Source organism: Streptomyces sp. NPDC051217 (assembly GCF_044455465.1).
Taxonomy (GTDB): domain Bacteria; phylum Actinomycetota; class Actinomycetes; order Streptomycetales; family Streptomycetaceae; genus Streptomyces.
In genome coordinates this window covers 56,180-112,920 of record NZ_JBITEV010000015.1, presented here as the reverse complement: position 1 = coordinate 112,920, position 56,741 = coordinate 56,180, and the positions used below count along the sequence as shown (strand labels likewise).

At 71.3% G+C, this 56,741-nt stretch carries 48 protein-coding genes and 1 pseudogene (2 of these 49 running past the window's edge); 21 read left to right on the top strand and 28 right to left on the bottom strand.

Annotated elements, in window-relative coordinates:
• The 3 genes from ACIBBB_RS28950 to ACIBBB_RS28940 all read right to left on the bottom strand — a co-directional run.
• Window positions 1-64, bottom strand: partial view of an ABC transporter permease gene (locus ACIBBB_RS28950; protein WP_398987071.1) — the start only. The gene continues 581 nt to the left of window position 1, outside the view; 64 of the gene's 645 nt are visible here — the first part of the coding sequence; it begins with the start codon at window positions 62-64; its stop codon lies beyond the left edge, outside the window.
• Between the two features lie 38 nt (window positions 65-102).
• The gene (locus ACIBBB_RS28945; RefSeq protein ID WP_398987199.1) at window positions 103-654 is read right to left on the bottom strand and encodes a TetR/AcrR family transcriptional regulator; all 552 of its coding nucleotides are present in this window, start codon (window positions 652-654) and stop codon (window positions 103-105) included.
• 97 nt (window positions 655-751) lie between these two features.
• On the bottom strand, window positions 752-1,795 hold the full coding sequence (locus ACIBBB_RS28940; RefSeq protein WP_398987069.1) for a medium chain dehydrogenase/reductase family protein: 1,044 nt from the start codon (window positions 1,793-1,795) through the stop codon (window positions 752-754).
• A gap of 109 nt (window positions 1,796-1,904) precedes the next feature.
• Here ACIBBB_RS28940 and ACIBBB_RS28935 point away from each other — a divergent pair, with 109 nt between their 5' ends.
• From ACIBBB_RS28935 to ACIBBB_RS28920, 4 genes are all read left to right on the top strand, one after another.
• Window positions 1,905-2,582 carry a TetR/AcrR family transcriptional regulator gene (locus ACIBBB_RS28935; RefSeq protein ID WP_398987067.1) on the top strand — a complete coding sequence of 226 codons (678 nt, stop codon included), beginning with the start codon at window positions 1,905-1,907 and terminating at the stop codon, window positions 2,580-2,582.
• A 10-nt stretch (window positions 2,583-2,592) separates the two neighbouring features.
• Complete coding sequence (locus tag ACIBBB_RS28930; RefSeq protein ID WP_398987065.1) at window positions 2,593-2,934, top strand: ATP-binding protein; 342 nt, start codon at window positions 2,593-2,595, stop codon at window positions 2,932-2,934.
• A 300-nt stretch (window positions 2,935-3,234) separates the two neighbouring features.
• Window positions 3,235-3,468 carry a hypothetical protein gene (locus ACIBBB_RS28925; protein WP_398987063.1) on the top strand — a complete coding sequence of 78 codons (234 nt, stop codon included), beginning with the start codon at window positions 3,235-3,237 and terminating at the stop codon, window positions 3,466-3,468.
• A gap of 738 nt (window positions 3,469-4,206) precedes the next feature.
• A complete protein-coding gene (locus ACIBBB_RS28920) occupies window positions 4,207-5,766 on the top strand; it encodes a hypothetical protein (RefSeq protein WP_398987061.1) in 1,560 nt (519 codons plus the stop codon).
• 114 nt (window positions 5,767-5,880) lie between these two features.
• On the opposite strand, the gene ACIBBB_RS28915 is transcribed toward ACIBBB_RS28920, so the two are convergent.
• Entirely contained in the window at window positions 5,881-6,723 is an 843-nt protein-coding gene (locus ACIBBB_RS28915) for an oxidoreductase (protein ID WP_398987059.1), read from the bottom strand.
• Between the two features lie 66 nt (window positions 6,724-6,789).
• Between ACIBBB_RS28915 and ACIBBB_RS28910 the strand changes: the two genes are divergently transcribed.
• The gene (locus ACIBBB_RS28910) at window positions 6,790-7,473 is read left to right on the top strand and encodes a DNA-binding response regulator (RefSeq protein WP_398987057.1); all 684 of its coding nucleotides are present in this window, start codon (window positions 6,790-6,792) and stop codon (window positions 7,471-7,473) included.
• A 300-nt stretch (window positions 7,474-7,773) separates the two neighbouring features.
• Here the strand turns inward: ACIBBB_RS28910 and ACIBBB_RS28905 are convergent, their stop codons facing one another.
• The 5 genes from ACIBBB_RS28905 to ACIBBB_RS28885 all read right to left on the bottom strand — a co-directional run bounded on the left by ACIBBB_RS28905 (window position 7,774) and on the right by ACIBBB_RS28885 (window position 12,361).
• Window positions 7,774-8,361, bottom strand: coding sequence for an O-methyltransferase (locus ACIBBB_RS28905; RefSeq protein WP_398987055.1), 588 nt, complete (start codon window positions 8,359-8,361; stop codon window positions 7,774-7,776).
• 143 nt (window positions 8,362-8,504) lie between these two features.
• Window positions 8,505-9,083 carry a snapalysin family zinc-dependent metalloprotease gene (locus ACIBBB_RS28900; RefSeq protein ID WP_398987053.1) on the bottom strand — a complete coding sequence of 193 codons (579 nt, stop codon included), beginning with the start codon at window positions 9,081-9,083 and terminating at the stop codon, window positions 8,505-8,507.
• A gap of 213 nt (window positions 9,084-9,296) precedes the next feature.
• Window positions 9,297-10,547, bottom strand: coding sequence for a serine hydrolase domain-containing protein (locus tag ACIBBB_RS28895; protein ID WP_398987051.1), 1,251 nt, complete (start codon window positions 10,545-10,547; stop codon window positions 9,297-9,299).
• 138 nt (window positions 10,548-10,685) lie between these two features.
• On the bottom strand, window positions 10,686-11,789 hold the full coding sequence (locus tag ACIBBB_RS28890; RefSeq protein ID WP_398987049.1) for a winged helix DNA-binding domain-containing protein: 1,104 nt from the start codon (window positions 11,787-11,789) through the stop codon (window positions 10,686-10,688).
• On the bottom strand, window positions 11,789-12,361 hold the full coding sequence (locus ACIBBB_RS28885) for a DinB family protein (protein WP_398987047.1): 573 nt from the start codon (window positions 12,359-12,361) through the stop codon (window positions 11,789-11,791). The genes ACIBBB_RS28890 and ACIBBB_RS28885 overlap by 1 nt, the downstream gene beginning before the upstream one ends.
• A gap of 117 nt (window positions 12,362-12,478) precedes the next feature.
• On the opposite strand from ACIBBB_RS28885, the gene ACIBBB_RS28880 reads away from it, so the two are divergent.
• Window positions 12,479-13,477, top strand: a complete 999-nt coding sequence (locus ACIBBB_RS28880; protein WP_398987045.1) for a helix-turn-helix transcriptional regulator — start codon at window positions 12,479-12,481, stop codon at window positions 13,475-13,477.
• A gap of 24 nt (window positions 13,478-13,501) precedes the next feature.
• Here ACIBBB_RS28880 and ACIBBB_RS28875 read toward each other — a convergent pair whose 3' ends face one another.
• Both ACIBBB_RS28875 and ACIBBB_RS28870 read right to left on the bottom strand, forming a co-directional pair.
• Window positions 13,502-15,391, bottom strand: coding sequence for a LamG-like jellyroll fold domain-containing protein (locus ACIBBB_RS28875; protein WP_398987043.1), 1,890 nt, complete (start codon window positions 15,389-15,391; stop codon window positions 13,502-13,504).
• Window positions 15,392-15,652: 261 nt separating this feature from the next.
• The gene (locus ACIBBB_RS28870; protein ID WP_398987041.1) at window positions 15,653-16,429 is read right to left on the bottom strand and encodes a vWA domain-containing protein; all 777 of its coding nucleotides are present in this window, start codon (window positions 16,427-16,429) and stop codon (window positions 15,653-15,655) included.
• 11 nt (window positions 16,430-16,440) lie between these two features.
• Between ACIBBB_RS28870 and ACIBBB_RS28865 the strand changes: the two genes are divergently transcribed.
• A complete protein-coding gene (locus tag ACIBBB_RS28865; protein ID WP_398987039.1) occupies window positions 16,441-17,631 on the top strand; it encodes an MMPL family transporter in 1,191 nt (396 codons plus the stop codon).
• Between the two features lie 123 nt (window positions 17,632-17,754).
• Window positions 17,755-18,162, top strand: a complete 408-nt coding sequence (locus ACIBBB_RS28860; protein WP_398987037.1) for a BlaI/MecI/CopY family transcriptional regulator — start codon at window positions 17,755-17,757, stop codon at window positions 18,160-18,162.
• Between the two features lie 62 nt (window positions 18,163-18,224).
• Here the strand turns inward: ACIBBB_RS28860 and ACIBBB_RS28855 are convergent, their stop codons facing one another.
• A complete protein-coding gene (locus tag ACIBBB_RS28855; RefSeq protein WP_398987035.1) occupies window positions 18,225-20,534 on the bottom strand; it encodes an MMPL family transporter in 2,310 nt (769 codons plus the stop codon).
• Window positions 20,535-20,595: 61 nt separating this feature from the next.
• The gene (locus tag ACIBBB_RS28850; RefSeq protein ID WP_398987033.1) at window positions 20,596-21,264 is read right to left on the bottom strand and encodes a TetR/AcrR family transcriptional regulator; all 669 of its coding nucleotides are present in this window, start codon (window positions 21,262-21,264) and stop codon (window positions 20,596-20,598) included.
• A 285-nt stretch (window positions 21,265-21,549) separates the two neighbouring features.
• Between ACIBBB_RS28850 and ACIBBB_RS28845 the strand changes: the two are divergent.
• Window positions 21,550-22,188, top strand: a pseudogene (locus ACIBBB_RS28845) (DedA family protein); the annotation flags it as partial.
• 109 nt (window positions 22,189-22,297) lie between these two features.
• Here the strand turns inward: ACIBBB_RS28845 and ACIBBB_RS28840 are convergent.
• Window positions 22,298-24,751, bottom strand: coding sequence for a phosphoketolase (locus ACIBBB_RS28840; RefSeq protein WP_398987031.1), 2,454 nt, complete (start codon window positions 24,749-24,751; stop codon window positions 22,298-22,300).
• 146 nt (window positions 24,752-24,897) lie between these two features.
• Entirely contained in the window at window positions 24,898-25,986 is a 1,089-nt protein-coding gene (locus ACIBBB_RS28835) for an aldo/keto reductase (RefSeq protein WP_398987029.1), read from the bottom strand.
• Between the two features lie 122 nt (window positions 25,987-26,108).
• Between ACIBBB_RS28835 and ACIBBB_RS28830 the strand changes: the two genes are divergently transcribed.
• The 3 genes from ACIBBB_RS28830 to ACIBBB_RS28820 all read left to right on the top strand — a co-directional run bounded on the left by ACIBBB_RS28830 (window position 26,109) and on the right by ACIBBB_RS28820 (window position 28,660).
• A complete protein-coding gene (locus ACIBBB_RS28830) occupies window positions 26,109-26,732 on the top strand; it encodes a TetR/AcrR family transcriptional regulator (RefSeq protein WP_398987027.1) in 624 nt (207 codons plus the stop codon).
• A gap of 204 nt (window positions 26,733-26,936) precedes the next feature.
• Window positions 26,937-27,923: a threonine/serine dehydratase gene (locus tag ACIBBB_RS28825; protein WP_398987025.1), complete on the top strand. Its 987-nt coding sequence runs from the start codon at window positions 26,937-26,939 to the stop codon at window positions 27,921-27,923.
• 176 nt (window positions 27,924-28,099) lie between these two features.
• A complete protein-coding gene (locus ACIBBB_RS28820; protein ID WP_398987023.1) occupies window positions 28,100-28,660 on the top strand; it encodes a hypothetical protein in 561 nt (186 codons plus the stop codon).
• Between the two features lie 496 nt (window positions 28,661-29,156).
• Here the strand turns inward: ACIBBB_RS28820 and ACIBBB_RS28815 are convergent, their stop codons facing one another.
• Complete coding sequence (locus ACIBBB_RS28815) at window positions 29,157-31,376, bottom strand: LuxR C-terminal-related transcriptional regulator (RefSeq protein WP_398987197.1); 2,220 nt, start codon at window positions 31,374-31,376, stop codon at window positions 29,157-29,159.
• Window positions 31,377-31,721: 345 nt separating this feature from the next.
• On the opposite strand from ACIBBB_RS28815, the gene ACIBBB_RS28810 reads away from it, so the two are divergent.
• Window positions 31,722-32,741, top strand: a complete 1,020-nt coding sequence (locus tag ACIBBB_RS28810) for an alpha/beta fold hydrolase (protein WP_398987021.1) — start codon at window positions 31,722-31,724, stop codon at window positions 32,739-32,741.
• 66 nt (window positions 32,742-32,807) lie between these two features.
• Here ACIBBB_RS28810 and ACIBBB_RS28805 read toward each other — a convergent pair whose 3' ends face one another.
• The gene (locus tag ACIBBB_RS28805) at window positions 32,808-33,494 is read right to left on the bottom strand and encodes a response regulator (RefSeq protein ID WP_398987019.1); all 687 of its coding nucleotides are present in this window, start codon (window positions 33,492-33,494) and stop codon (window positions 32,808-32,810) included.
• Window positions 33,491-34,666 carry a sensor histidine kinase gene (locus ACIBBB_RS28800; RefSeq protein WP_398987017.1) on the bottom strand — a complete coding sequence of 392 codons (1,176 nt, stop codon included), beginning with the start codon at window positions 34,664-34,666 and terminating at the stop codon, window positions 33,491-33,493. Before ACIBBB_RS28800 ends, ACIBBB_RS28805 begins: the two co-directional genes overlap by 4 nt.
• Before the next feature lie 168 nt (window positions 34,667-34,834).
• On the opposite strand from ACIBBB_RS28800, the gene ACIBBB_RS28795 reads away from it, so the two are divergent.
• The 5 genes from ACIBBB_RS28795 (at window position 34,835) to ACIBBB_RS28775 (ending at window position 39,952) form a co-directional block, all read left to right on the top strand.
• Window positions 34,835-35,821 carry an ABC transporter ATP-binding protein gene (locus tag ACIBBB_RS28795; protein ID WP_398987015.1) on the top strand — a complete coding sequence of 329 codons (987 nt, stop codon included), beginning with the start codon at window positions 34,835-34,837 and terminating at the stop codon, window positions 35,819-35,821.
• Window positions 35,818-37,341 carry an ABC transporter permease gene (locus ACIBBB_RS28790; RefSeq protein WP_398987013.1) on the top strand — a complete coding sequence of 508 codons (1,524 nt, stop codon included), beginning with the start codon at window positions 35,818-35,820 and terminating at the stop codon, window positions 37,339-37,341. The genes ACIBBB_RS28795 and ACIBBB_RS28790 overlap by 4 nt, the downstream gene beginning before the upstream one ends.
• Window positions 37,338-38,114 carry an ABC transporter permease gene (locus ACIBBB_RS28785; protein WP_398987011.1) on the top strand — a complete coding sequence of 259 codons (777 nt, stop codon included), beginning with the start codon at window positions 37,338-37,340 and terminating at the stop codon, window positions 38,112-38,114. Before ACIBBB_RS28790 ends, ACIBBB_RS28785 begins: the two co-directional genes overlap by 4 nt.
• A gap of 346 nt (window positions 38,115-38,460) precedes the next feature.
• Window positions 38,461-39,306, top strand: a complete 846-nt coding sequence (locus tag ACIBBB_RS28780; protein ID WP_398987009.1) for a DUF4097 family beta strand repeat-containing protein — start codon at window positions 38,461-38,463, stop codon at window positions 39,304-39,306.
• Window positions 39,307-39,586: 280 nt separating this feature from the next.
• The gene (locus ACIBBB_RS28775) at window positions 39,587-39,952 is read left to right on the top strand and encodes a PH domain-containing protein (protein WP_398987007.1); all 366 of its coding nucleotides are present in this window, start codon (window positions 39,587-39,589) and stop codon (window positions 39,950-39,952) included.
• A gap of 29 nt (window positions 39,953-39,981) precedes the next feature.
• Here ACIBBB_RS28775 and ACIBBB_RS28770 read toward each other — a convergent pair whose 3' ends face one another.
• From ACIBBB_RS28770 to ACIBBB_RS28745, 6 genes are all read right to left on the bottom strand, one after another.
• Window positions 39,982-41,124 (bottom strand): hypothetical protein, encoded by a 1,143-nt coding sequence (locus ACIBBB_RS28770; protein WP_398987005.1) that lies wholly within the window; start codon window positions 41,122-41,124, stop codon window positions 39,982-39,984.
• A gap of 5 nt (window positions 41,125-41,129) precedes the next feature.
• Window positions 41,130-43,667, bottom strand: a complete 2,538-nt coding sequence (locus ACIBBB_RS28765) for an Hsp70 family protein (RefSeq protein ID WP_398987004.1) — start codon at window positions 43,665-43,667, stop codon at window positions 41,130-41,132.
• Complete coding sequence (locus ACIBBB_RS28760) at window positions 43,660-44,547, bottom strand: hypothetical protein (RefSeq protein ID WP_398987002.1); 888 nt, start codon at window positions 44,545-44,547, stop codon at window positions 43,660-43,662. Before ACIBBB_RS28760 ends, ACIBBB_RS28765 begins: the two co-directional genes overlap by 8 nt.
• Complete coding sequence (locus ACIBBB_RS28755; protein ID WP_398987000.1) at window positions 44,544-45,698, bottom strand: serine/threonine-protein kinase; 1,155 nt, start codon at window positions 45,696-45,698, stop codon at window positions 44,544-44,546. The genes ACIBBB_RS28760 and ACIBBB_RS28755 overlap by 4 nt, the downstream gene beginning before the upstream one ends.
• A 126-nt stretch (window positions 45,699-45,824) precedes the next feature.
• Window positions 45,825-46,643 (bottom strand): FHA domain-containing protein, encoded by an 819-nt coding sequence (locus ACIBBB_RS28750; RefSeq protein ID WP_398986998.1) that lies wholly within the window; start codon window positions 46,641-46,643, stop codon window positions 45,825-45,827.
• Between the two features lie 38 nt (window positions 46,644-46,681).
• Window positions 46,682-48,931, bottom strand: coding sequence for a septum formation family protein (locus ACIBBB_RS28745; protein WP_398986996.1), 2,250 nt, complete (start codon window positions 48,929-48,931; stop codon window positions 46,682-46,684).
• Between the two features lie 344 nt (window positions 48,932-49,275).
• Here ACIBBB_RS28745 and ACIBBB_RS28740 point away from each other — a divergent pair, with 344 nt between their 5' ends.
• Together ACIBBB_RS28740 and ACIBBB_RS28735 are read left to right on the top strand one after the other, a co-directional pair.
• A complete protein-coding gene (locus ACIBBB_RS28740) occupies window positions 49,276-50,037 on the top strand; it encodes a hypothetical protein (protein ID WP_398986994.1) in 762 nt (253 codons plus the stop codon).
• Between the two features lie 110 nt (window positions 50,038-50,147).
• A complete protein-coding gene (locus ACIBBB_RS28735) occupies window positions 50,148-50,777 on the top strand; it encodes a sigma-70 family RNA polymerase sigma factor (protein ID WP_398987195.1) in 630 nt (209 codons plus the stop codon).
• Window positions 50,778-50,980: 203 nt separating this feature from the next.
• Here ACIBBB_RS28735 and ACIBBB_RS28730 read toward each other — a convergent pair whose 3' ends face one another.
• The 3 genes from ACIBBB_RS28730 to ACIBBB_RS28720 form a co-directional block, all read right to left on the bottom strand.
• Window positions 50,981-52,228, bottom strand: coding sequence for an ATP-grasp domain-containing protein (locus ACIBBB_RS28730; RefSeq protein WP_398986992.1), 1,248 nt, complete (start codon window positions 52,226-52,228; stop codon window positions 50,981-50,983).
• Window positions 52,225-53,301: a pyridoxal-phosphate dependent enzyme gene (locus tag ACIBBB_RS28725; RefSeq protein WP_398986990.1), complete on the bottom strand. Its 1,077-nt coding sequence runs from the start codon at window positions 53,299-53,301 to the stop codon at window positions 52,225-52,227. The genes ACIBBB_RS28730 and ACIBBB_RS28725 overlap by 4 nt, the downstream gene beginning before the upstream one ends.
• Window positions 53,302-53,394: 93 nt before the next feature.
• Window positions 53,395-54,090 (bottom strand): class I SAM-dependent methyltransferase, encoded by a 696-nt coding sequence (locus ACIBBB_RS28720; protein ID WP_398987193.1) that lies wholly within the window; start codon window positions 54,088-54,090, stop codon window positions 53,395-53,397.
• Window positions 54,091-54,338: 248 nt separating this feature from the next.
• Here ACIBBB_RS28720 and ACIBBB_RS28715 point away from each other — a divergent pair, with 248 nt between their 5' ends.
• On the top strand, window positions 54,339-55,604 hold the full coding sequence (locus ACIBBB_RS28715) for a CAP domain-containing protein (RefSeq protein ID WP_398986988.1): 1,266 nt from the start codon (window positions 54,339-54,341) through the stop codon (window positions 55,602-55,604).
• A gap of 6 nt (window positions 55,605-55,610) precedes the next feature.
• Here the strand turns inward: ACIBBB_RS28715 and ACIBBB_RS28710 are convergent, their stop codons facing one another.
• Window positions 55,611-56,741, bottom strand: partial view of an alpha/beta hydrolase gene (locus ACIBBB_RS28710; protein ID WP_398986986.1) — the 3' portion only. 387 nt of this gene lie beyond the right edge of the window; 1,131 of the gene's 1,518 nt are visible here — the last part of the coding sequence; its start codon lies off the right edge, out of view — the gene reads right to left on this strand; it ends in the stop codon at window positions 55,611-55,613.

Sequence of the window (56,741 nt, the reverse complement as noted above, 5' to 3'; positions counted from 1 at the left end):
CGGTACGGGGCGCGTTGTCCGCGGACTTGGGCGTGAACGGGGCGACGGGGGTGGCTATGGACATGGTGGAAACCTCCGGAGTCGGGTCGGGGGGCGGGGTGTTTACGGAAGGGCCCTGCCTCCCGGCGGGGCCAGGCGTGACAGCGAGGCCACGAAGGGCCGTACGAGATCGGCGGGCCACGGAAAGGCGTGGGCGATGGCGCGTTGGTGGGCGAGTCCGTGCAGGCCGAGCCAGAGCGCGAGCGCGTCGGCGTGGGGGTCGGTGCTGGTGGAGCGACCGGCGGTGACGCACTCGGCGAGGGTGTCGGCGAGGATCCGTAGCGTTCCCGCGCCGAGAGAGGCGGCGCCGTGGCCGGCCGGGAGTTCACCGAACATCGTGCGGTAGCGCTCGGGGTGGTCGGCGGCGTAGTCGAGATGGGCGAGGCAGGCGGCGTACAAACGCTGCTCGGCATCGGCGCCGGCGTCGTCCACGGCGGACCGGAGCCGGGCGTTCAGTTCGACGAAGGCTTCGCGGACGACCGCGAGCACGATGGCCGACCGGTCGCGGAAGTGCGGGTAGATCGAGGGGGCGGTGATCCCGGCCCGCCGGGCCACGGCCCGTAGTGTGACGGCCCGTTGGTTGCCGCGATCGAGCAGGTCGGTCGCGGCGGCCAGGATGTCCGTACGCAGGTTGCCGCCCTGCCCCCGGCGGTTCCGTGAGCGCGGAGCACCGCGGGCGGGCGGTGCGTCCGCGCCGGTGGTGCCGATGGCGTCACGCGTCCGGGATGAGGATGACCTTGCCCGCGACGGTGTGGGACTCGGCCAGCGACAGCGCCGACGCGACGTCGCTCAACGGGATCCGCGCGGCGATCTGCGGAGTGAGGACGCCCTCCGAGACCAGCCGCAGCACCTGGGTGAGGTCCTCGCGCAGCCGGCGGCGGAAGGTCTCCGGGCGACGCAGGCCGGCCCAGAAGTTGTAGAAGTGCGCGCTCTTGCCGTTGGGCAGGTAGTTCCAGGCGAAGAGCCGTGCGAAGGCTTTCAGCACCGGCAGCTGCGAGTTGCCCTCGTCGTCCTTCGTCGCCGCGGTGCCGTACGAGACCAGCGTTCCGCCCTTGCGCAGCAGCCGCCACGACCGCGCCAGCCCGGCGCCGCCGACGTGGTCGAACACCGCGTCCACACCCGCCGGGGCGAGCTCGGCGATCCGGCCGTACAGGTCGGGGTCGCGGTAGTCGACCGGGATGGCTCCCAGCTCGCGTACCGCCTCGTGGTGGCGGGCCGACGCCGTACCGATCACGGTGATGCCGGCGTGCCGGGCCAGCTGTACGAGTGTGGAGCCGACGCCGCCGTTGGCGCCCAGCACCACGATCGTCCCGCCGGAGCGGACCTTGGCCACCCGGTGCAGCATCTGCCAGGCGGTGATCCCGTTGACGACCACCGTCTCGGCGGCCGCCGCGTCCACGTCGTCGGGGACGGGCAGCAGGTCCGCGGCGTCGAGCAGCAGGTGGCTGGCCCACGCGCCGATCTTGGTGACGGCGGCGAAGCGGCGTCCGGTCAGGGCGGTGTCGACGCCGGGGCCGGTCGCCGTGACCGTGCCGACCACGTCGTAGCCGGGTACGAAGGGGAAGGCCGGCTGGTCGTAGTACTTGCCGCGGCGCATCTGCTGCTCGGCGAAGGAGACGCCGGTCGCGTCCATCCGCAGGACGACCTGACCGGCGGCGGGCGGCGGCAGCTCCCGGTTGTGGACCTTCAGACCGCTCGGCTCGACCTTGCCGGGCAGGACGATCTCGGTGACGTGGGTGGTAACGGTGCCGGTCATGACGGACTCCCTAGGGCTTCGCTCGTTTGCTTACGGTCGTAACACTACAAGCGTTAAGTCGAACCCGCAACAGAATCCGTCGATAAACTTCGCGGTGTAAGGTGACAGGGTGAAGAAGACACCAGCGGAGGAGTCGGCCGCGCCGAAACCGACCCGGGCCCGCAACCGTCGCGGCGAGGGCGGGCGCCTGCGCGAGGACATCGTCGCCGCCGCCGTGGAACTGCTCGACGAGTCCGGCGACGAACGCGCGATCACGCTGCGGTCGGTCGCCCGCCGGGTCGGTATCGCCGCCCCGTCGATCTACCCGCACTTCCCCGACCAGCCGGCCATCATGCTGGCCGTCGTGCGGGGGGAGTTCGCCGAGCTGGAGAGGAATCTGCGTGCCGCCGTGGAAGCGGCCGGCGACGATCCCCGCGAACGGCTCTACGCCGCCTGCACCGCCTACCTCGATTTCGCCCGCCTCCATCCGGAGCGCTACCGCACCATGTTCGGTGGTCTCTGGCTGCCGACTCTCGGGGACAGTTCCCTGACCCACGGCGATCTGGCCGCGCTCGGCTCGGAAACCATGCAGCTGCTCGTCGGCCTCTTCGGCGACTGCGTCGCCGCGGGGCAGGCCACCAGCACCGACGTACCGAGCGACACGGTGGCGCTCTGGCTGGGCCTGCACGGACTCGCCCACCAGCGCGCGGTCTCGCAGGCCTTTCCGTGGCCGGACGACATCGCCGATCGCATCATCACGACGCTCGCGCACCTGAGCGACGGAGAGTCGCCGCGCCGGCTCGCCTAACGTACGCGGCATGCGGACATCAGTTCACTCTCCTGGTCACCTGTACGGCAGGCAGGAGGAGATCGGGCGGATCGACGAGCTGACCGCCGCCGCGCGGGCCGGCCGGGGCGGGGCGCTGGTCCTGCGCGGTGAGGCGGGCATCGGCAAGAGCACGCTCCTGGACCATGCCCGGCGGACGGCACCCGGGTGCCTGGTCATTCAGGCGTCGGGGTCGGAGGTGGAGGCCGAGCTGCCGGGCTTGGCCGTCGACGGGCTGAACGACACCGACGCACGGGCGCCGCTCGCCACGAAGAGCCATGTGACGCTGGATGAGCACCCGGATCGAGCGAGGATTCCAGGCGCGACCGCGTGATCTGCCCGAAGAGGCAAGGCTGTTGCTGACCGCAAGCTCGGCATCACGTCCCGCAGACAACTCAGGGACGTTCCGGGGCTTCGGTGAGGCGCCCGCGTTCGACCGGTGGGGCCGACGGGCCCACGTCGCGCGTTGGGCCTGGGGTTGGGCCTTGGGGCCCATGCCGGGTCTCCCGGTGCCGCCGTATGTTTCTCATGTCGCCAGCGAGACCGGCCAGGAGGAAGCCGGAAACGCGGGAGACACCAAAGACTCGTACGAGTCGGCCGGAAGACGGCCGGCCGACACACAAGGGGAAATCACATGTCGAACGTCACGCTGAAGGCCGCCACCAACGCCAAGCTCTACGTCGGCACCTGGGCGAACACCGCCGTCGCCGCCATGAAGCGCCGCGGCGACAAGGGTCAGGGCGCGGTCGAGTACGTGGGTGTCATCGTCCTGGTGGCCCTGATCATCGCCGCGATCGTCGGCTCCGGTGTCGCGGACGAGATCGCCGGCGGCCTGTCCGACAAGGTCGCCGAGATCCTGGGCGGCTGATCATAAGCAAACCCCCCACGGAGTAAGCGAGACAGGGCAGGCGCGGCACCATCCCCGGCCAGGATGGTGACGACCCTGCCCCTCTCTCGTTTCCGGACCACCGCGACCCCCCACCTCTGCCCCGACCGCCCGAACGACCGGCGGTCGGGGCAGAGTCATGTGCTTCTACGGGAACACCGCCGGAGCTACGGATCGGCGGCCGGGCCATCCTGCCCCCGCGCACGGTGGCGAGCCCTCAGCACAGCCTGACGACTGCCAACGGCACGTCGGCGCGAGGCCGGCCCGCCGGTACGCGCGAGGCCCGGCCCGCGGGCCCCCGTTGGGCCCCCAATTGGTCCAACTGGCCTTCTTGCGCAGGAGAACCGACCCCCGGCACGAACGACGCGCGACCGAACCGCGAATGGCGTCCCGGCGACGGCGACCGTGGCCGCCGAATGCCCGATCGAGGAACTCCGGGCGTCCTCAGTGGTGTTGCCGCTCAACCAGGAGATGAACACCTTCCGGATCGGCCGGGCATGACCCCCAAGTGGGTCCATGGACCCTGCCGTATGGGCCCTGACCTGTCCTTACGCTGCTCGCGCTCGGGGGCGGCGACGACAGCGTGAGGTGGGAGAACAGATGAAGAAGGGCCGTAGGTTCCAGTGGTGGCAGTCGCATCGGCATGAACGCGGATGGCGAGATCCGCGGCACCGGGACAGAGGGCAGAGCGGGGCCGAGTACGCCGCGATGTTCGGGGTCGTGGCCGCGGTCGTCGCCGCGATCGTCGGGCTGAGTGTGCCCGCCGACACCGGGACCGGGCTGAAGAGCGCGGTGTGCCGGGTCATCCACCCGCTCAGCGGTGCCGACGCCTGCGCCACCGGCGACTTCGCGGACGGCGGAGAGGGCGGCGGCGGGGAAGGTGGCGGCGGGGAGGGCGGCGGCGGGGACGAATTCGTCCCGAACGGCGACCCGTTCGAGCCCACGAGGTGTCTGCTGGCCCAGGACCAGACGAAGACCACCGTCGTCGTGCAGATCTTCTTCATCAAGATCAGCAGCTCCGAGCAGGTCAAGCTCCAGCAGTGGTCCGACGGAACCGTCACCCTGGAGCGGATCACCGAGACCGGCGGCGGCGTCACGGCCAGCATCTCCGCGGGCATCAAGGGTCTTGAGGACTGGGGCGGCAGCGCCAAGCTGAGCGGCACCTACCTCGCGGGCAGCGGCAGCGGCGGACAGTGGCTCTTCTCCGGGAACAAGACGGGTGACACGCAGAAGGACCTGGAGCTCAACCTTGAGGACGCCAAGCAGTTCACCGAATACCTCAAGGCCCAGGACGAGTGCAACAGCAGGCCCGCCGGCGCCCGTTCCGCCGAACTGGGCATGATCTGCGGCTACCACGCGGACAAGAAGAAGCCCGATCTCGAACCGGAGAAGGCCCCGGACGTCGACATCACCAAGACCTCCGTCGAGGCCTCCGGCAACGCGAACTTCGGCGGAAAGTTCAAGAGCAACGGAAAGGGCGGCAAGGACTCCAAGGATCTCGGCAAGATATCCGGCGAGCTGGCCAACGGCACGATGACCGAGGACGTCGTCGTCATGCGGGCGCACAGCGGACCGAACGCCGGAAAGATCACCTTCGTCTACACCTTCAGCGTCAAGGGGGCGGCCGGCGTCGGCGGGATCGCCGTCGGCGAGCGGATGCAGCAGGTCGCTGTCACCTACGACGCGGCGACGTACGACCAGGAGGAGAAGGACGGCAAGTCCCACCGACCCGAGAAGCTGGTCGTCACCACCAGCCAGGAGGCCGGGGAGGGCGGCGGCGTCAAGGTCGAAGCGGGCGCCAACGCCGGCCCCGTGACCATCGATGTCGGCGGCGGCGGTGGAACCACCAACTCGCGGATCCACACCGAGACGTCCGAACTCATCCTCGACAACGACGCCGACAGCACCACCGTCGAGGACTGGCTGCGCGGAAACGGCGACCCGGCGAAGAACCCGCTTCCCTCGCCCACGGACTCGGCCGAGGTGCCCGGTCCCGACGCGAGCCCGCTCGAACGGCTCCTGCACGACAAGGCGAAGCTCAGCAGGCTCGACTACAACGCCAACACCGACTGGTGGAACGCCTCGCTCGGCATCGGATTCGGCATCTCCGCCGGACAGTTCACCCTGGGGTTCAAGCTCTTCGGGATCGACATCACCCACGAGGAGAAGTCGCAGACGATCACCGGGAACCCCACGTACGCCACCGGCCCCAAGAGCGGCGGCGCCCGCCCGTGGGTGGACTGGAAGAACTGCAGCAAGATCAAACCCATCCCGACGTAACGGTCTCGGTGACCGCCCCGCGACACGCCGCCCCTCGACACGCGTCGGGGGGCGGCGCCCGTCGGCCCCCGACCCGTCACGCCCCGGGCGGACGCCGTGGACGGAGCCCCGCCGTCAGCCCCGCAGCTCGGCCAGATCCTCCGCGCCGAGAGAGAGATCGTCCGCCCCGAGGTTCTCCTCCAGATGGTCGACGGAGCCCGTCCCCGGGATCGCCAGCACCGTCGGCGAGACCGCCAGCAGGGCGGCGAGCGCGACCTGCGGCGTGGTCGCGCCGAGGCGGGCGGCGACCTTGTCGAGGCGCGTGGTGTCGAGCGGATTGTGGCCGCCGCCGAGCGGGAAGTAGGGCACATACGCGATCCCCGCCGCCTCGCACTCACCGAGCAGCGCCAGATCGTCGAGGTACTCGTTCTGCACCGCCGTGACGGGCGCGACAGCGCGGGCCTCCGCGAACTGGGCGGCATCGACGTTGCTGACGCCCAGATGCCGGATCAGCCCCTCCTCACGGAGCTCGGCCAGCACCGCGAAGCGTTCGGCGATCGACTCGCCACCCGGTCCGTGCGCCGCGCCCACCCGCAGATAGACCAGGTCGAGCCGGTCGAGACCGAGAGCCCGCAGATCCCCCTCGACCAGGGCGCGCAGCTGGTCGGGCGTCGCCTGCCCGGTCGGCATACCGCTCGGCCCGAGCAGCGGGCCGACCTTCGTCGCGATCACCAGGTCGGCCGCGTACGGCGTCAGTGCCGTACGGATCATGTCGTTGGCCCACACGTCCCGGCCGCCGTAGAAGCCGGCCGTGTCGATGTGGTTCACGCCCAGCTCAACGGCCCGCCGGAGGACCGCGACGCCGGTAGCGGGGTCTCGTACCGGGCCCTCGAAAGTGCCCCTCGCCAGGCGCATCGCACCGAAGCCGAGCCGGTTGATGGTCAGATCTCCGCCCAGGGAGAAAGTCTTGATCGTCATGGCTTCATCGTGCCCGTGGCCATGAGGCCCGGCGAGCTCGTGGCAGCTTGCTGCCAGACTGGTGGAATGCGGAACGAACAAGTGTTTTCAGTACAGGGCGACGCCGAGCTCGTCGCGCGTGCCGGTCATCTCTTCGAATCCGCGCGGACCGAGTTCGTGTGCGCCGCACGGGACCTCGGGACCTGGTCGCTGCCGGAGGCGCGGGCGGGGATCGCGAAGCGGATGCGCGCCACGGGTTCCCGTGGTCGCCTCACGATCCGCAAGCTGCTCAGCCCGGTCGCGCTCGCCGACGAGGAGGCCAGGGCGCATCTGCGGGAGGTACGGAGCCAGGGCGCTCTCGTACGGATCAGCGGCTCGCGGCTGCCGCACGAGACGATCCTCATCGACCGGCGGGTGATGATCCTCGCCGGCCGGGAGACCCCCGCCTCCCCCACCGGCCGCGAGTACACCGTGACGACGTCGGAGACCCTGGTCGAGGGCGTCCACTCGATGTTCCGGGCGGTCTGGGACAGCGCCGTCGATCTCGACACTTATCTGCGCGGCGACGTCCCGCACCTCGATGCCGAGGGCCGCGCGATCCTCGACGCGCTCGCCTCGGGGCTCACCGACGAAGCGTCGGCCAAGCGGCTGGGGGTCTCACTGCGTACCTATCGTCGGCGCGTGGCCGAGCTGATGGCCGAGCTGGAGGCGGGCTCCCGTTTCCAGGCCGGGCTGCGGGCCGGCGAGCTGGGGCTGGCCCGCCGGCCGTAGACGTCCGCCGGTTCGCGCGTGGACCCGGAAGTCGGGGTCGATGACGGTGTTCACCCGGTGTGGTCGCCGTTCCACACGTCGACCCAGGTGTCGAACGCCGTCTTCGGATCGGCGGTGTCGGGGGAGGGAGCGGGGGCGTCCATGGGAGGGAATCCTTCGGTCGGTACCTGATGTCCGGTACCGACGATCCCGCGGGCGCCTGCCCCGTCGCATCGGTGAGAACTACGTGACCGCGACGGCTGCGTAGTCCGCCGGTGGTCCCGACCGGGGCGCGGCATCACCCCGTCACCACCTGGACGCTCACGGGGTGCGGCGGGCCGCGACGACCGCAGAACTCGTCGGTGTCGTCAGGACTTCGGTGGCTTCCAGCGCCGGATGGGTCAGATAGAAGACCCGGAGCGTATCCACCTCGCCCTCGAAGCGAGGCGGCCACTCGGACGAGGGGGTGAAGTCGTCCAGGATCAGAAGGCCACCGGGAGCGAGCAACTCCACGACCCTCCCGGGGTCGTCCCGCTTGCCCCCGCCGTCGCAGAAGAACACGTCGAACGGCGCATGCCGCTCAAGCAGCCGCCAGTCCCCGGTGAGTACGGTGACGCGCTCGTCGTCCGCGAAGATGCCGGAGGCTCGGCGGGCCGGCTCCTCGTCACGCTCCACGGTGACCAGGCGCGCACCGGCGCCGAGGCCGCTGTGCAGCCAGGCGGTGCCCACTCCCGAGCCGGTGCCGCTCTCCGCGACGACCCCGTCGGGTTTCGAGGCGGCGGCCAGCCTGAGCAGCCGGCCCACTTCAGGGAGGCAGCTCTTCGTGAATCCCATGTCGGAGGCGATACGCTCCGCCGCCACCACGCGGGGCGGGACCGCGCGCGCCGCCCTCTGCTCGTCACTGATCATCGCCGCACGTTAGCGCCGACGGGGGCTCGCCGTCCGGGAGTTGGGCGCGCGGATGCCGCACGCCCCGGGGCGCGATGCGCGCTCCGGGGCGCAGAGGCGGTGGCTGTCACGCCCCGCCGATCAGTCCGAGATCAGTCCAAAGATCAGTCCACGATCAGCGTGTTGAGCGGCACCGATCCGGCCGTGGGGGCGAACGCGCCGCCGAAGTAGCCCTCGACCTCCGCCTTTTCGGCCGCGTTCGGGTACGCGTTCTTGCACGAGGTGCCCGCGCTGGAGCCGGACATCAGGCTGGTGCACGGGCCGGGCTTACGGTCCGGGAGGCCCAGGATGTGGCCCAGTTCGTGGGACGAGATACGGATCGTGTCGTGGCCCTCGTTCACCGCCTGGCGTCCGATCCAGACGGTTCCGTTGCCCAGCGATGTGGTGAGGGCGCGGGGCCACCCGTCGTCCGCCAGGACCCGGATGTTGGCGCGCTGGCCGGCCGCGACGGGGCGCAGTTCGACGGCGTCGACGCTCTCGTTCCAGATCGCCGCCCCCCGGTCGACCGCGGACCTGAACTCCGCCGAACCGCCCGCGTCGTAGGTGACGACGCGCGCGGCGGCGGCCACGTCCTCGGTGGCGGAGGCGGTGCCGGTGGGAGCGGCCGTGGCCTGGCCACCCATCAGGGAAAACGTCACAGCCAGGGCGGCAACGAGCCCGCCGGTCAACTTACGGACATGCATGGTCGACCTCCTTGCAGGAGACAGTCGTGGACATGACACGAAGTTCCCCTGCTCACTGCCCAGCGGCGACCGGCACCAATCCGTCAATCCAACGGCCGTACCGAGCCCCACGACCGCCCGACAGCCCCTGCCGCGGCGGGAGTCGGGGACGCCGTCGACGGACGCCGGAAAGGGCCCGTCCGGACCCTGTCCGGACGGACCCCCTCCGTACCGTCACTTGGTGCGGCCGGCGCACAGCTGCTTGTCGATGAGGTCGCTCGCCGCGTAGATGGAGCCCGGCATGGAGCCGTCGCCCGTGGCCTCCAGGACCACGACGCGGCGGCCGTCCGGGGTGGCGCCGGTGCGGGTGGCGTAGCCGGGGAGGTCGCCGGCGTGGCTGTAGTAGCTGCCGCCGCAGGTCAGCGGGATCTCCATCAGGCCGAGACCGTAGCGGGCGCCCGGCCAGGCCGCGTCGACCTCCGGGGCCGCCACCGTCGTCTTCATCTCCTTCATCTGGGCGGGCTTCAGCAGCCGGCCGCGCATGAGCGCCTGGTAGAAGGCGGTCATGTCGCCGGTGGTGCTGATCATGGCGCCCGCCGCACCGGCCGCGCTCGGGTTGAACGCGGTGGTGTCTATCGCGGGCGCGGACTCAAGGAAGGCGGAGTAGCTCTTCATGTGGGAGCCGGGGATACGGGAGGACGTGGTGGGGGTGCTGGTGTTGTGCAGGGCCAGGGGGCGCACGATGCGCTTGGTGACCTCCTGCTGCCAGGTGTGGCCGGTGACCTTCTTGATGATCATTCCGGCGAGGGTGTAGTTCGTGTTGGAGTACGACCAGTTGGCGCCGGGCTCGAAGGTGGGCGCGTGGCGCATCGCGATGCCCACGAGCTCCTCGTCGGTCCAGGTGGTGTAACGGCCGGCCTCGTAGGCGGCGATGCCGGTCAGCGCGGGGAAGTCGGCGGTGTAGTTGAACAGGCCGCTGGTGTGGTTCAGCAGCTGCCGCACCGTGATCCCGCTGCCGTCGTTGCCGTTGCCGGACACCACACCCGGCAGCCATTCCTCGACCGTGTCGTCCAGCGACAGGCGTCCCTCGCCGACCAGTTGCAGCAGGACGGTGGAGACGTAGGTCTTCGTCGCGCTGCCTATACGGAACTTGTCACCCGGCCGCGCCTTGCGGCCGGTCTCGGCGTCCGCCACACCGGCCGTCGCGTACTGGACTCCACGCGGGCCGGTCGACCGGGCGAGCACACCCACGGTCCCGGTCTTCTGGACCGCGTCCACCAGCTGCTGAAGCGTCTCCTTCGCCGAAGTCGACGAAGTCGCGGAACTCGCCGAACCCGCGGACTTCGACGCCTCCGCCGACGGCACCGGCTTCGCCTGCTGCGCCGCGGTCGCCGCCGGTACCACCACGCCCAGCGCGGCGAGCGCGGTGACGAGCGTCGTGGTCAGGGCGCGGGAGGTGGTCCGGGTGAACGTCTTGGTCGCCATGGTCCGCTGGCTCCTTGGGAGTTGGTGTGTCACCGCTCCGTGCGGTGTGATCACCAACTTAGAAAAAAGGCCCGCCGGTCACGATCCGGCCAGCGGGCCACTCCGGGGTACAGCCTGCTGTACCCCGGGGGTGTGTCCTCAGCCCGGCGACCCGGTCACCCGTACCCCGTCACTCTCCCCGTCGGAGAGGAACAGCGCCAGTTCCCGGCCCTGTTCGGCGACGCTCGCGCGGTCCGCCCGGGAGAAACGGCGCAGCGGGGTGACCGCCACCGTGCCGTCCTCCACGGTCCAGGTCGCGGCGACCCGGCCGTCGAGCAGGACCACGCGCTCTCCGGCGACCGACAGACCGCGGTGTGCGTCGTCGATGATCCGGCCGCGGTCGTGGTAGCCGAGGATCGCGTTGTCGAAGGCCGGCAGGAACCGGACCGGGGCCGGGGTGTCCGGGTCGGGGCGCGGGGCGCCGGGGAGGTCCAGCAGTTCCCGGCCCCGTTCGTCGCGGAAGGCGACCAGTTCCCCGCGTATCGCGGCCACCGCGGCCGGCAGTCCGGCGAGCCCGCACCAGGCGCGCAGGTCGGCCGAGGCGGCGGGGCCGTACGCGGCCAGATAGCGCCGCAGCAGCGCCTGGCCCACCGGATCGGAACCGTCCGGCGACAGAGGGGCGATCTCCCGGCCCAGCCAGGAGGCGAGCGGGACGCCGCGTACTCCCGCCTTCGTCCGCCACAGCCCGCGCGGCGGCAGCTGAACCGTCGGGACGAGCGCGGTGATCAGCATCTCCCCCAGCGCCCGGGGCCCGACCGCCGGCCAGCGCTCGGCCACCGCCCGCGCCAGCTCGGCCATCGAGCGCGGCTCGCCGTCCGCCAGTACCGCCCGGCCCGCCGCCGCGAGCTCTTCGAGGTCCGTCCCGTCGAGCTCCGCGCGGTACACCCCGAGCACCCGCCGGCGCAGCATGGCCTCGTGGCGGGCCCGCCAGGCCAGGGCGTCCTCGGCGGTGACGATATGGACCGTACGGCGCATGAGATGCGTCCGCACCACGCTCCGCCCCGTCAACAGGCCGGAGAGCGCCCCGGGTTGGAACGCGCGCAGCCGTGACCAGAGGCCGACGTACGGCTCCTGCGGTTCCTGTGCCTGGAGTCCGCCGAGGTGCGCGACGGCGTCGAGGACCGGCAGTCCGGAGCGGTCGAGCAGCAACTGCCGGGCGAGTGTCGCGCGGTTGAGCGCCCGCGTGTCGAGAACGACCGCCATCAGGTCGACTTCTGCCCGTCGATCGTCTCGCGCACGATGTCCGCGTGCCCGGCGTGCTGGGCGGTCTCGGCGATGAGGTGCATCAGCACCGCGCGTACGCTGCGCACCGCTCCCGGCTCGTTCCAGGGCGCCTCGGGCAGCGGGTGCGCCGCCGACAGGTCGGGGAGGGCGGCGACGATCTCCTCCGTCCGGGCGGCGACCTTCTCGTAGCGCGCGAGGATCCCGGCCGACGTGTCGCCGGGCAGCATCCGGAAGTCGTTCTCACGGTCGATCGCCCACCGCGGGTACTCGGTGGCGGTACCGGCGGCGAAGTCGGCCCAGGTGACACCGTCCGGCAGGTCGAAGCTCATCGCCGACGGGCCGTCCACCGCGAAGCGCAGCCAGGCCTCCTCGGTGGACGCGACATGCTTGATCAGCCCGCCCAGCGACAGCTCGCCGGCCGTCGGACGCTCGCCGAGCTGCTCGTCGGTGAGCCCGCGCACGGTGTTGGTCAGGGTGGATCGCACGGTCGCGAGGGCGGCGAGCAGGTCGGCACGCTCGGCGTCGGCGGTCGGGGAGGTGGTGGTGTTCATCGTGGGCGGGCCCTTCCGCTGGGTTCATCACGTTGTCGTGCTCGTTCTCGGGCACAGGACAACCTTCCCAAGAGAAGAGGACAGGGTGTGACCGCTTCTCGGGCGAGAATCGACGGTATGCCGAAGACCTCAGCACGTCTGCTGTCGATGCTCTCGCTGCTCCAGGCGCGCCGGGACTGGCCGGGTGCGCTGCTGGCCGAGCGGCTGGACATCAGCCCGCGCACCGTACGCCGCGATGTCGACCGGCTGCGCGAACTCGGCTACCCCGTGGTGGCCGTCAAGGGGCCGGAGGGCGGATACCGGCTCGACGCCGGTACGGAACTGCCCCCGCTGCTCTTCGACGACGAGCAGGCCGTCGCCCTCGCCGTGGCACTCCAGATCGCCACCACCACCGGCGCCGGCATCGGGGAGGCCGCGGCACGCGCGCTGCACACCGTCCGGCAGGTCATGCCCGGCCGCCTGCGCCGCCGTATCGACACCCTCCAGGTCACGGCCGTCGAGCCGCCCGCGAGGCGCGCCGGCCCGCAGGCCGACAGCGGCGTGCTGATGGCGCTCAGCGGCGCCGTCCACGCCCGCGAGGAGCTGCGCTTCGACTACGCGCGAGCCGACGGCGACACCACCGGTCCCCCGCCGCGCCGGACCCAGCCCCACCACCTCGTCACCTGGGGCGGGCGCTGGTACCTCGTCGCGTGGGATCTCGACCGGGAGGACTGGCGTACGTTCCGCGCGGACCGGATCACCCCGCGTACGCCGACGGGCCCCCGCTTCACCCCGCGTGAACTGCCCGGAGGCGACGTGACCGCCTTCGTCGTCAACAGATTCCAGGGCTCTTACGGCTCCGACGGCTCCGGTCACTGGCCCTGCCGGGGCGAGGTGATCCTCGGCCTGCCCGCCGCGGAGGTGTCCCGTTACCTCCGCGACGGACTGGTCGAGGAGTGGGGCCCGGACCGCTGCCGGCTCGTCCTGGGCTCATGGTCGTGGGCCGGTCTGGCCGCCACCGTCGGCACGTTCGACGCCGACATCGAGGTCGTCGGGCCGCCCGAACTCCGGGAAGCTTTCGCGCGGTTGGCCCGCCGCTACGCCGGCGCCGCGGCCGACCGCCCCGAGGGGACGTAGGCCGACCGCGGCGCCGCTCGCCCGCTACTCGACGGGCAGCAGGAAGTCGCTCGGTCTCAAGGCACGGTCCACGATGCGGGTGTCGCCGATCCACCCGTAGAAGCCCTGGCCGAACTTCTCGTCGAACTGGGTGCCGCCGATCGCGAACGGCTTGCCCAGCGTGGCGATGCCGGTGGCCCGCTGCGACGGGTTACGGGCGATCTTCGACCCGTCCACGTACATCACCGTACGGCGGCCGTCGTTGACGACCGCGATATGCGTCCAGCGGCCCACGGGCAGGGCATGGCTCCACGACGTGGGGTCGGCGTCCTGGACGTGCGGGTAGAGCACGAACTGGAGGAACCGCTCGGGTGTGACGTTCAGGCTGCACGTGGGCTCGTCCGTCGACCAGCCCGTGGTCTTGCCGGCGTCACCGTTGCGACCCTCCCAGCTGAGGATGCCCATCCAGGCGTGGTCGCCCTCGTAGGGGTCCGGCAGCTTGATGAACGTCTCGATGGTGAAACCGGAGGTGAACCGGGCACTGTTGAGCGGTGCCGTGGCGCTCGTGGTGAGCACCGCGCCCCGGTCCGGTCCCTTGCCGCCGTCGAAGCGCAGACTCGCGTGCGCCGGCTGGTGGGTGTGGTGGTCGGCGGAGCGGGTGAGCACGTCCGCCGCGCTCTCGTGCAGGAGTTGGACGCGCAGGTCGTTGCCGTGGCCGGAGAGGTCGCGGGCGACCACGCCCTTGTCCACCACGGACCCCGGTCCGCCGGGACCGGCGAGGCCGTCGGAGTCGAACCGCCAGTACGCCACGGTGCCACGGGGCATCACGCGGCCGGCCGGGCGCGGCTTCGGCGGGACGAGCCCGTCGAAGCCCTTGAACCGCTCGGCGAAGTCGATGTCCAGGCTGAACCGGTCGACGGGGCCGGTCAGTTCGACGGTCTCGGCCTCCAGCGGCGTCCGCTTCTCCGGGTCGCGGCGCAGGAACCACGGCGAGAACGTCTCGACGTCGACGGCGCCGCGCGCCGTGTCGAAGGCGTAGAGCCGGATCATTCCCGCGCCGCCGTAGTAGAGGTCCTGGTAGTTGGTGATGTGGACGTGCACGTCGTGGCCGGCGTCGTTCTTGAGGACCGTACGGCCCGAGGGCCAGTAGTGCCCGCCCAGCGCGAGGAAGATCTGGTCGTTGCCGCGGATCAGGCTGTCCCAGAGGCGCCGGCCGTTGTCCGACAGGTGTGCCTCGCCGTTGTCCTCGGCCCAGGCGATGTCATGGGTGGTCACCACGGCGGGCACGGTGGGGTGGTCGTCGAGGACACCCTGGGCCCAGGCCAGGGCCTTGTCCGAGGCGCGCCAGTCGAGGGCGAAGACCAGCCAGCTCCGGCCGGCGGCCCTGATCACGTGGTAGCTGTTGTAGCCGCCGGGCGAAGCGCCGCCGAAGGTCGGCATGGCGGTGAACCGGTCGGGCCCGAAGGCCTTCAGATAGGCGGATTCCCCACGCTGGTCGTCGGTGCTCCCGTCGATGTCGTGGTTGCCCGCCAGGACGCTGTACGGCACCTTGCCGTGGATGGTCCGGAAGGTGTGGGCGGCGAGGGTTATCTCCTGCTCCGTACCGTGCTCGGTCACGTCACCGAGGTGTGTCATGAAGGCGATGTTCGCCTCCTCGCGCTCCGACACGAGGTAGTCGAAGGTCTCGCGCAGCGGCTCCGGGTCGGCGCTGTCGGCGTCGAAGAGGTACTGCGTGTCGGGCAGCACCGCCAGCGCGAAGCGCGGGCTCTCCTCGTCGTAGCGGCCCCGTCCCGAGGAGGCGGCGCCGGGGGCGCGGGGTGCGGCCCCCGCCGGCTGTGTGCCCAGGACCGAGGCGGCGGCTCCGACCGCGGGGACCGCGATCGCCGCTTGCAGCAGCGACCGGCGGTCCGGACCGGAAGTGATGGACTTGCTCATACGATCTCCCAGCTCTCGACACCTTGCGTGTCCGTGGGGATCGTGTGCCTCTCCGGCGACCGCCCGACAAAGCCGCACTGAACGCCGGCCGTCGCGGACCGGTCCGGAGCCTCGGGGTCGCGGCCGTCAGAAGGGCACGGTGGCGGGCATCGAGCGGGCTCATTTCTCCGTTCGGCGCACGGGCAGCCACCGTCGAAGCACGACTCGGCCCGGAATCAAGCGAGTTGAGGGCACCGTACGCGCCGCCGCAGGCCGAACCGCTCAGCGCCGTACGATGCCCGCCCTCCGCGCCTCGACCAGCCACTGCGGGAATTCGTTCAGCAACTGGTCGTACAGATGCGCGTCCGAGAGGGTCTTCGGGGACGGGCCCGCCGCGAAGAAGCCCGCGTTGTCGATCACACGCCGCTCCGGTACCGGCAGGTCGTCGAGCTTGCGCAGGAAGTGGAACTGGTCGTTGCCGAAGCCCACGAACTGCCAGAAGATCGGCAGCCTCGCCGCCGTACACAGGACATGCTCCGCCGCCGCCTTGGACGAGGGCGAGCCGTCGGTCTGGAACACCACGAACGCCGGGTCCGCGGCCCCGGACGACTCGTAGTGGTCGATGACGGCCTGCATGGCGACGTGATAGTTGGTCCGGCCCATGTGCCCCAGCCCGCGGTGCAGCGCACTGACGCGGTTCCGGTAGTCGTCGAGGCCTATCTCGGCCGTCCCGTCGATCTCCGTGGAGAAGAAGACGACCGGGACCACCCCGTCGTCGTCCAGATTCGCCGCAAGGGCGAGGGTCTGCTCCGCGAGATGCTGCACCGAGCCGTCCTTGTAGTACGGCCGCATGCTGCCCGAGCGGTCCAGCACCAGATAGACGGCGGCGCGCTGCCCGCCGATGTCGTGCTTGGCCAGGGAGACCGCGGCGGTCTTGTAGAGGCTGACCAGCCCCGGCGCCCGCTGGGCGACCTTCTCTTCGGTGATCGCTTCGACCGGGACCTCATAATTCGGGTTCCGGCGCCCCAATTTGACGAACTTGCGGTAGTCGATGGCCATACGCAGTGATTGTGCGGCAACTGACCGTCGCGCGTAGGGCCTTTCGGCCCATCCGGTCCGACGACGCCACCGGATTCCGGCTGCACTGGGCGAGGTTCGTGGAGCGGGGCAGGATTCCGGTGGCGGCGGGCGCCCTGGCGCTGGTCGTCGTGGTCGCGCTGCCGCTGTTCTCGCTGCGCCTCGGATCGTCCGGCGCCGCGAACGACCCCGAGGACTCCACCACCCATCAGGCGTACACCGCCCTGGCCAGGGGGTTCGGGCCGGGCTTCAACGTGCCGTTCCAACTGGTGACGGAGATCGATTCGCCGGACGACGCGAAAGCGTTCACCACCTTCCTGGCCGCCGCCGCGAAAACGCCGGGGGTGGTGACCGTGACCCCGCCGACGACCTCGCCCAACGGGAAGGTCGCGCTCGCCATCCTCTACCCGAGCACCGGTCCGGGCGCGAAGCGGACGGTGACCCTGGTGAGCACCATCCGCGACCTGGCGCCCAAGGCCGAGGGGCCGGGCCATCCGCCCGTCCACGTGGGCGGAGTGACGCCGACCAACATCGACTTCTCGCGGGTGCTGAGCGAGAAACTGCCGCTGTTCATCGCCATCGTCGTGATCCTGGCTTTCCTGCTGCTGGTGGCGGTGTTCCGGAGTCCGCTGATCCCGCTGGTGGCGGCGGTGATGAACCCGCTGTCCGTCGGCGCGGCACTCGACGCGCTGAACGCCCTGTTCATCTGGGGCTGGGGCCTCTCCGTACTCAACGTGCCGGTCACCGGACCCGTCGACGCCTTCATCCCGGTCCTGCTGTTCTCGGTGCTCTTCGGGCTCTCGATGGATTACGAGGTGTATCTGGTCAGCCGCATGCAGGAGGAGTGGCACCACCGGCGTGGAGCCTCGTCCCACGTGGACGAGGTCGAGGCCAACCACTGGGCGGCGACGCACGGCCAGGCGAAGACGGGCCGTGTCATCGCGGCGGCGGCCGGGATCATGATCCTGGTGTTCGGCTCGTTCCTGATCGGCGACAACCACGTGCTCCAGGAGTTCGGATTCGGCCTGGCCTTCGCCGTACTCGTCGACGCCCTGATCATCCGGGGGCTGCTCGTCCCGGCCCTGATGCGTCTGATCGGTCCGGCCAACTGGGCCATGCCCGCCGGTCTGAGCCGGATCGTGCCGAATCTCTCCGTCGAGCCGACGCGGAAAGACCCTCGCTGAAGGGGGAACAAACCCTCGTTGAGGGGGAGTTGGTGGGCGGGGACCCGGCCGCCGGTTCCCCCTGGTACGGACCCGCGATCTGCGTCAGAATCTACAGCACTGTAGAAGTTGACGGGAGACGGTGTGAGCGAGCGTGAGGGCCCTGACGAGCGTCGGCGCCGGGGGCAGGGCGAGCTGGAGGCGCAGGTGCTGGCCGCCCTCCGGGAGGCACCGGGGCCGGTGAACGCCGGCTGGGTACGCGAACGGCTCGGCGGAGCCCTCGCGTACACCACCGTGATGACGATCCTGACCCGACTCCAGACAAAGAACGCCGTGACCCGCGAGCGTTCGGGCCGTTCCTTCGAGTGGCGCCCGGCCTCCGACGGCGCCGGGCTCGCAGCGCTGCGGATGCGCCGGGTGCTGGACGCGGAGTCGGACCGCGAAGCGGTGCTGGCGCGGTTCGTCACCGCCCTGTCCCACGACGACGAGCGGCTGCTGCGCGACCTGCTGCACACCGCCGAGGACGGGGCGGAGGACGCGGCGGAGGACTGACCGTGGGTGTCTTCGTCCTTCTTACCTCTACAGATCTGTAGATCTGTAGAGGTAGGCATGGATCAGACGACCGCGTCCTCACCCTCCTTCGCGAGCGCGCTCTCACGCTCGTCCTCGCTCCCGCTCGCGTCCGCCGTGCGCCGCCCCTGCTCCGGTACGAGCTTCCGCTGAAGGCTCTCGCCCTCGATGTCGAGGTTGGGCAGGACCCGGTCGACGGGGCGCGGCAGCCACCAAGCGGCGCGCCCGAGAAGGGACATGACCGCCGGGACCAGCGCCATACGCACGATGAACGCGTCGACGAGTACGCCCACGGCCAGCGCGAATCCCATCGACTTGATGATGGGGTCCGGCATGAAGATGAACCCGCCGAAGACCGCCGTCATGATCAGGGCGGCGGCCGTGACGACACGGGCGTTGTGCCCCATACCGCTGACGGTCGCCTCCTGGGCCCCGGCGCCGTGGACGAAGTCCTCACGCATGCGCGAGACGAGGAAGACCTCGTAGTCCATGGCCAGCCCGAACAGGATGCCGATGAGAAGGATCGGCAGGAAGCTCACCAGCGGTCCCGGGACGTCGATGCCCAACAGGTCGGCGAAGTGGCCCTGTTGGAAGATCGCCACGGTGATGCCGAAGGTGGCGCCGATGGTGAGGAGGAAGCCGAGAGCCGCCTTGACCGGCACCAGGAACGACCGGAAGACCAGCATCAGCAGCAGGATCGACAGACCGACCACGAGCAGCAGATAGACCAGCATGGCGTCCGCGACCTTCTCGGAGACGTCGATGCCGACGGCCGTGGTGCCGGAGAGCCCGACAGTGGCACCCTGCGCGCCCGCGACGTTCCCGTCCCCGATGTCGGCCAAGCGGTCGCGGACGGTGTGCACGACCTTCTCGGTGGCCTCGTCGGTGGGACCGGCCTTGGGGATGACGGTGAGGAGCGCGGTGGTGCCCTGCTTGTTCATCAGGGGCGGGGCGACGGTGAGGACGTCCTTGGTGTCCCGGATCCGCGCGGCGGCTTCCTTGGCCGCGGCGGCGGTGGTCGCGGCGTCGTCGCTGGAGACGACCGCGATCAGGCGGCCGTTGAAGCCGGGGCCGAATCCCTCGCTCGTCAGGTCGTACGCCTCGCGGGTGGCGGAACCCGCCGCCGCCGTACCGGCGTCGGGGAGCGCGAGGCGCATGTCGGCGGCGGGGAGGGCGAGTACGCCGAGGCCGAGGATGCCGACGAGGAGGACCGGGACGCGGAAGCGGGTGACCGTACGGCCCCAGCGGAAGCCGAAGCCCTCGCGGGGCTCCTTGGCGAGGTCGACGGCGGCGTGGGCGTCGGCGTCGGCGTCGGTGTCGGTGTCGGTGTCGGTGTCGGCCGACGAGTGACCGGGGCGCTGCTTGCGGGGCAGTACGCGGTGGCCGGCGAACCCGAGCAGCGCCGGCAGCAGGGTGAGCGCGACCAGGACGGCGACGGCGACCGTACCCGCGGCGGCCAGGCCCATCACGCTCAGGAAGGGGATGCTGACGACGGTCAGCCCCGCCAGGGCGATGACGACGGTGGCGCCCGCGAAGACCACGGCCGAACCGGCGGTCCCGACCGCGCGGCCGGCCGCCTCTTCGGCGTCCATGCCTTCGGTCAGATACTGCCGGTGCCGGGAGGTGATGAACAGCGAGTAGTCGATACCGACGGCGAGACCCAGCATGAGCGCCAGGATCGGGGCGGTGCTGGTGAGTTCGACCACGCTGCTCACGGCGAACAGCCCGGCCATCCCCGCCGCGACGCCGACGAGCGCGTTCAGCAGCGTCATGCCGGCGGCCACCATGGAGCCGAAGGTGACGACGAGGACGCCCGCGGCGATCAGGACGCCGATCGCCTCGGTGGAGCCCACCTCGACCTCGGCGCTGAGGACTTCACCACCGTGCTCGACCCGCGGGCCGTCCTCGCCCTGGGAGGCGCCGACCTTCTCGTACGCCGAGCGCTGCGCGTCGGTCACCTCGTCCTTGGGGGCGTCGAACTGGACCTGGACGAGGGCGTATCGGCCGTCCTTGGAGACGGTGCCGGCCTGGAACGGGTCCACAGCGCCGACCACACCGGGCACGGCGGCGGCGTCCCGCACCACGGGGGCGACCGCGGCCCTGTCGAGCTTGCCGCCCTCGGGCGCGGCTATGACGATCGTGCCGGTCGTGCCGCTGGCCTGCGGGAACTGCTCCTTGAGTGAGTCCAGTGCGCGCTGGGACTCGGTGCCGGGGATGGTGAATTTGTCGCTCGTGGGTCCCATGAGGGTGGCGGCGGCTCCGCCGAGCAGGACGAGCAGGAGCAGCCATACGGCGACGACGCGCTTTCGCCGGCGGAAGGAGAACCGGCCGAGCCGGTACAGGAGGGAAGCCATGGCGGAGGTTTCTCTTCTCGGTGGTCGGCGGGGGCCGGGGTTGGTTGGGTGACGGGCGTGCTCAGCCGCTGGACGGGTCGGGGTCCGGGCCGGGCTCGGGCTCGGGCTCGGGGTCCGGGCCGGGCTGGGGGGTCGGGTCGGGGTCGGGCTGGGGTTCCGGGTCAGGGTCGGGGGTCAACTCCGGGTCGGGCTCGGGTCGTAGGGTGCGCAGCGCGCCGCGGATCAGCTCGGCGCGCAACTGCTCGTCCGGTACGGCGATGTCGCTGGCGCCGGAGACGAAGACGGCTCCGAGGACCATGTGGGCCGCGACCACGTCCCGCGCCTCGGCGGACCGGCCGGCGAGTGCGCTCAGCAGGCCGTCGACGATGGCGGGGATGCTGCCGAGCGCCGGGTGCGTGGTCATGCCGGGGATGTCGGCGAAGAGGATCTTGACCTCGCGCCGGAAACGCATCGCGAGATCGACGTAACCGGTGACGGCCGCCTCCGCCGCCTCCTGCCCGTCGAGGGGGACGAGCCGGGCGTGGAGCGCGGCGAGTCCCTCGCCGGCGGGGGTCAGCAGCTCGGTGAGGATCGCGTCCTTGCTGGTGAAGTGGTAGAGCAGGGACGCCTTCGAGCAGCCGACGGCCGTGGCGATGTCGTGCAGGGACGTGCCTTCGTAGCCGCGCGTCGCGAACAACTGCAATGCCGATTCCAGGATGTGTCCGCGCAGGGCGGAGGCCGGGCGTGCCATGCCCCCACCATAACTGTCCGATCGGTCAGCTATCGCGGGCGGGGTTGTCCGGGAGGCCGGAGTGCCCTTGCGGAAAACCGCAGGGTGCCCGTTGCGGAATCCCGCGGTGAGCCGGGTGGTAATCCGCATACCGCTGACGGCCTGCGCTTTTCTACTGTTGCGGAGAAGCGCGACGCAGGAGACGGAATCCTCTCCTGATCTCCGTCCGATCCCCTTCTGCCGACTCACCGCCTGTTCACTCACCGCCTGTTCACTCACCGCCTATCGCCGGCTTGGAGACAGCACATGGATGTCGTACCGCTCGCCCTCCCTCGGGAACCAGCGGGAGGTGTCGCGGGCTGGGCCGCCGATCTGGTCGACGCGATGGGGGCTCCGGGCGCGGGCCTCGCCATCGCGCTGGAGAATCTCTTCCCGCCGCTGCCGAGCGAGGTCATCCTCCCGCTGACCGGCCTTGCGGCGGGCCGGGGGATCATCAGTCTGGCGTCCGCGCTCTTCTGGACGACGCTCGGTTCGGTGGTGGGCGCGGTGATCCTCTACTGGGTCGGGACGGTCTTCGGCCGCGAGCGGATGCATGCGGTCTGGGCGAAGCTGCCGCTGGTCAAGGACGCCGATCTGGTGCGTACGGAGGAGTGGTTCGCCAAACACGGCACCAAGGCGGTCTTCTTCGGCCGCATGGTGCCGATATTCCGGAGTCTGATCTCCGTGCCCGCCGGGGTCGAGCGCATGCGGCTGCCGGTCTTCATCACCCTGACCACGCTGGGCAGCCTGAGCTGGAACTCGATTCTGGTGCTTGCCGGTTACTGGCTGGGCGACCGGTGGGATCTGGTGGAGACGTACGTCGGAGTGCTCTCGAAGGCTGTTCTCGTGCTGGTCGTGCTCGCCGTCGTCGGGTACGTGGTCGTACGGGTACGGTCCCGCGGCCGGCGCGGGCAGGGCACGATGCGCGGGCAGGGCACGATGCGCGGGCAGGGCACGATGCGCGGGCGCCGCCGTCGCGGCGCCCGGCGGGCCGCGCGAGCAGCGCACCTGAGCCTCAGCCCTCCCAGCTCCAGTCCGAGACCTCCGGCAGGTCCACCCCGTGTTCGCGGATCCAGCTGTGGTGGCGGGTCCGGGTGTCCTCCATGACCTGGCGTACGTCGGCCGCGCGGACGCCGAGCCCCGGCACCCGGTCGATGACGTCCATCACCAGGCGGTAGCGGTCGAGGTCGTTGCGGACGACCATGTCGAAGGGCGTGGTCGTGGTGCCCATCTCCTTGTAGCCGCGCACATGCAGGTTCGGGTCGCCGGTACGGCGGTAGGCGAGACGGTGGATGAGCCACGGGTAGCCGTGGTACGCGAAGATCACCGGCTTGTCCGTGGTGAACAGGTCGTCGTACTCGGCGTCGGCCATCCCGTGCGGATGCTCCTCGCGCGGCATCAGCCGGGTCATGTCGACGACGTTGACCACACGGACCGCCAGCTCCGGCAGGTGCCTGCGCAACAGGCCCGCCGCGGCGATGACCTCCTGGGTCGGTACGTCCCCCGCGCAGGCCAGGACGGCGTCCGGCTCCCGGGTCCCGTCCTCCGTACCGGCCCACTTCCACAGCCCCGCGCCACGGGCGCAGTGCGCGCGTGCCTCGTCCATGGTCAGCCAGTCGAAGGTGGGCTGCTTGCCGGCGACGACGACGTTCACGTAGTCCCGGCTGTGCAGGACGTGCTCGGCGACCGAGAGCAGGGTGTTGGTGTCCGGCGGCAGGTAGACCCGTACGACCTCGGGGCTCTTGTTGAGTACGTGGTCGACGAAGCCGGGGTCCTGGTGGGAGAAGCCGTTGTGGTCCTGGCGCCAGACGTGCGAGGTGAGCAGGTAGTTGAGGGAGGCGATCGGCCGGCGCCACGGCAGGGAGCGGGACACCTTCAGCCACTTGATGTGCTGGTTGACCATCGAGTCCACGATGTGCACGAAGGCCTCGTAGCAGGAGAACAGTCCATGACGGCCCGTCAGAAGATAGCCCTCCAGCCAGCCCTGGCACAGGTGCTCGGAGAGGACTTCCATCACCCGGCCGTCGCGCGCCAGATGTTCGTCGGTGGGCAGGATGCGTGCCTGCCAGGCATTGCCGGTGGCGTCGAAGAGGGCTTCCAGACGGTTGGAGGCGGTCTCGTCCGGGCCGACGACCCGGAAGTCCCTGCGGCCGGCGGTGTCGGCCATGATCCGGGCCAGCAGCCCGCCGAGGACGCGGGTGGGTTCGTGCAGAGCCACGCCGGGCTTGTCGACCTGGACGGCGAAGTCGTCCAGCGGCGGGACCGGCAGATCGCGGACGAGCAGGCCGCCGTTGGCGTGCGGGGTGGCGCCGAGGCGGCGGGTGCCGGCCGGGACGCGGGACAGGACCTGCGCGGAGGGGCGGCCGTCGCGGTCGAAGAGTTCGCCGGGGCGGTACGAACGCAGCCACGCCTCCAACTGGGCGAGGGGGTCCGGGTTCTCCCGTACCGCCGGGAGCGGGACCTGGTGGGACCGCCACGTCGCTTCGACCGGCGCTCCGTCGACCTCGGCGGGACCGGTCCAGCCTTTGGGCGTGCGCAGCACGATCATGGGCCAGGCCGCCCGCTCGGGCGCGGTTCCGCCCCGGGAGGTTCCGTCCCGGGAGGTTCCGTCCCGGGCGTCCCGCTGGATCTCGGCGATGCGGTCGGCCGCTCGGTCGAGGGCCGTCGCCAGGGCGCGGTGGACCTCGGAGGGGTCGCTGCCCGCCACGTACAGCGGCTCGTGGCCGTATCCGCGCAGCAGAGCGTCCAGTTCGTCGTCGGGGATGCGGGCGAGGACGGTGGGGTTGGCGATCTTGTAGCCGTTGAGGTGCAGGATCGGCAGCACGGCGCCGTCGTGGACCGGGTCGAGGAACTTGTTGGCGTGCCACGACCCGGCCAGCGGCCCGGTCTCGGCCTCGCCGTCGCCGATCACGCAGGCGACGAGCAGGTCGGGGTTGTCGAGGGCGGCGCCGTAGGCGTGCGCGAGGGAGTAGCCGAGTTCGCCGCCCTCGTGGATGGAGCCGGGCGTCTCCGGGGCGACATGGCTCGGGACTCCGCCGGGGAAGGAGAACTGCCGGAAGAGCCGGTTCATGCCGGCCGCGTCGCGGGTCACGTCGGGATACGTCTCGGTGTACGTGCCCTCCAGCCAGGAGTTGGCGAGCACGGCCGGTCCGCCGTGTCCGGGACCCCAGACGCAGAGCATGGACCGGTCCCGGTTCTTGATGAGCCGGTTGAGGTGGGTGTGGACGAGGTTGAGTCCCGGCGAGGTGCCCCAGTGGCCCAGAAGCCGTGGCTTGATGTGCTCGGGGCGCAGGGGCTCGGTGAGGAGCGCGTTGTCCATCAGATAGATCTGGCCGACGGCGAGATAGTTCGCCGCGCGCCAGTGCGCGTCGAGTGCGGTCAGTTCTTCGTCGGTCAGGACGGTGTGGCGCTCCGCACCCGACGTGTCCTTCCTGTCCTTCGTCTTCGGCGTCCGCTTCTCCTGCCGCATGGGGCGTCTCCGTCACGTCGTCACTTTTTGTGGTCGTCCGTTGCTCCCGGTCACCGTCGCACAGCGGGGGTGGGGCGGTGGCTGAGGCTGACCGGCCCTGTCGGGGGATGTTCGGTTCCTCGCCCTCGTACCCGGGAGCCGCGCCGTCACGCGGGGGCGGTCACCGGCGGGCGAGCGGTGAGGGGTTGAGTAGGGGACGCATTGAGTGGTGAGGGGTTGAGGCGGGCGAAGCCCTCCTGGCGTTCGTACGGGAAGTAGGGATACGGCGCCACCTTCGCGCTCGCCGCGTCGAGCCGGGCCACCTGCTCGGGCGCCAGCTCCCACCCGACGGCGCCGATGTTCTGGAGCAGTTGCGCCTCGTTGCGGGCGCCGATGATGACGGAGGAGACCGTCGGGCGCCGTAGCAGCCAGTTGATGGCCACCTGGGGAACGGTCTTGCCGGTCTCCTCCGCGATCCTGTCGAGGGCGTCGACCACGCGGAAGAGATGGTCGTCGTCCACGGGCGGCCCGAAGTCGGCGGTCCGGTGCAGACGGCTGCCCTCGGGCAGCGGTCGGCCACGACGCAGCTTGCCGGTGAGCCGCCCCCACCCCAGCGGGCTCCAGACCATCGCGCCGACCCCCTGGTCGAGACCGAGGGGCAGCAGTTCCCACTCGTAGTCGCGGCCGACGAGGGAGTAGTAGACCTGGTGCGCGACATAGCGCGGGTAACCGTGCCGTTCGGCGGTGGCCAGCGACTTCATCAGCTGCCAGCCGGAGAAGTTGGAGACGCCGACGTAACGGATCTTCCCGGACCGTACGAGCTGGTCGAGCGCCGACAGCACCTCGTCGACCGGCGTCCCGGCGTCGAACGCGTGCATCTGGAAAAGGTCGATGTGGTCGGTGCCGAGCCGGCGCAGCGCGTCCTCCGTCGCCCGGATCAGCCGCGAGCGCGAGGAGCCCGCGTCCCCCGGCCCGTCGCCCATCGGCAGGCTCGTCTTGGTCGACAGCAGCACCTCGTCGCGGCGCCCCTTGATCGCCTGGCCGAGGACTTCCTCGGACGCGCCCGCCGAGTACACGTCCGCCGTGTCGAACATCGAGATGCCCGCGTCCAGGCAGATGTCCACGAGCCGGCGCGCCTCCTGCGCGTCGGTGTTGCCCCAGGCACCGAAGAGCGGCCCCTGACCGCCGAACGTGCCTGCTCCGAAGCTGAGAGCCGGGACCTTGAGCCCGGACGCGCCCAACTGCCTGTACTCCATGATCGACCCCTCCATGAGACCTTGAGCCTTAACGGGACATCCGTCCCTTTAAGATGGCCTCAACGTAACAGAGAAGCACCACTAATGAAACTGGAGTCCCGTTATGAGTGAGCGGCATGCCCATGAGAGCTGAAGAGAAGGACGATGCCCCTGACGATCCCGGGACCGTCCGTCCCGGAGGCCGTACAGCTCGGGTGCGGGCGGCGGTGCTCCGCACCGCCGGGGACGCCCTCGCCGAACACGGCTTCGCCCGTCTCGACCTCGCCGACATCGCGCGGCGCGCGGACGTCGGCAAGTCGACGGTGTACCGCCGCTGGGGGACGGTGGCCGGCCTCGTCGCTGACCTGCTGAGCGACATGGCCGAGCAGTCGCTGCCGCGTACCGAGACCGGTTCGCTGCTCGGCGACCTGCGGGCCAACGCCGAACTCGTACGCGGCACGCTGGCCGACCCGCGCCAGGGTGCGCTGTTCAAGGCGGTGATCGCGGCGGCGACGACGGACGCGAGGACGGCCGAGGCGCTGCACCGCTTCTACGAGATCCGGGTCGCCGAGTGGGCGCCGTGCGTGGAACAGGCGGTGCGGCGGGGCGAGTTGCCGGAGGGGACGGACCCGTACGAGGTGATCCGGGCGGTCTCGGCCCCGCTGTACTACCGCCTGCTGACCAGCGACGCGCCCCTGGACGAGGCGGCGGGGTCGCGTGCGGCGGAGGCGGCTGCGGCGGCGGCGAGGGCGGGCGTCTACGCGTAGGGGGGCGGGCGTAGGAGCGTGAGGGGGTGGGCGTCGGGGCGTGACGGGGGCGTGCAGGGTGGGGGGTGCGGGCGGGCGCATCCGTAACCGGCGAATTCGTAACCGGCGCATGCGTAACCGCACCCCCGCCCGATCACGCGGCGGCCGATCTGTACGGTCTCTCCTGAGGCGGCAGCAACCAGGCGTCAACAGGAGGTACGTGTCGTGATCGGCATCTCGGACATCGAAGCGGCGGCGCGACTGATCGCCGGACACGTCGTACGTACGCCGACCGTCGCAAGCCCCGGACTGTCGGCCCTGCTCGGGGTACCCGTCACCGCGAAGCTGGAGCTTTTGCAGCGCACGGGCTCCTTCAAGGCGCGCGGCGCGACGGCGAAGCTGCTGTCGCTGAGCGAGGCCGACCGCGCGGCCGGGGTGGTGGCGGTGAGCGGCGGCAACCACGCCATCTCCGTCGCGGTCATGGCCGACGCGCTGGGTGTGAAGGCCACCGTCGTCATGCCGAAGTCCGCGCCCACGCGCGCCGTCGAGATCGCGGAGGCGGCCGGGGCGACAGTGCGGCTGACGGACACGATGGACGGCGCTTTCGCGCTCATGTCGCAGCTCCAGACCGACGGACTGAGCCTGGTCCACCCCTTCGACGACCCGGTGGTCGTGGCGGGCCAGGGCACCGTCGGCCTCGAATTCGCCGATGATGCCCCGAGCTCGACCGGGGGCGCGGAGGGGGAGGGCCTGACCGACGTGCTCGTCAGCATCGGCGGCGGCGCGCTGATCTCCGGCGTCGCGGCGGCTCTGCACGCGCGTATGCCCGGCGTACGGATCTGGGGCGTCGAGACCGAAGGCGCGCAGGCCATGTCGGACGCTCTGGCCGCGAAGGGCCCGAGGCCGGTGCGGCTGTCGTCGATCGTCTCCACGCTCAGCGCCCCCACTGTCTCGCAGCTCACTTACGATCATGTGTCGGCCCTGGTCAGCGACGTACTCGTGGTCTCGGACGCCGAAGCCGTCCAGGGCACCCTCGACCTCGCGAACCACGCGAAGGTCTGGGCCGAGCCGGCCGCCGGCTGTCTCCTCCCGGCCGCCCGCCTCGTACGGGAACGGGTCGACGGCGATGTGCGCCTGGGCCTGGTCGTGTGCGGCGGCAACGCGACCACGACGGACGTCATCTCCTGGGCGGAACGCTTCAACCTCCGCTGAGCGAGGCCCCCTTGGGCCCCCACCCCGTCCACGGGTGGGGGTTCTTTGCGTATCCGTATGTCGGCGCACCCGGATAGGCGGGCGGCGCGGGCGCACGTACTTTGCTGGCGATCCCCCCATGTACGGGCCCCACCCCACGGGCCTGGTGCGCAACTCCCCCCACAAGGAGATATGTCATGCTCTCGTCAATCCGAAGAATCGCTGGGGCATCAGCCGTAGCGGCCGCCCTTCTCTTCGCGCTCCCCATGTCGGCCAACGCCGTCGAGAACACTGACACCGCCCGTCCCGCCGCCGTGACGCAGGCCGCCCAGGCCTCCGTCGCCGACCCCACCCCCTCCCCCCGCTTCGAGACCGGCGACATCTCGAACCTCCCGCCGGTGAGCGCCGACAAGCGGGACGTCCGGGTACCGGCGTGGAGCTACCACATCACCTCGTCCTGCGGCGGCCGCGAAGGCGCGATACGCCAGGGCGCCAACTACTGGGGCAGCGCGACCGAGACGGCCTCCAGCGGCACACCGGTCTCCTGTGTCGGCGGCTACGTCCAGGGCTGCGGCGGCGGCAACGTCGTGGGCTGCAACTGGGGCGCGGGCCAGCGCATCGAACTCTCCACCCTGGTAGGCGACTTCGCGCTCCTGGCCGCCCACGAATTCGGCCACAACTGGTACGGCCACTCGGGCACGGGCTGCGCGAGCTGGGCAAGCCAGGCGGACGTGATGCGCACGACGATGTGCAGCTGACGACCTGAACCGCCACAAACGGAGCGAGCGGGCCGACCAAGCACCACGGTCGGCCCGCTTTCCGTTGGGGGGGGCGCGCCGCCGGGAGGCCGGGGGCCGGGCGGGCCGCCGGGAGGCCGGGAGGCCGGGGGGCCGGGGGGCCGGGCGGGCGACCCTGACCGGCCGATGGCGGGTCGTCCCCTGGCCGACCAACGGTCCTGGCCGGTCGATGGCCGGTCGTCCCCTGACTGGCCATCACCGTCCCGGCCGCGCGTTCCCGACGGACCCGTCCTGGCCGGTTGCCCCTGACGGACCGGCCCCTACCCGGTCCGTCTCTCGTCGCGCCCGCCACCACCGCCCGGGGCGCCGGGGCCCTAACAACCCTCTGGCCAGCCTTCGCGGACCTGGCCGGTCCGTCCCGGCCGCTCGGCCCCACCGGCCGGTCCGTCCCTCGGGGCCCCCCGGGGCGCCGGGGCGCGGACAGCTCGCACGGGTGTTCGTGGCTGGCGGCACCGCCTCAGGTGCCGCCGCCCGCGCCCGCGGCTTCGCCGTTGCCGTACGTCGGGCGGACCCGCGAGACCTCGTTCGCCAAGCCCTGCCGACTCGCGATGCCGAGCTTGCGCATCGCCCGTGCCACGTGCTGTTCCACCGTGCGCGGTGAGAGATACAGCGTGGCCGCGATCTCGCGGTTCGTGAGCCCGGTCGCCGCCAGTTCCGCGACCTCACCCTCCCGCGGGGACATGCGCTCCGCGTACGCGGGCCGACCGGGAGGCCGCCGTGACCCGGCAGGGCGGTAGGCGCGCAGCGTCGCCCGTACGCGCGCCGCGTCCCAGACCGCGCCGAGGTCAGTCAACTCCGCTACGCAGCAAGAGAGTTCGTCGACCGCCTCCTCCGCCTCCTCTCCGCCCCGCAGGAGCGCGCAACGGCCCGCGCCCTCCGCCATCAGCGCACGCGCGTACGGGTGCGGCAGTCCGGCGTACGCCGCGCCCGCCTGGCGAAAACGCCCCCGCGCCTCCGCCAACTCGCCGTCCGCCTCCGCCAGCACCGCCCCGCACCAGAGCAGGGCCGCGGTCGCCGACGGGGCGTCCCGCCCGGTCAGACCGGCCGCGAACTCCGCCACCACCCGCTGCGCCGACTGCCGCTGCCCCGCCCGGGTATGGGCCTCCACCACCCAGGGAGCCAGTTCGGCGGCCCACACCCAGACGCCTTTTCTGCCGAGCCACGCCCAGGCCGATGTCGCGGCTTCGGCGGCGGACTCCACGTCCTGCCGGGCCAGCAGGAGCCGGATGTGGGCACCGGCCGCCGTGGCCGCCACCGGGGCCTCGCAGGTCTCGCACGATGTGTCCGGCGGGTCCGGCAGGTCCGGCGGGTCCGGCAGGTCCGGCAGGTCCGGCGGGTCTCCTCGGGGGAGCCAGTCCCGTACCGCCGCCCAGTCCCCCTTCGCCAGCGCCAGCAGGGCCAGCACCACCCGGGCATCACTCGCGCTGCCGTCCTCGGCCACCAGGCCCGTGCACCGTTCGGCCAGGCCCTCCCAACGGCCGGTCAGCCAGTCGCGGAACAGCGCCGTACCGCGTCCCACCCGCTCCAGGAACGGCGCCCCGCTCCGCGCCGCCAGTTCGATGCCCTCCGTCAGCAGCTCGTCCGCGCGGCGGTAGTGGCCCAGATACACCGCGCCGTTCGCCGTGTTGCACAGGCCCCGCGCCACCTGCTGACGGGAGGCACGGTCCATGCCGTCACGGGGCAGCCGCTCAACCAGCCGCCAGGCTTCCGGGTCGCCGGTGTTCATCAGCACCGTCGCCCGGCAGGCGGCCGTCGCCGTGCGCGCCGCGCGGTCCCCGGACACCTCGGCCGCCGCCTCCGCGCGCTCCAGCCAGGCCACGTTCTCGGCGAGGGAGGCGCCGGGGAAGAACGGGTTCGCCAACGCCGCCATCGCCAGCGCGGCAAGAGCCGGCCGTCCGGCCTCGGCCAACTCGTCCGCCGCCCGGCGCAGTTCCCGGCGCCCCTCCTCGAAGCGCCTCTTGCGGTTGTGCAGGAGCAGGCCCAGTTCGAGCCGTATCTCGCCACGGTCGGCGGCGGGCAGCGCCGGGTCCTCGACGATCCCGCGCAGGACACGCGCCGTCCCGTCCGACCGGCGCCCGAGCACCGCGCCACGGGCGAGTGTCAGCGCCAACCGCCCCCGCTTGTCCGGCGGGAGGCCGCCCACATCCAGCGCCTCTTCCAGCAGCGTGACCGCCGCCTCGTCCTCGTTGACGAGGTGCTCCGCGGCCCGCAGCCAGTCCTCGGTACGGCCGCCGCCGCGCCAGTGGCGTGCGATACGGGCCCACGGCACGGGCTCCCGCGCGGCCAGCATCGCCGCCGCCCGGTCGTGCAGCCGCTCCCGCACCGGGCCCGGCAACTCCGCGTACACCGCCGACGCCGCCAGCGGTACGGCGAATCCGTACCGCCCCTCACTCGTCTCCCGCAGCGCCGCCCCCTCCAGCGCCGCGATCAGCGCCGTACAGTCTGCGTCCCCGCCGAAGCCCGCGACCGCCGCCAGGTCCTCGGCACCCGCCGGCTCGTCCAGCACCGCCGCCGCCCAGACAATCGGGCGGTACGGCTCCGGCAGCGACTGCGAGGCGAGCCAGTCCTCAAGGTCGTCCGCGGACAGGATCGCGCGGCCCTCGCGACCCGGCCCCCGCACCGCCGCCGCGATATCCGGCGGCCCCACATACCCGTAACTCCGCCCCCGTTCATCCACGTCCGTCAACCCACGTCCCCCTGTCACCCGGCAACCCGCTCCCTTTCCCCACTGCCGCACTCCCCCGTCGAACAGCAACCCCCACGGTCGGCCAACGGTGGGGCACCCGGCCGCAAGGCGCAGATGTGCGCGAATTCCTGGAACTCGTACGGGCGAATCCCGTTCCACTTTCTGCCCAAGACTCGTCCACAGATGATTTCGTGGCGAGTTCTGGTCGTTGGTAGGAGCAGTGAAGCGGAAATGCTCCTGCTCGCTCGCGTCCGGATCCGGTGTGCCGCCACTGCGGGACGTTCAGGGCCATTTGCCGGACGGCGACACCCCCACCTCAGTCCTTGGAGCCACCCTGTGCCTGCGCCCACCGACGCGATCACCACCTCACGCACCCCCACCTCCGACGCCGCCCTCACCTTCCCGCCCCAGCTCACCGGCGGAGGGGCCGGCGACGGAAAGACCGACGACGCCGAGCAGCACACGGAGACGGAGATCGTCGAACACGACCTGACCTTCGGCGGGTTCCGCTACACCTGCCGCATCGCCCGCCAGGGCCGCCTCGACACCGAACCCATCGTCATCCTGGGAGGGTCCTCCCAGGACCGCCACTCGTGGCAACGGCACGAGAAGTGGCTCACCCCCCTCAGCTCCGTCATCACCGTCGATCTGCCCGGTTACGGGACCGCCGACTTCCTGCCCGCGAAGTACGGCGTCGACTTCCTCGCCGCCGCGGTACGCCATGTCGTCCAGGAACTCCGCATCCCCCGCCTCAATCTCGTGGCCGCCTGCTACGGCGGAGCCATCGGCGTCCGGTTCGCCCAGCACTATCCCCACCTCCTCGAACGGTTGATGCTCGTCGGGATGACCACCGTCATTCCGGCCGACTACGCGATGGCCATGGAGCGTTGGGACGTCATGATCCGACGTGGTGAGACCGAGCCCATCGCCCGTGAGCTCGCCGACCGGTTCATGTCGCCTTCCGGCACCGGGCACGTACGCAAGAAGGCCGCCGTCGCCCGACTCGTCTACCAGCAGATCGCGGCGCAGAATCCCGAACAGTTGCGTATGTCCGCGGAGCACAACTCCCGGCTGATGCGCCACGAGTGGTACCGCCCCGAACCGACCCCGGCCGTTCCCAGCCTGGTCGTCACCGGTGAGCACGACACCCTGACGACACCCGCCATGGGCCGCGCGATGGCCGCCTGCCTGCCGTCGGCCCGGTTCATGACCATCGAGGAGACGGACCACCTCGCCCCGGTGGAACGGATCGCCGACTTCGCCGACCTCATGGCTCGCTTCTGCACCGACCGTCCGCTGGAGGGCCTGCCCTACGCCACCGAGCCAGAGGTATTCGGCGCTCCCCAGCCGGCCTGACCGGCCGTCGGCCCGGCTCCACGACGCCCCGGCCGCTTCCCGGTCCGCTCCTTCCGCCCATGTCCCTCACCCCTCCTGTCCGCCGACGCCCGGCACGATCAGACCCGATTCGTACGCCGCGACCACCGCCTGTGTGCGGTCACGCAGGCCGAGTTTGTTGAGCACGCGGCTGACGTGCGACTTGACCGTCTCCTCGCTGACGAACAGCCTGGCCGCGATCTCCGGGTTGGACAGGCCCTCGGCGATCAGCCGCAGCACCTCCGTCTCGCGCGGGGTGAGCGCGGCGAGCGGCGGCGCCGGCGCTGCGGCCTTCTTTCGGCGCTGCCTGGCGAACTCGCGGATGAGACGACGAGTGATCGCCGGCGCGAGCAGCGCATCCCCGGCGGCGACCACCCGCACCGCGTCGAACAGCCGCTCGGCGGCGACATCCTTGAGGAGGAAGCCGCTGGCGCCCGCGCCAAGGGCGTCGTAGACGTGCTCGTCCAGGTCGAAGGTGGTCAGGATGATGATGCGCGGACCCGCACCCTCCCCTGCCTCGGCCACGATTCGCCCGGTTGCCTCGATGCCGTCCATGACCGGCATCCTGACGTCCATGAGCACGACATCGGGGCGCTGTTCGCGGCAGACCCGCACCCCCTCGGCCCCGTCGCAGGCGGTGCCGGACACCGTGAAGTCGCTCTGTGTGGTGAGCAGTCCGGCGAAGCCGGCCCGCACCAGCTCGTGATCGTCCACGATGACGATGCGCGTACTCATCGGACGGCCTCCGGCACCGGGAGCGGCAGCCTCGCCTCCACCAGGAAGCCGCCACCGGGCGCCGGGCCCGCGCGGAGCTCGCCCCCGACCGCGGCGACGCGCTCGCGCATGCCCAACAGCCCGTGCCCCGGGGACCGGCCTCCCGTTCCCGGCGCCGGTCCCGGGCCGTTGTCCCTGATACGCACTTCGAGCACCTCCGGGTAGTAGCGCAGTTCGACATCGACGGCAGCCCCTGGAGCGTGCCGACGGGCGTTGGTGAGGGCTTCCTGGACTATGCGGTACGTGGTGAGCTCGATGCCCGGGTCGAGCGTCGCCACCGGCCCGCTGACGATCAGCCGCGTGGCGGCGCCGGTCGCCTCACGCGCCTCGTCCAGCAGCTCGTTGAGCTGCGTGAGACCGGGCTGCGGTCTTCGGGTGACGGGCGGGGTGCCCGCGTCCTCACGGAGCACGCCGAGCAGCCGCCGCATCTCGGTCAGCGCGGCTCGGGCCGTGTCACCTATGTCCAGCAACCGCTTCGCCCCGGCCTCGGGCATACCGGGGGTGGTCAGCCGGGCCGTCTCCGCCTGCACGGAGATCATCGAGATGTGGTGCGCGACGACGTCGTGCAATTCGCGGGCGATGCGAGCCCGTTCGCCACGCGCCACATGCTCGTGCAGCGTGTCGGCCATGGCTCTCTCGGTCGCGTCGCGCGCCACCTCCTCGGCGCGCGCACGACGACCCGTACCGTCCGCGACGGCCGCTGCCGCGAGCACGGCCGTCACCACCCCGTACACCCGTATCCCGTTGATCTGCGGGCCCACGAGGGCGGTCGCGATATAGGGGAGCACCAGCAGCACCGCGAGGCGGCGGGAACCGCGACCGGCGAGCCAGCGCAGGGCGAGCAGCTGCGCGACGAGCCCGGCGACGGTCAGCACGTGGAAACTCACGAGCGACACCACACCCGCGACCGTGAGGCAGACGGTGGCCGCGGTGGCCAGCGGCATGCGCAGCAAGCCGACCGGTGTCGTGGTGCTGATGGCGAGCGTGAGCGCGAACGGGAGATCGGTGTCGATACTTCCCCCGCGCACCACGGTCTCCCCGCACGCGAGCAGCGCGAGCACCGCCCCGACCGCCGCCTGCCGGTCGGGCGAGTCGGCGGTCCGCTTCGCCACGCGCTTGATTTCTTCGCTCACGTCGACCATTGTCCCGGCGCCAAGACCAGTTGGCGTCCCCCTGACCAGCCCTCTTGGCATCCCCCACGCGAGCGATAACGGCGGCGGTTCCTCCCCCGTGCCAGGGGTGCGGAAGTGCGCTCTGACGCGTGACGACCCGGGGCACCCCCGCTCCCTAGCCTTTCGAGCATGCAGGCAACCATCGAAATTCAGGAGCTGCGCAAGCAGTTCGGGCAGACGGTCGCGGTCGACGATCTGTCCTTCACCGTCCGGCCGGGTCAGGTCACCGGCTTCGTCGGACCCAATGGCGCGGGGAAGTCCACGACCATGCGTATGCTCTTGGGCCTCGACGCGCCCGATTCCGGGCAGGCGTTGATCGGCGGGCGGCGGTACGCGACGCTGCGTCGGCCGCTGACCGAGGTGGGGGCGCTGCTGGACGCGGCAGCCGTGCACCCGAGTCGGCGCGGCCGGGACCATCTGCTGTGGCTCGCGCACTCGCACGGATTTCCGGCCTCCCGCGTCGACGAGTTGCTGGAGCGGGTGGGGCTCGCGTCGGCGGGCCGGCGCCGGGCGGGGAATTACTCACTGGGCATGCGGCAGCGGCTCGGCATAGCGGCCGCACTGCTCGGCGATCCCCCGGTGCTGGTGCTGGACGAGCCGGTCAACGGTCTTGATCCGGAAGGGATCCGGTGGATCCGTGGCTTTCTGCGCGGGCTCGCGCGCGAGGGACGCGCGGTGCTGGTGTCCAGTCATCTGATGAGCGAGCTGGAGGACTCCGCCGACCATCTCGTGGTCGTCGGGCGGGGTCGGCTCATCGCCGACACCTCCGTCGCCGAGCTGCTGGCGGCCGCTTCGGGAGAACGGGTCTCGTTGCGTACGTCGGCGCGTACGGAAGCCATGAGGTTGCTGGCCCGCGAGGGGGCGACGGTGGCGGCGGACGGGCCGCAGTCGCTCACCGTCAGCGGTCTGGCGACGGAGCGGATCGTCGCACTGCTGACCACGGAAGGGGTGCCGTTCTCGGAGATCGGCGCCCACCGGGCCACGCTGGAGGAGGCGTATATGGAACTGACGCGTGACGCGGCGGAGTTCCGCACGGTCGAGGCAGGCGCGGACACGGCATCGGGCGCCGCACCGGCCGCGGCCACGGCGAACGAAGCGGAGGGGACGCGCTCATGACCACTCCCACCACCGTCACCCCTTACCGCTCCGGACTCCCGCCCGCGCGTGACGGGTTCCCCCAGTTGCTGCACGCCGAGTGGACCAAGTTGCGGACCGTGCGCCGGTGGAGTTTGACGCTGCTCGCCTGCGTGGTGATCACGGTGCTGGTCTCACTGCTCTCGGCCTTCAGCGGCAGCAGCAGCGTCTCCGGAGACCGCACTCCGCCCCCGGTGGGGCCGCACGGAGGCGTCGTCTCCGACAGCTTTCCCTTCGTCCACCAGCCGCTGACCGGCGACGGCAGTATCACCGCCCGGGTGTCCCCACTCAGCGGCCGGGAGGGACGGGCGGCCGAGCCCTGGGCCAAGGCCGGACTGGTGATCAAGGAGAGTACGAAGGCGGGATCGCCCTATGCGGCGGCCATGATCACGCCTGGGCACGGAGTCCGGCTCCAGTCGGGCTTCACCCACGACACCGCCGGCGGCACCGTCGCCCGTGACCGGCCGCACTGGCTGCGGCTGACCCGCTCGGGCGACGAGTTCACCGCGTACGAGTCGGCCGACGGCTCGACGTGGGCGAAGGCCGGCACGACGCGAGTCACCGGGCTGCCGGAGACCGTCCAGGCAGGTCTGTTCGTGGCCACGCCCGAAGAGACCATGGTGCAGAGGCAGTTCGGCTCCACCTCGGTCGGAGGGCGCCCCGCGCGAGTCACCGCGGCCTTCGACCACGTCACGGTGGACGGTGGACAGGGCACCTGGCGCCAGGACACCGTCGGTGGGGGCGCCGGCGGAGGCCTCAAGGGGACACCGGGCAGCGCCACGGAGAAGTCCGGCACCTGGACACTGACGGGCTCGGGCAACGTCGCGCCGTACACGCCGGATGTCGACATCACGCAGCAGTCCCTCGCGGGAGCCCAGATAGGGCTGATTCCGCTGGTGGCGCTGGGCGTCCTGTTCATCACCGCTGAATACCGGCGCGGCATGATCCTCACGACGCTGACGGCCAGCCCGCGCCGGGGCAGGGTGCTGGTCGCGAAGGCCGTCGTCCTGGCCGGAGTCACCTTCGTGGCCGGTCTTGTCGCAGCCATGCTGTCCTTCCTGCTCAGCGAGCCCGAGTTGCGCGACCGTATGCCCAACCCCCTCTTCCATCCCGACGTGGCCCTCACCGACGCTCCCGTGCTGCGCGCCGTTATCGGCACGGCCGTGCTGCTGGCCGCCGTCGCCGTGCTGGCCCTGGCACTGGGCGCGATCCTGCGGAACACGGCCGTGGCCGTGACATTGATGGTGGTCGCGCTCGTCCTGCCGCTCGTCCTTCTCTCGGGGCTGCCGCTCGGCAGCGCGCAATGGGTGATGAGGCTGACCCCGCTCGCCGGCTTCGCCGTGCAGCGGACCCTGCCGGAGTACGAGCACGTGGACGCGGTCTGTCTGCCCGAGAACGGCTGTTATCCGCAAGGCCCCTGGGCAGGGCTCTCGGTGCTGTGCGTCTGGGCGGTCGTGCTTCTCGGAGTGGCGGTCTGGAGACTGCGCAGGAGGGACGCATGAGAGGCGCACTTCACGCGGAGTGGACGAAATTCCGTACGGTGCCGAGCACATGGTGGCTGCTGTTCGCCGTGTCGGCGCTGATGTGGGCGCTGGGTGCGGCGGCCACCGGGACGGTGTCGACGGACCAGTGTCCGTCGCCGGACGAGTGCCACGAGGACACCGTCAAGCTCAGCCTCACCGGGATCTGGCTCGGCCAGGCGGCGGTGGCCGCGTTCGGGGTGCTGGCGATGAGCAGCGAGTACGGGACCGGGACCATCCACGCCACGTTGACCGCGGTGCCGGGCCGGGGTCGTGTTCTCGCCGCCAAGGCGACAGTCGTCACGGGTGCCGCGCTGATCGCGGGGACGGTCGCTGTCCTCGGCTCTCTGCTCGCCGGCCGGCTCATCCTGCCGGGCAACGGCTTCAGCTCGGCGCCGCTCTCCCTCTCCGAGGGGCCGGCCCTGCGTGCCGCTGTGGGCACGGTTCTGTACTTGGGCCTGATAGCCCTGCTCTCGCTGGGCGTGGCCGCGGCCGTCCGGGACACGGCCGGTGCGATCACGACGGTGCTCGGGCTGCTCTACACGCTGCCCGCCCTGGTCGAGTTGGTGGGCGACGAGGAGTGGCAGGAGCGAATACGTGAGTGGGCGCCCGCCTCGGCGGGGCTGGCCGTTCAGGCCACCAAGAACCTGGACAGTCTGCCCATCGGCCCTTGGTCGGGCCTCGCGGTTCTGGGGGCCTGGGCGGGAGCGGGGCTGCTGGCGGGGGCGATGGTGTTCAAACTCCGCGACGCGTGACTCAGTCGTCGGCGGCGGGCGAGGCGGGCATGACGGTTGGCAGCAACACTTTCGATGCGGTGGCACATACCGAGAAGGGCACCTGAGCTGCTACGACACCCGATCCAGGCAGCCAGATGAGCCAACACTGCGCCATAAGTGAGCCACTTACCCTTGCTATGGCGCCAATCTGATGCCACTATGGCGTTATGAAGTTCAAGCCGTAGTCGGGCCTCTCCGGCGAGAGGGCCACCGGCCGGGTGCGGTAACTCCGCCCCTGCCGTAGCCACCACCGCACGCCACCCCACGCATCTCACCCCCGTCCCACCAGCGGGGGCTCCAACAGACCGATAAGGACGGGACAGCCATGCCTAGCTTCGACACTCCTGAACCGATCACCGTCAACCTTCAGTTGGACATCGGCACGGTCGAGATCGTCGCCGGCGACCGCGGCGACACCGTCGTGGACGTGCGGCCGAGCAGCACGTCCAGCGCGAGCGACCAGAAGGCCGCCGACGAGACCCAGGTCAGCTACTCGCGGGGGAAGTTGCTGATCAAGGCGCCGAAGCAGCGTTCCTCGTTCCGCAAGGGCGGATCGATCCACGTACAGATCGGGGTGCCCACCGGCTCGGCCGTGCACGGCAAGTCGTCCATGGCGGACCTCAGTTGCGAAGGCCGGATCGGTGAATGCCGGTTCAAGACCCAGCACGGCGACATCCAGATCGACGAGTCCGGCCCCCTCGCGGTGACCACGACGCACGGTGATGTCGTCGTGCGGCGCGCGGTCGGTCGGTCCGAGATCACCGGGTGCGGCAGTGTGCGGATCGGTGAGATCGACGGCCCGGCGGTCATCAACAACACCAACGGCGAGACCAACGCGGCCGACGTCACCGGCAATCTGCGGGTGACTTCCACCAACGGCGCCATCACCGTGGGCCGGGCGCACGCCGACGTCAGGGCCGAGACGGCGGTCGGCTCCATCCGGCTCGACGAGGTCATGCGCGGCACGGTCGAGCTCGAATCCTCAGTCGGCGCACTGGACATCGGCGTCCGCCACGGCACCGCCGCCCTGCTTGAGACACGCACCTTGAGCGGCAGCGTGAACAACAGGCTCGACTCCCTCCGCCCCGCCGAGAACCTCCGGAAGTCCGACGACATCGTCCAGGTGCACGCCGGCACCGGCGTTGGCAACATCACCGTCCGGCGCGTCTGACCTGCGGTCCTGCGGTACGCACGGCGGGCGGCTCGTCGCCGCGTAGGACCAGGCGCTCGCCGGGGTTGACCTCGACCACGATCTCGGCGCGTTCGCCCGGGGAGAGTTCGACGCCGCGGGTGGTGTGCGGGGCCGGGCCCGTTCCAAGGGCCTGCCCGCACCCCGGGCACTGGCTACAGCTCTGCTACGGGTCCGCTACGGGTCCCCGGCTGCTCCCCAACCCCGGCCCCCAGGGCCCTACAGTACGAAGATCGTGCAAGTTGGATGAATCGGGGACTTCATGGCGCTTTTCGGTAACGCACACACCATCAACCCGGCCTCCGCCCAGCAGGACTACGCGCGGCTGCTGGGGCAGGGCGAACAGGTTCATGCCGCCTACCAGTTGATCCGGGACAGCATCCTCTTCACCGACCGGCGGCTGATCCTCGTCGACAAGCAGGGGATAACCGGCAAGAAGACCGAGTACCACTCCATCCCGTACCGGAGCATCACGCACTTCGCCGTGGAGACGGCCGGCACCTTCGATCTCGACGCCGAGCTGAAGATCTGGCTCTCCGGCGCCTCGGTGCCGATCCAGAAGACCTTCACCAAGGGCGTCGACATCTACGAAGTGCAGGCCATCCTCACGCAGTTCGCCGCACGGTAGTAAGCGGCCGAAGACGGCAGGGGGCTCCGTCACCGGGCGGCAGGTGGCTCCTTCGGGGTGATCAGCAGCGTCACGGTGCGATTCCGGGGCGCGTTCGCCTCCGTCGCCGGGAAGGGGCCCCGCCGCTGGTCGGCGCTGACCAGCCGGAAGTCCGTCAGCCGCAGGTCACTGTCCTCCGCCAGATACTGCGCCGCCACCCGAGCACGCTCCAGCGCGACCACGGAGCCACCGCTCGGAGCCCCGCCCGGCACGGCGACCGAGTGGCCCACCACCGTGGTCTCCACCCCGGAACCAGACCCGGACCCGGACTCCGACCCGGACTCCAGGTCGGAAAGCCTGCGGCCGATCTCCGTCAGGGCCGTGGCGCCCTCCCGGCTGATTACGGAGTCGTACGGGAACACCCCCGTACTGAAGACCAGTTGGATGTCGTCGGCATGCCGCCGGATCTCGACACCGGGCATCGCCAGCCTTTTCGCGACCTCGTCGAGCGTGCTGTCGCGACGCTCCGCATCGTCCTTGTTGGAGGATTCGAGTGCCGCCAGGCGCTCCTTGAGCTCGTCGGCACGTCGCGACTCGGCCAGCAGCCGCTCCGACCCCGTGTCCGCCCCGGTCACCGATCCCGAGGCACGGCCGCCGTCCTCGTCGCCACCGTCCGACATCAGCCGGACGGCGCCGCCGACGAGGGCGACTGCCGCCACCGTGGCGGCCAGCGCGGCGGCGATCACCGCGACCCGGCCGGTGTTGACGACCGGGCGGGCGTGGCGGCGTCCGGCGGCGATCTTCGCGAGCGTACGGCGGCCGGCCGCCGCGTCCGGATCGTCGGGCGCGAGCGCCTCCACCCGGGTCCAGCAGGCGTCCGCCTCGGTCAGCTCACCGAGTTGTGCATGCACCTTGGCCCGCAGGTTGAGGGCGGCCACCACGGTCGCCCGCTCAGCCCTCGAATCACCGCCGGCGCCCGTCTTCGCGAAGCTGACCCGCGCCGTGTCCAGGTGGCCGCCCGTGTCCAGCTCGTCCAGCAGTCGCGCCGCCTGGTCGAGGTCGCCCGCGCGTGCCGCCGAGTGCGCCCGGTTCACGGTCAGTTGAAGGCTCAGAGCCCGCGCGTGCGCCGAACCAGCCCCGGCCACCCCGGCCACCCCGGGCGCCCCACCACTCGTACCACTCACACCACTCATGTCGCTCACGCCCTGCCCAGCCAGACGACCTTGTCCTGCTCATCCTTCGGAAGCAGCCGGTAGAGCCGCTGGTTCACCGCGTCCAGACCCTGCCGGTCGTTCGCCGCGATGGCCCGATGCCCTTCCTGGATGAGCGGCCCCGCCTGCCCGGACGCCCGCAGCATCTCCTGAAGCGTGTAGAAGAGCTTCACCGACCAGTCGGGGCTTCGCCGCTCCAGTTCGAACAGCAGCGACCCCGTCCGGTCGATGAGCCCGCGAACGGCCACCGAGTCCTGTGCGTTGATCGCCTCGTCCGCCCGGCTCTGGATCGCGGCCAGCTCCTGCCGGTCCGCCGTCTCGCCGTGCTGACGCACGAGTTCCTCGGCCTCGGCGAGCGCCGACCGCAGGTCCCGTACGAGACCGGGCAGCCCCACCGCGTCCGCGATGTCGTCCAACTCCGCCTGGAGATCGCGCAGTCGCTCCTCCGCCGTGGCCGCGGCGCCGTTGTCCACGGCCGAGGCGTCCACCTGCTCGCGGGCCGTGCTGACGGACCGCTCCTCGTCCAGCTTGGCCAGCCGTCGCTCGGCGTCGGCCGAGCCCGCGTCCGACACGAATCCGCGCAGCGCCGCCAGCCGCCCCTCGGCCTCGTCAAGGATGTCGCGCAGCTCCTCGGGATCCTTGGCCCGGATGTCGTCCAGGTTGATCTCGGCCTCGAACTGCGCCTGCACCAGCGGTACATCGGCGACCACCGTGACCATGCTGGACGCGTCGACCTCGACCGTCACCTCGACCTCGCTGCCCGCCGGCAGGTCGATCCGGATGTCGCGCGGCCGGATCTCCAGCATGCCCACGCCACGGTTTCGGTCGGCCCGGCTGCGTTCGCCCTGGATGACCGGGATCCGGATCGCCGCGTCGGCGTCGGAGCGGTGCAGGGCCGCCGACGTACGGAACACCTCACGCACCGACGTCGGCAGGGTCGCGCCCTTGCGGAGCATCGGCGCGAAGACCTGCTCGGCGAGCTGGATGCCCAGCGAGTGCGCGAGCCGTACGCCACCGAACTCCACGTCCCGGTGGGTGATCGACAGGGTGTTGGAGGTGAGTTCGCACCGAGCCCCCGACGGATCGGTCAGCTCGACGAAGAACTTCGACGTGGTGTGCGGGGTGACGGCCACGTCGGTGATGAAAACGCCCGCCGCGTTCAGCGAGATGGCGCCGGAGTGGAACGGTGGCTGGCCGTCCGGATTGTTCACGGTCACCGTGTAGCCGGTGAAGTCCATCGCCGGCCCTGACCCGGACCCCGATTTCGACACCGAGACCGCCCCCGACCCCGCCTGCGCCCCCGACGAACCGCGCAAGCGTCCGCCGACAGTGGGCTGGAGGTTGGTGACACTGGGCTCGTACGACAGTTCCACGGCGAACTGCCCGGCCGGGACCGGCTCCGACTTCGACCGCGGGATCCGGACCGTGCTGGCGAAGATCGCCGCGCCACGGGCGACGACCGTCGTCGGATCGAGGCTGACGTCGAGTTCGATGCCGAGGCCGTGGCGCGGGTCGGCCAGCCGTTCGCGCAGCCCGGGAGAGAGCGTGACACCGCCGACGAGCAGCAGGCGGTCGATGTCGTCCGGACCGAGAGCCGCTTCGGCGATCGCGTCGCGGCACAGATTGATCGCCCGGACGTAGAACGGCTCGGCGATCGCGTCGAGTTCGCCCCGGGTCAGCGTGTGTTCGAGAGTGAGGGGGTTCCCGTCCGCGTCGTTGAGGTCGATCATCATCTCGACCTGGTCGCGCCGGGAGAGATGGATCTTCGCGTCCTCGGCCGCGCGCTTCAGCTTGGCGAAGTTCCCGCGCCACTGCGGGTTGTCCCTGCGCATGTCCGCGAGCCCGAGCTCGGCGGCAGCGGCGGGTACCAGGAGCCGTTCGATCAACGCCCAGTCGATCAGCTTCCCGCCGAGGAACGGGTCTCCGGCGTGGTTGAGCACCCGCAGATCGCCGTCGCGCTTGCTGACGAGAGCGGCGTCGAAGGTGCCGCCGCCGAAGTCGAACACCATCCAGTACGCGCGGTCGGTGGCGTCCTGGAAGCCGTACGCGAAGGCCGCCGCCGTCGGCTCCTGCACCAGCGGGCACGCGGAGGTGAATCCCGCCAGCTCCGCGGCCTCGATGGTCGCCTTGTTCTGGTTCAGCGCGAAGGCCGCCGGGACGGTGATCACCGCCGACTCGGGCGGGGTGCCGGTGTGGTGCGCGGCGTCGGCGCGCAGCGACCGGAGGACCTCCGCCGACAGTTGCGGCGGGCTGAGGGAGGCGCCCGCGGTGGCGAAGGACTTCCGCGAGTCGGCGAGGCCCATCTCCAGCTTGAACTCGGCCGTGGCATTGGCCGGGTCGTGCTCCACACGGTCCCGCGCCTGGCGGCCGACGTGGACCCTGCCCTCCTTCGGGATCCACACCGCCGAGGGTGTGATGTCCCAGCCGTCGTTGTTCTTGATGACGGAGACGTTGCCGCCCTCGACGACGGCGATGGCGCTGTTGGTCGTACCAAGGTCGATACCGAAGTCGACGGTGTCACGCATGATCGGTCCTCTCGTGGTCCGAGCTGGACGGTGCTTCTGAGACAGAGGCGGAGGCAGGGGCGGAGGTAGGGGCAGGTGTGGGGGCGGATGCGGCAGCGGGCTCGGGGACGGAATCCTCGGGCGCCGGCACGGCGTCAGCGGGTTCAGGCGGCGGCGGCTCCGCCTCGGGCACGGAATCGGGCACGGAATCGGGCACGGACTCGGGCACGGACTCGGGCACGGAATCGGGCACGGAATCGGCTACGGGCGCCGGCGGGCAGCCGACGATCACCTGGCCCATCTGGATCCGACGGCCGTTGAGATAGATCGTCGGCCTGATGGTCTCCAGGACCGTCTCGGCCGTCAGCGAGGGGTCGTCCTGGAAGGTCAGTGCCTCAAGCGACAGACCGGTGTGGAACGCGTCGCCCTCGTGTTCCTGTACGAGCAGGCCCGCCTCGTCCAGCGCCTCGCGGCACGAACGCAGATAGCGGCTGGTCTGCCGCGAGCGCGAAGTCGCCGCCTCGCCCTGGCGGTTGAGCCTGCGCTGGGCGCGCCACAGATTCGTCGCGGCATCGGCCAGCGCCTTGGCGTCCAGGGGATCGCCGGCCGGATCGGCGGACTCCCCGGAACCGCCCGAACCCGCCGGCTCATCTGCGGTTACGGAACCGGCGCCGCCGTCCGGCCCGGACCCCGGCCCGGACCCCGAGTCGGCCCTCGACCCCGACCCCGTATCCGCGGCCTCGGCCGAAGCCGCCACCGCTACCGCTACCGCCACCGACGCGAGCAGCCGTTCCAGCTCCTCGCGCGACGGTTCGTCCCACGGCAGCGGCGCGATACGAAACGCGCGGTGATGCCGGCGCTGCTTCAGGTCAGCCCTGAGCCGGGAGAGCCGCCCGCTCACATCATCACCCCCCGGCGCCACAGCGTGAGCTTGGACAGATGCAGGTCACGCAGGTATGGCGACAAGTTGACGGCCTCCTCCATGAGGTCGGCGGCGCGGTCGAGTTCCCCCGGCGAGCGGGCCAGTGCGAGTGCTTCTTCGGCCAGCCGCCTGGCACGTTCCGTGGGCGGCCTGTTGGTACGTTTGGTGGACGGCTTGGGCGCCCCGGCGGTCGAAGAGACCTCGCCGCCAACGGAGTTGGGGCCCGACGCCCCGTCCCCGCGGCGCGCCGCCTCCGCCGCCTCGGCCGCCGCGCCGGCCATGGACTCCGCGCGCTCGCGCAGAGCGTCCGCGAGGAACTGGGCCGTGGCCGGCCTGTTCTGCGGTTCGATCTCAAGTGTGGCGAGCACGATGCGGTCCAGGTCCGCGTCGACCTCGTCGTTGTAGCTGCTCGGCGGGAGCAGCGACCGGTTGAACCGCCCGAAGGAGAACGACGAGAACTCCTCCCCGCCCCCGTGGAACGGGAAGCGGTTGGTCAGCAGCAGATACGCGATCACGCCGACCGACCACACGTCGCTGGCGCAGGAGTAGCCCTGGTTTCGCATCACTTCGGGTGCCATGAAGGCGTACGTCCCCTGGGCGCTGGCCAGATGCGTGAACGGATCGGCGCGCTTGGCCAGCCCGAAGTCGCTCACCCGCACGCGCATGCCCGAACCGTCGTAGCCGATCAGTACATTGGCCAGGGTCACGTCCCGGTGCACGATCGGCGGGTCCTGGGCGTGCGCGACGGCGAGGCCGCTCGCGATCTGTGCCATCACCTCGGCGACGAGATCCCTGGGGACCATCGACTTGTGTGCGGCGGCGAGGCGTTCGAGGCTGCCGCCCGCGACGTACTCCATCGTGAAGAAGCCCCGCAGCCCTTCGCGGGTACGCACGGTGTTGGCGTCGAAGAGCCGGACGATGTTCGGGTGCCCGAGAGTCGACAGCAGCCGGGCCTCGTCCAGCATCCGCCGCGTCTCCTCCAGGGAGGCGACCCGTTTGAACAGCTTCATCGCCTGCCAGCCGAGGTACTCGTGGCGCACCCGGTGGACCTCGGCGAACGCCCCCTCACCCAGCGGGCGGTCGATCACGAGGGTGTCGCTGACCCGGTCACCACTGACGAGCAGTGTCATCGCCGTAACTCCCCCTGTCCCTCCGTAGTCCCCGTTGCCCCCGACATCCCGACCGTCCCGACCGTCCCCACGCTCCTCGCTGTCCCCGCGATTCCCGACATCCCCCGTCGGCGCGCGGCGCCGCCGTCATGCGGGGTCCTTCCGCTCGCCGGCCGCCGGCTTCCCCGTACTGCCCCCGCCCGCCAGGACGTTGAGCCGGTACCCGATCCCCGTCACCGTCTCCAGGATCTTCGGATTCGACGGATCCGCCTCGACACAGCGCCGTACCGCCCGTACGACACCCGCGATGTCGGCCCTGCTGTACGAGCGGTGCGGCGCCCACTCCTCGTTCGAGCCCCACAACGCCGTGATCAGTTCGGCGTGTTCACAGGCGACGGCCGCGCCGCTCGTGCTGCGCCCCGCCATGTACCGCAGCAACTGGTGTCCCTGCGGTCGCAGTCCGGTGATCAGCGTCTCCTCGCCGTCCTCGTTGCGGTACGCCCTGGCGGCGACCCAGTCGTACCGAAGGCACGGCCCGGTGTGGCGTACGTCGGACGGTGAACCGAACGGCGCCGGCCTGGTGGTGTGCGGGTCCAGGAAGGTCAACTCCCAGTACACCGGCTCCCCTTCGGGGTCCATGTCGCCCAGGATCAGCACCGTGTCCCCGTGCTGTATGCGCTTGCGCGCCTGGAGCCGCTCTATGGTGTCGCCGTGTCTCAGCAGCGTCCCGTTGACGCTCGCGTTGTCCGTCACCGACCACATGCCGTCGGCGAAGTCGAGGGTGCAGTGCAGTCGTCCGACCCAGCGCTGCGGGTCGGGGCCGAGCCCCACGTCGGGCGCCCGCTCGGGCACGGCGCGCCCGACGGTGACCGACACGCCGCTCAGCTCGAAGACGGTCCCTGTGCCCTCTGGTGAACTCACCCGCAGAGCAGCCCCCTTGACCCCCACCACCCGTCTCTCCTCCATGGTCATCATCGGTAGTCGCCGGTCGGACGGGCGTGTCGTCACAGCCCGCCGCCGAAGCTGTTGTCACCCGCGTAGGACACCGCGCACATGGCGTAGATCGGGGTGTCCAGGCCGCTCCACCAGTCCTGAGCGGGATAGACGACGTGCAGCTTCATGGTGCTCGACACGCCCTTCGTCAGATCCTCGCACGCGGCCTGCGCCCGTGCGTAGACGGCTTCGTTGCCCGGCCACGCGGGGAGTTCGTCGTCGCTCCACAGAACGGGATAGCCCACGATCTCCGCCCAATGAAGCTCGTCGCAGGGCACGATGGGGAGATCGACCGACTCGGCGGAGAGATCCTTCTTGATCTGCACGCACGACCCCACCGGCGCGTTGTCCCGGATGAACTGGCTGAACGTGTCCATGAGCACCGGCCCGTCCCCTGTCACAGAGTTCGGCGGCACCCGGTCCTCTTCCGTCATGGTGTCGTTGTCCGCCCGGTGCACCACACACGTCGTGTACTCGCCCCCCAGCCGGGATCTGACCGGCAGCCCCCAGGCCTCCTCGCCGGGAACCGTGTGCTTCACCGCCAGTCCTTCCCCCTCCACGCCCAGCCGGGCCAGCACGAGTTCGCACCGGAAGCGCGAGAGCGCCACCGCCTGGTCCACTCCCGGGTACGTCCTCGTCAGGTAGGTGGACTCCGCGCCCAGCAGCGGTTCGTAGGCCACCACCTCACCCCAGTGGGCCTCGTCGCACGGGACCACGGCCACTTCGCGTGCGCCGACCTCCCAGTCCGTCTCCTGCTCTATGCACCCGCCCACCGGATCGTTCTCCTCGGCGTCGGCCGCGGAGAGGACGACGGTGCCTGCCCCCGGCCGGGCGCCGCTGTCGCCGCTGTCGTCGTTCTCGAACACCCCTGTGAGCGCCCGCGCGAGGAGAAGGAGCAGCACGACGGCCACGACCATGGCGAACACCTTCCGGCCACGGCCGGGGGTGCCGGAACTGCCCGAGCCACTCCTTCTGTACGAACCGGGCCAGTTACGGAGATCGTCCATCATGCGGTCGATTTCCTCGGTGCCCGGTCCGCCCGCGAGCTGGCGTTTGACGTTCAGCAGCAGGGTTCTGGCGAGGCTGATCCGGCCCGCGGCGACCAGTTGGTCGACCTGCGTCCTGATCTGGTTGAACGTCTCCATCATGTTGCGCAGACCGTCACGGTTGGTCCTGATGGTCTCCTGCGTGACCGGGTCCGTCGCCAGTTCGCCGGCCGTACGGAACCACTTCGACGCCTTCAGATTCGCGGCCGGGCCGAGCACGTCCGTGGCGGCGGTGGCGCAGTTGTTGAGCAGGACCGCGACGTCGTTGCGGGCGGTCGAGGTGCGCCGGTGCCTGGCATGGGGGACCAGGGCCTCCAGCTGTTTCAGGGCGGGCAGGGCGTGTTCGTACACCTGAGTCGCGGCGCCGTCCCAGTCCCCCCCTTCCAACTGGGACGACGCCCGTTTGGCGGTCGCACGAAGCGACTCGTAGTGAGGCGCGGCGGCCTCTTCCAGCTGGTCCTCGACCAGACTGGACGGTACGAGTGGCCAGCCGTGCGCCAGTTTGGTGAGCAGCAGGCGGTCGGCGGTGTTCGACGCCGTCGACGCGAGCTCGATCAGTGGTTTGACCAGAGTGGCCGGCATGGCGTCGCGGAGCGTGTCGATCACGGAGTCGTCGAGCTGCCGGTCGTCGAGAACGGCGATACGGTGCCGCACGTGGTCCCAGAAGACGGCGCGGCGCAGCACCTGGCCCCACAACCGCGAGGCGTCGGTCCACAGTCGCGTCGCCTCGGAGTCGCCCCACCCCGCCGACAGGTCGTCGACGGTCATGTCGAGCGCCGCGCTGTGCGCGCGTACGGCGGCGTCGTGGTCGCTGTGCAGCGACCGCGGGCACTCGCAGGTGGGACCACCCTGTCCGTTCCCGCTCCCGCTTCCGCTCCCGCTTCCGCTCCCGTTCCCGCTCCCGTTCGCTGTTCCTTCCGCGTCCCAGAGCCAGAACAGCTCGTCGACCAGCCGGCGGCGCGGGTCGCCGAGTATGCGGTCGAAGGCGCCGCGGATGTCGTCGAGACCGACCGGTAGCGAGTGCCCGAGGTCGACATCGGCGCCGAGTTCGAGCGCGGGCGTGATGCGCTGCTGCCGCTGCCGTACCGTCCGCCGGTCCGCGTACGTGGGCAGACCGGTGATACGGAAAGCATTCCGCCGGTACATCTGCGGGCCTGCCGCCTCCAGCAGCCCCGCTGTCGTCTCGTCGATCACAGCACGCTCCGAATCGACCATGTCGAGGGTGGTTGTCCCTCTGGAAAGTATGGCGATCTCGGCTGCCGTGCTCCATGGCAACTGAATGGAATTCACATGGGCGTTGGCCGGTGCGCGGTCGGTCGTCGTGCACGTGCGCGGATGATGTGTCCTCCGGCGGCACCGTACGCCCGCCGTCACGTCCCGCGGTACGCGCCCGGCGACGCGAGGCGTTCCGAGCGGCGGGCGGGGCGGAGAAGCTCCCGGGCTCTTCATATGACTTGGATCACACCAACTCCTTGTCCCCGCAAAGCGCCTGAACATCCGATGTATACCCATCAGGTGGCCTTTCGCGACAGCTGTGTCACGCTGGCACGATGACGGCCATGGGAGCCGGACCCGCACTCCGCCTCGCGCGCACCGCGGTCTTCGCCGCCGTGTGCGTCCTGGTGTCCGGGCTCGGCCACGCCCTGTCGTCCGGTGGCCCGCTGCCGCCGCACGTGCTCGCTCTCGCCTTCCTGCCGGTATGCGGGGCGGGCTGGTTACTGTCCCGGAGGGAACGCGGCGGCGCCGTGATCGTCGGCGCGAGCGCCGCCGGGCAGCTGTTGCTGCACACGGTGTTCAGCGGGCTGCATCCCGATCCGCGCGGCGGCCACGAGGGACACAGCGCCGGCCACACAAGCGCCCCCGGCAGCGGTACGGGCACGGGCACCCGCGAAAGCGCCGGCGGTGGCGGTGAGTTGGCCCACGAGGCCTTCGGTGAACTCCTGAGCCTGACCGGCCTGACCGGCCTGACCGGGCTGAACGGGCTGACCGGGCTGAACGGGCTGCTCGACAGCTCCGGCCTCACCTCCGGCATGCTCGGCGCACACCTGCTCGCAGGTCTCGTGTGCGGCTGGTGGCTGTGGCGCGGCGACCTCGCCTCCGTACGACTGATGGGCGCGCTCGCCCTGTTCGTCGGCGAGTTCGCGTACGGCCTCGCGTACGAGCGTCTCCGCTTCGCCCACGCGGTGCTGAGCGGTGGGGGGCGCGAGCACCGGCCGGTGCGGCGGCCGTCCCCCGTCGCGTACCGGCCGATGCGGCCGCCCGCCCAACTCCCGGCCCTGCACGTCGTGTCGCGGCGCGGGCCGCCAGTCCTCGCGTTCTGAGCGCATTTCCGCTCCTCACCTTCACCGCTCTGATTCCACGGGCCACGCGGCCCGGACGCGAAGGACTTCTCGTGATACCTGCTGCCCTGCACACGCCTGCGCCCAAACAGATACCTCCCGCCCGCATACATCCGACGACCGGCAGAAGCACACGCGCCGACGATTCCGAGATCACCGCCTGGGCGCTGGCCGCCGGTCTCGGTGACCGGCGGGCGGCGGAGCTCTTCGTACGGGCCACGTACGACGACGTCCGCCGCTTCGTCGCGCACCTCAGCTCCGACGTGCGCGGAGCGGACGACCTCACCCAGGAGACCTATCTGCGGGCTCTGGCGAGCCTCGCGCGGTTCGCGGGGCGTTCCTGCGCGCGCGTGTGGCTGCTGGCGATCGCGCGCCGGGTGGTCGTCGACCGGTACCGGCGGGCGGCCGTACGGCCCCGGATCGCCGACACCACGGACTGGGTGACCGTCGCGGACCGTGCTCAGCCCCGGCATCTGCCGGGTTTCGAGGAGACCGTGGCGCTCGCGGACGCGCTGGCCACGATGGAGCCGGGGCGGCGGCAGGCGTTCGCGCTGACCCGCCTTCTCGGACTCTCGTACGCGGAGGCCGCCGACGCCCTGGGCTGCCCCGTCGGGACGATACGGTCCCGCGTCGCCCGCGCCCGGCGGGATCTCGCGGCGGTCTGGCAGCCGGAGGGCGAGGGCGGGGCGGAGGAGCGCGCGGTGACCGTTCTGACCGGATGACCCACGTTTAGCCGCATGTCAGCGCGGGTGGCGAGCCCCGGCAAGCTCGCCGCCCGCGCGCCGCCGCGCGGTCCCGGCCAGGTACGTCACCAACAGCGCGGGCAGCACCACCGCCTGCGCCCGCACCCCGATCCGCGAGCCGCGAGCGCCGACCCGTCAGGGCGCCGGCCAGGCCAGGCCGCCGTGCCGGGCCGGGCCGCCCCTCACCTCCCCTCGGCCGTCTTCATCACCGGCCGCACCGTCGTCGCCGCGCTCCACGCCCGGTGCTGCGCCAGCTCCGCCGTCGCCGCCTCCGCGAGCACCATGCCCGTGCAGCCGCGCTGGTCGCCCACGTGCTGCACGGCGTCGCCCGGAGCCCGCACCGGAAACCAACTCACCTCGCCCGGGAAGGCGTTGAGACCGCCCAGCCCGGCCCACCCGTCGAGGACCCCGGGCTCGTCCGCGTACACGAGGACGAAGGCGACGGCCGGCCCCGTCGGTCGCGGCGGCGCGTCCAGCAGGTGCGGGCGGCGGCCCAGCGTGACGTCGACGAGCGCCTCGTAGACGTTGACCTCCAGCGTGCGGCACATGGCCTCGGCGACGAGGGCGCCGCCGATCCTGCGGTTGATCTCGACCAGCTCGGGTCCGCGCCGGGTGAGGACGAACTCGACGTGCGCGAAGCCCTGGTCGTGCCCGGCCGTGGCGAGGACGGAGCCCACCCACCTTTCGATCAGGGCCAGTTGATCCTCGGGCAGGGCCACCGGGAAGGCGGCGGCCTCCTCCCGTACGGCGGGACGGCGGGACGTCTGACGGCTCAGCACACCCAGCAGCCGCGTGTGCCCCTCCCAGCTCAGGGTCTCGGCGCTGTAGAGGGGCCCGGCGAGGAAGGGTTCGGCGAACAGGCTCCCGTTCAGCCCGCCCGGCCGCCGCGCACGTTCCCCGGCCTCCGCGAGCGCCGTACGCAGCGCCTCGTCGTCGTGCACGATCCACACGTCACGCGACGACGTCCCGGCGGACACCTTCAGCACCGCGGGCAGCCCGACCGCCTCGCGCACCAACTCGGCGCTGTCCGGCCGGGGTTCGATTACCACGGACGTCCCCTGGCTCAACCCCGCCCGGTGCAGCGCCTGCCGTACGCGCGCCTTGTCACGAAGGAGTTTTACGGCCTCCGGATCCGGACCCGGCAGTCCGAGTTCCTGTGCGAGGCCGGCCGCGGGCCCGCTCCAGGTGTCCGTCGTGTTGATCAGTCCGGCGAGCCCGGACACGCTGGCGAGCGCGCGGCGTACGGCGTCCGGGTCGAAGGTGTCGACGTCGATGACCTCCACGCCGTCGGCGCCGTCCGCCGTGGCCAGTTCGTGGCGGTAGACGCTCCGGTCGCCGGTCAGCAGAACGAACCGGTGCCCGGCGGCGCGGCAGGCCCGCGCCGTACGCCCGAGGCCGAAGGAGAGTGCTTCCAGGGCGGCGATGGTCATCGGCCGGCCTCGCTCTCCGTCGTGACGACGGCGCCCGGCGGCGCGGGCCGGCCCGCCCACTCCATCACGGCCCAGGGCGGGCGCAGTTCGGCCAGCTCATCGATCCGCTCGGGAAGCAGCGAACTCGGTTCGGACGCCTCGGTGTGCCGGGCGAACACCCGCTCGGCGTAGCGGTGTCCGGTGTCCGCGCCGAGGACCAGGTGCGTACGGCGCGGATCGCGCGCAGCCTCCCAGCCCGCGACGAGATGCGCGGCGCCGGTGGACAGCCCCGCGAACACCGCGTGCTCTTTCAGCAGCGCGACGGCGCCGGCCATGGCGTGCCGGAAGTCGAGCCAGTGCACGGTGTCGTACAGCTCGTGCCGCACATTCCCGAAGGGGATGGAGCTGCCGATGCCCGCGATGATCGCGTCCGGATCGCTGAAGCCCTCGCTGCCGAACGTCACGCTGCCGAAGGGCTGGATGCCCACCAGCCGTACCGGGCGCCCGTCGGCGCGCAGCGCCCGTGTGAGTCCGCCGGTCGACGCACCGGTGCCGACGGTGCCGACCACGGTCAGATCGGCCCCGGGCAGCGCGGCGGCGGCCAGCGCCGCCAGCTCGCGGTAGCCGGTGTGGTGCACGCCGTCGTGGTACTGCCGCATCCAGTGGAAGTCCGGCCGGGAGTCGAGGAGTTGGCGTACGTGGCGGACCCGTCGCTCCTGGTCGAGTCTCAGGCTCTGCGACGGCGGCATCTGGTCGACGGTCGCGCCGAGCACCTCCAACTGGGCGCGCGTCGTGGCGTCCACGGTGGTCGAGGCCACGATGTGGCAGCGCAGGCCGTAGCGGTGACAGGCCATGGCGAGCGCGAGGGCGTAGATACCGCTCGAACTGTCCACGAGGGTCTGGCCCGGTACGACCCGCCCGCGTTCGAGCAGCTCGCGCACGGCGCCGAGCGCCGCGTACACCTTCATGGTCTCGAAGCGGGCCAGCACCACGTTCTCGGAGAGCCGGAGGAAGGCCGGGGCTTTCATGGCGTCGGTGATGTGGTCGTGCACGGGGACCGACAGGCGGGGGGTGGCGGGGCTGAGCTGGGGCATGGCGTACGGGTCCTCCGGGGCTGGGGAGCGGGGCGTACGGGAAGGGGGGCGGGGCGGTCCGGGGCGGGCCCCTGCCGCGGGTGTCGCCGGGCGTCATTTCTTCAGGCCCCGGACGACGAGGCGGCGCGAACTCTGGTCGTAGGGCCCGCCGTCGAAGTCCCCGAAGCACTCGACGTCCGCGAACCCGGCCGCCACGAAGAGGTCGTGGAGTTCGGCCGCGCTGTAGAGGAAGGACCTGATGGACGCGGTGCGGGCCCTCTCGCCGCGTACGAGCGTCCAGTCCGTGCGCAGCCTGCGCCAGCTGTCCAGGACGGTGTCGCGCTGCACCACGTACGAACCGTCCGGCAGATCCACAGCCTGTGGACGGCCGATCCAGCCCGCGAGCACCTCCTTGCCCATGACGTCGACCAGCAGCCGGCCGCCGGGGGCGAGGCTCTGCCACGCGTTGCGCAGCACTTGGAGGTTGTCGTCGGCGTCCTCGAAGTAGCCGAAGGAGGTGAAGACGCTGAGGATCACGTCGTACGCCTCGGGAGCGGTGTACGTGAGCATGTCCTCGCGTACGAGGCGGACGTCCTCCCCGGCCGCCTCGCGGCAGGCGGCTTCGGCGCGCTCCAGCATGGCCGGGCTCAGATCGACACCGGTGACGCGGTAGCCGCGTGCGGCGAGGGGGACGAGGAAGAGGCCGGGGCCGCAGCAGAGGTCGAGGACCCGGGAGCCGGGCGGGAAGTCCAGCAGCGGGGCGGTCCGGACCAGCTCGGCGACGGTCTCGGCGCGGGTGCCGGAGAACATGGCCGGGGCGAAGTCGACCCACAGGCTGTCGTCGTCGTACCAGGCGTCGCGTGTCACATCGGCCTCCACGTGTCTTCGTGCGTCCGTCCGCGTCCTCATGAGTTGTCGCGGCGTGGCGGGCCCGAGTTCCCGGAGCGCGCGAATTGGCGAGTGGTGGCCACGACGGGCTGCGGGGGAACCCGGTGGCTCGCGCCGGCCGTTCTCTCCTCGACGAACGATGCGGATCAGAGGGGGAGGAGGGCGGCACGATGCTCGATCTGATCGCCGGTGGGAACGTGTCCTTGCCCGGGGGCGCGCTCGTGATCCGGGTGCCGGGGCCCTTCGACCTGTCCGTGCTGGTCACGGGCGAGGACGGCAGGGTCTCCGGCGACGGTGACTTCGTCTTCTACAACCAGCCGTCGGCGCCCGGCGCGAGTCTGCGGGGCGAGACGGTAACGGTGGACGTGGGGCGGCTGCGGGCCGGGGCGAGCCGGGTCACCGTGGTCGTGAGCGCCGCCGATCCGGCGGTCCCGCTGGGGCGGCTGCCCGTACCGACGCTGACGGTGACGGGGAGCGGCGGCCGGGGGCTCGTCCGGTTCACACCACCGCGCCCGACGCACGAGAGCGTGCTGCTGCTCGCGGAGATCTACCGCCGGGGCGGCGGCTGGAAGCTACGGGCCCTGGGCCAGGGTTACGTGGACGGGCTGGCCGGGATCGCGCGCGATTTCGGCGTGGAGGTGGCCGAAGACTCCCTCGACGACGGCTTCACCGCGCTCGTCAACGCGGAACGCTCACGGTCCGGTGCGCCGCCCGTCAGGGCCGACGCCCGTCTCGCGGCGGCGGCGCGGGGACACTGCACGGCCATGGCGGCCGACGGACGGCTCGGCTCCGCGCCCGGCCGGTCGGGTCTCTCCCTCTACCAGCGGGTCACGGCCCAGGGTTACGCGTATCTGACGGTCGCCGAGCAGCTGGTCTCCGGTCCTCGTACGGAGGCCGACTTCCTGGCGTACTGCCTCCTGGACGCGCGCATGGGCCGTACGGTGCGCGACCCCGCCCTCTCGGAGGTGGGTGTCGCCCACGCCCCGGCCCCCGGCGGCGACATCTTCTGGACGGCGGTGTGGGCCGGCCCGCTGACCCCGCACGGCCTGGCGGCCTTCGCGTCCGACGTCGTGGCGCTCACGAACGCGGAGCGCGGGGCCGCCGGCCTGCGCCCGCTGGCCGGCGACCCCCGGCTGACGGCGGCGGCGCAGGCGCACAGCGACGACATGGTCGCGCGGGTCTTCTACTCCCACACCAGCCCCGACGGCCGCCGGCCGTTGGACCGGGCCGTCGCCGCCGGCTGCACGCACCGGAGTATCGGCGAGAACATCGCCTGCGGTCAGCGGTCACCGGCCGAGGTGGTCCGGGGCTGGATGGACAGCCCCGGACACCGGGCCAACATCCTCAAGCCGGACTTCACCCACATAGGCATCGGCTTCCGTGGAGGTGGCGAGAGGGGTACGTACTGGACCCAGCTGTTCGGCGCGGCGGGGTAGCCGGGCTCAACTCGCGCAGTACACGTCCCTTTCGGGGCGCTCGCCCGTCTTCAGGAAGGTGGTGACCTTGCTGTCGCCGCACGCGTTGCCGTTGCCCAGGTACATGCCGTGGCCGCCCTGGTCGACGGTGACGAGCCGGGCGCGGTCCCCCAGGGCCTCTCGCATCTTCAGGGCGCCGAAGTAGGGGGTGGACGGGTCGCGCAGGCTCTGGATCATCAGGATGTTCGACGGACCCTGGTCCGTGACGCGGGTCGGCTTCTCCGCCGGGCCGGTCTTCCAGAAGGCGCAGGGCAGGACGTTCCCGGGCATGCCGGCGGTGAGCGGGTAGCGGGCCCGGTCCTCCTTCGTGGCCCGCGCGTATCCGGCGACGGAGGTGGGCCAGCGGACGTCCTGGCACACGACCGCCATCGTGACCGCCGCGTCCTCGTCCCGCACGGGCTGGGCGATGTCCGGGGTCAGGACGGGTGTGGCGGCCGGGTCCTGGGCGGCCTGGACGAGCCGCGCGAGCTGCGGAAAGTTGGTGTCGGCGTAGAGGCCGCCGAGAAGCGCCTGCCGGAGCATGCCGCCGGTCAGCGGGTTGCCCTCGGTGGTCGACTCCTTGGGCTCGCGGTCCAGCTTCGCCGCGAGCGCGAGGTACAACGACCGCACGTCCTCGGGCCGATCGGCCAGCCGGAGCCCCTCCGCCTCCCGGTCCGGATGGGCGGCCCAGGCCGCGAAGTCGGGGAAGCGGTCCTCCATGGCCCTCGACGTGTTGGCCATCCAGCCCTGCTCGACACGCGTCGAGTCCGGGTCACCGCTGCTGTCCAGCACCCAGCGGTCGGTGCGGTTCGGGTACTTCTGCGCGTAGACGGCCCCGATGTACGTGCCGTACGAGGTCCCCCACGCCGACAGCTTCTCCTCCCCCAGCGCCTGCCGGAACCGCTCGATGTCCCGCACCTCGTTGGCGGAGGTCAGACTCCGCAGGACCGGGCCCCCGTTCTCGTCGCACGCCTCGGCGATACGGCGCGAGCGGGCCACGTTCTCCCCGATCTCCCCGTCGGGGCCGGGCCAGGACCGCATGTTCGCCAGATACCGGTCGTCCGCGTCGAGCCCGCAGCTCGCCGTCGTACTGCCGCCGACCCCACGGGGATCGAAACT

Bases quoted from the DNA above. Each gene is read 5' to 3' on its own strand.
- ACIBBB_RS28880 (WP_398987045.1), top strand. From the start codon at position 12,479: ATGCCGAAGACCTCAGCACGTCTGCTGTCGATGCTCTCGCTGCTCCAG.
- ACIBBB_RS28835 (WP_398987029.1), bottom strand. From the start codon at position 25,986: ATGGAGTACAGGCAGTTGGGCGCGTCCGGGCTCAAGGTCCCGGCTCTC.
- ACIBBB_RS28755 (WP_398987000.1), bottom strand. From the start codon at position 45,698: ATGACACTGCTCGTCAGTGGTGACCGGGTCAGCGACACCCTCGTGATC.
- ACIBBB_RS28720 (WP_398987193.1), bottom strand. From the start codon at position 54,090: ATGTTCTCCGGCACCCGCGCCGAGACCGTCGCCGAGCTGGTCCGGACC.
- ACIBBB_RS28900 (WP_398987053.1), bottom strand. From the start codon at position 9,083: ATGCATGTCCGTAAGTTGACCGGCGGGCTCGTTGCCGCCCTGGCTGTG.
- ACIBBB_RS28855 (WP_398987035.1), bottom strand. From the start codon at position 20,534: ATGGCTTCCCTCCTGTACCGGCTCGGCCGGTTCTCCTTCCGCCGGCGA.
- ACIBBB_RS28725 (WP_398986990.1), bottom strand. From the start codon at position 53,301: ATGCCCCAGCTCAGCCCCGCCACCCCCCGCCTGTCGGTCCCCGTGCAC.
- ACIBBB_RS28940 (WP_398987069.1), bottom strand. From the start codon at position 1,795: ATGACCGGCACCGTTACCACCCACGTCACCGAGATCGTCCTGCCCGGC.
- ACIBBB_RS28750 (WP_398986998.1), bottom strand. From the start codon at position 46,643: ATGGAGGAGAGACGGGTGGTGGGGGTCAAGGGGGCTGCTCTGCGGGTG.
- ACIBBB_RS28885 (WP_398987047.1), bottom strand. From the start codon at position 12,361: ATGAACACCACCACCTCCCCGACCGCCGACGCCGAGCGTGCCGACCTG.
- ACIBBB_RS28740 (WP_398986994.1), top strand. From the start codon at position 49,276: ATGGGAGCCGGACCCGCACTCCGCCTCGCGCGCACCGCGGTCTTCGCC.
- ACIBBB_RS28765 (WP_398987004.1), bottom strand. From the start codon at position 43,667: ATGCGTGACACCGTCGACTTCGGTATCGACCTTGGTACGACCAACAGC.
- ACIBBB_RS28910 (WP_398987057.1), top strand. From the start codon at position 6,790: ATGCGGAACGAACAAGTGTTTTCAGTACAGGGCGACGCCGAGCTCGTC.
- ACIBBB_RS28830 (WP_398987027.1), top strand. From the start codon at position 26,109: ATGAGAGCTGAAGAGAAGGACGATGCCCCTGACGATCCCGGGACCGTC.
- ACIBBB_RS28925 (WP_398987063.1), top strand. From the start codon at position 3,235: ATGTCGAACGTCACGCTGAAGGCCGCCACCAACGCCAAGCTCTACGTC.
- ACIBBB_RS28850 (WP_398987033.1), bottom strand. From the start codon at position 21,264: ATGGCACGCCCGGCCTCCGCCCTGCGCGGACACATCCTGGAATCGGCA.
- ACIBBB_RS28745 (WP_398986996.1), bottom strand. From the start codon at position 48,931: ATGGTCGATTCGGAGCGTGCTGTGATCGACGAGACGACAGCGGGGCTG.
- ACIBBB_RS28805 (WP_398987019.1), bottom strand. From the start codon at position 33,494: ATGAGTACGCGCATCGTCATCGTGGACGATCACGAGCTGGTGCGGGCC.
- ACIBBB_RS28780 (WP_398987009.1), top strand. From the start codon at position 38,461: ATGCCTAGCTTCGACACTCCTGAACCGATCACCGTCAACCTTCAGTTG.
- ACIBBB_RS28730 (WP_398986992.1), bottom strand. From the start codon at position 52,228: ATGACCATCGCCGCCCTGGAAGCACTCTCCTTCGGCCTCGGGCGTACG.
- ACIBBB_RS28770 (WP_398987005.1), bottom strand. From the start codon at position 41,124: ATGAGTGGTGTGAGTGGTACGAGTGGTGGGGCGCCCGGGGTGGCCGGG.
- ACIBBB_RS28785 (WP_398987011.1), top strand. From the start codon at position 37,338: ATGAGAGGCGCACTTCACGCGGAGTGGACGAAATTCCGTACGGTGCCG.
- ACIBBB_RS28790 (WP_398987013.1), top strand. From the start codon at position 35,818: ATGACCACTCCCACCACCGTCACCCCTTACCGCTCCGGACTCCCGCCC.
- ACIBBB_RS28840 (WP_398987031.1), bottom strand. From the start codon at position 24,751: ATGCGGCAGGAGAAGCGGACGCCGAAGACGAAGGACAGGAAGGACACG.
- ACIBBB_RS28875 (WP_398987043.1), bottom strand. From the start codon at position 15,391: ATGAGCAAGTCCATCACTTCCGGTCCGGACCGCCGGTCGCTGCTGCAA.
- ACIBBB_RS28715 (WP_398986988.1), top strand. From the start codon at position 54,339: ATGCTCGATCTGATCGCCGGTGGGAACGTGTCCTTGCCCGGGGGCGCG.
- ACIBBB_RS28895 (WP_398987051.1), bottom strand. From the start codon at position 10,547: ATGGCGACCAAGACGTTCACCCGGACCACCTCCCGCGCCCTGACCACG.
- ACIBBB_RS28820 (WP_398987023.1), top strand. From the start codon at position 28,100: ATGCTCTCGTCAATCCGAAGAATCGCTGGGGCATCAGCCGTAGCGGCC.
- ACIBBB_RS28930 (WP_398987065.1), top strand. From the start codon at position 2,593: ATGCGGACATCAGTTCACTCTCCTGGTCACCTGTACGGCAGGCAGGAG.
- ACIBBB_RS28795 (WP_398987015.1), top strand. From the start codon at position 34,835: ATGCAGGCAACCATCGAAATTCAGGAGCTGCGCAAGCAGTTCGGGCAG.
- ACIBBB_RS28890 (WP_398987049.1), bottom strand. From the start codon at position 11,789: ATGGCGGTCGTTCTCGACACGCGGGCGCTCAACCGCGCGACACTCGCC.
- ACIBBB_RS28915 (WP_398987059.1), bottom strand. From the start codon at position 6,723: ATGACGATCAAGACTTTCTCCCTGGGCGGAGATCTGACCATCAACCGG.
- ACIBBB_RS28775 (WP_398987007.1), top strand. From the start codon at position 39,587: ATGGCGCTTTTCGGTAACGCACACACCATCAACCCGGCCTCCGCCCAG.
- ACIBBB_RS28905 (WP_398987055.1), bottom strand. From the start codon at position 8,361: ATGATCAGTGACGAGCAGAGGGCGGCGCGCGCGGTCCCGCCCCGCGTG.
- ACIBBB_RS28870 (WP_398987041.1), bottom strand. From the start codon at position 16,429: ATGGCCATCGACTACCGCAAGTTCGTCAAATTGGGGCGCCGGAACCCG.